Genomic DNA, 54017 nt, shown 5'->3' on the forward strand with positions numbered 1-54017 from the left:
GTCTCGCGCGGCGCGCCGGCGTCGTCGGCGGCGGGGTCGCGCCCTCCGGCCGCGCCGCTCGCGGGCGCCGTTCCGGACCCGGACCCGTCGTCGGTCCCGGTCGCGGCGGACCCGTCCGCCCCGCCGACGCCCGCGGAGAGCGGGTCGTCCATCGCGCTCGTCGCGCCGTCGAGGTCGCCCGCCCCGCCCTCCGCCTCGGCGTCGGCGGCGGGCGAGGCCGAGAGCGGGTCGGGACCCTCGCCGAAGTCGGTGGTCTCGTCGGCGCCCGCGTCCTCGTCGGACTCGTCGTCGGCGACGGCGACGCGGAACTCCTCCAAGCTGTCCGCGTCGTGGTAGTCGCAGACGGCGTCGACGAGGGTCTCGCGGACCGCGCGGGCGGACTCGTTGGGGGCCTTGAACCGCTCGGAGCGGCCGCCGTGCGCGAGGACGACCGCGGTCGCGACGGTCCCCTCCTCGAAGTCGAGGCCGGTGAGGTCGGCGTAGGGGAACTCCTCGAACTCCTCGTCCCACACCGCGGCGCCGACGTGTTTGACGAGGCGATCGCTGGTGACGACGAGGGTGAGCTCGGAGAAGCGGAAGGTGCGGAGGACGGACTCGCCGGGGTCGGTGACGCCGGTCGCGGAGAGGACGCCGGCGAGGATCGGGTGCAGGGCCTCGTCGGCGCGGTCCGCCGGCAGCGAGAGGGTCTCGTCGCCGTCGAGGCCGTAGCCGAGGGTGAGTTTCGCCTTGCGGCGGCCCGTCGAGACCGCGATGCGCTCGACGTCGTGGGAGTACTCCGCGACCGTCTCGTCCGACAGCAGCCCGTCGCCGCGATAGACGAGCGTCCGCGTCGGCGTGACCGCGAGCCGGTCGGCTCCCCCGAGCGAGACCTCGGCGACGACGTCCTCGTCGCCGACGGTCTCCGCGAGCAGGTCGGGAAGGCTCATACCCCGAGGATTCGCCCCGCCACGCATAAATCCGCGGGGTCCGCGCCCGGGCACTTCGGCCCTCGGACCGACCGATTCGCGGGACGCGCTCCCCTCTGTCACCGCCTCCCACCCCTCCGACGGATGGGAAGGTTAAAGAGTCTCATCGCGGTACGGAAGGGTGAGGCCGGGTGGCTTAGCTGGACATAGCGCCGCACTCATAGGGTTCGGAGATTCGGTGCGGTGACGCCTTGGAAGCGTCCGCGTCCTTCCCGTGGCTCCGCCGAGCCTCGGACCTGGGACATGCGGAGATCGTGGGTTCGGAGCCCACCCCGGCCATCTACCGTATTGTTGGCAGGTGCAGTCATAACCACCACCAGCTGGAGCGCTGGGCAGTCTCGACACGAACCGCGTCGTGTCGAAAGTGAGGAGATCACACCGGACACGGCGACGGGTCGGCGCCTCGGTGATCGGGTGACCCGCTAGTTGCACCGGTGAGGCGTGGATGCGTCCACGGACGGGGGTTCACGCCTGGCGCGCGATCCGGCGCAGACGGAAGACGATCGGGAATACGGCCACGAACACGACGACGCCGACGAAGGCGCGCGCGATGACGGCGAGACCGACCGTCGACGCCGCAGGCGACGCGTCGAAGTCCACGAGAGCCCAGAGCCCGAGTATCGAGACGAGAGCGAGTGTCCACAGGCCCCCACCGAGGAGCTTGAGCGAGGGTTGATACCCGTCGAACGACGGGTACGTGTACTCGTCAGCGTCGCGACCGCCGGACACCATGCGTCATATATCATACCTCATTAACAAATAATCGACCATTTCTTGCACTCGTATTAGATTAATTAAACATAGCTGCGGGTCAGTCGCCGAGTAGCGCGCCGCGAGTCCGCTTCCGCGGGTCAGACCGGGAGCGCCGCGCCGGCGACGAGCGCGCCCGCGACGACGACGCCGCCGAGCGCGAGCAGGCCGTAGTTCGCGACCGGATTCGCGGCCCTGAACAGGTCGAGCGTGTAATGGTCGTCTCGGACGGGCGCGAACGGCTCGATCCCCATCGGGGTGAGCGCGTCGGCCAGCAGGTGCGAGACGATCGTCAGCGCGCCGAACAGGAACGCGAGCCCGCCGACGAGCGCGGCGGCGAGGGCGCTCTCCCGAAGCCCGAGCATCGCCCCGGCGGCCCCGAAGGCGACCCCGACCGCGAGCGCGAACCACACGGTGTGGGTGATCCCGCGGTGGTTCACGAACGGGACCTTCATGTCGAGGTCCGGGACCATCGCCGTCGAGGCGACGGCCGCCGCGACGACCGCGGCCGCCTCGATCGAGGCGAGCGCGGCGAGGGCGAACCCGAACGGTGCGTAGACGACGAGCGACGCGCCGACGTGCCCCTTCCGGTGCATATGTGGACATCGACGGCGACCGAAAAGGCTGTTACGCGTCCCCACGCGTGGGTCGGGGACCGTCGCCTCCGGACGGCGGTCGGATCGACGGGCTCGCCGCCGGTGGCCGACTCGCCGCGGGCGGGGACCTCCCCGGTCGCGAGCGGGTTTCACGGCCGGAAACGCCGCGTCGATTCGATTATTTTATTGGAACTCGCCGAGACGTTCCGGCGCGATGGCCCTCCAACTCGGCCGTGCGGTCAGCGACGGTTTCAGGCGTACCTTCACCCGAGCCGGCGGGGTCCTCTTCGTCGGGCTCCTCCTGATCCAGCTCGGGATCCAAACGAGTGTCAACACCGCCGTGGCCGGCTTCCTCCCGCCCGAGGCCGCGGCGCAGTTCAGCGGGGAAGCCGGACTCGTGCTCCCCGTCTCCGGCGGCGTCGGGATCGCGCTGTTCGCCGCGCTCACGCTCGTGAGCTCGGCGTACTTCGTCGTCCTCTCGCGGACGTTCGCCCAGCCGCTGAGCGAGGCGTCGACGTTCCCCCCGGCGCTGACCGAGCGCCTCGGGCGCGCCACGCTCGTCGCGCTGGTCGGCGGGATCGCCGTGAGCGTCGCCGTCGCGGTCGGCTTCGCCCTCCTCTTCTTCCCGGGGGTGTTCCTCGCGGCCTCGTTCCTGTTCTTCGTCTTCGTCGTCGCCGTCGAGGACGGCGGCGTCGTCGGGAGCCTCAAGCGGAGCTGGGCGCTCGCCCGCGGCTCCCGGCTCAAGCTCGCCGTCCTCGTGCTCCTCTCCGGGCTGTTCGGCCTCGTGCTGGGCGCCACCACGTCCCTCGCCGACCTCGCCGGCGTGCCCCTCGCGTCCGACCTCGTCGCCGCCGCGCTCTCGGCGGCCTTCTTCGTCCCGTACTACGGGATCATCGCGTCCGCGTACCTTCAGCTGCGCGACGGGCGACCGAACGCGAACCGGACGGCGCCCGGGCCGGTCGACGCGTCGCAGACGCCGAAGCTGTAGCGGCTCTCAGTCCTCGTTGCCGAGGATCACGCGGCGCGTCATCGCCTCGGGGTCGAGCACCTCGTCGGCCTCGTCCTCGGTGAGGTAGCCGGCCTCGACCGCGGCCTCGCGGACGCTCTTCCCCTCCTTCAGGGCCGTCTTCGCGACCTCGCTCGCCTTGTCGTAGCCGATCGCGGGGTTCAGCGCGGTCGCCAGCGCCATCGACTGCTCGACGCGGGTCTCGCAGTGCGCCTCGTTGGCCGCCAGCTTCGCGACGAAGCGCTCGCCGAACGTCGCCGCGGCGTTCGAGAGCAGCTCGGCGGACTCGAGGAAGTTGTGCGCGATGACCGGCTTGTAGAGGTTCAGGTCGATCTCGCCGCGCGCGGTCCCCGCCGAGACCGCGGCGTCGTTGCCGACGACCTGCTTGTGGACCTGATTGACCGACTCGGCGACGACCGGGTTGATCTTCCCGGGCATGATCGAGGAGCCGGGCTGGTTCTCGGGCTGCTCGATCTCGCCGAGCCCGTTGCGGGGGCCCGAGGCGAGCAGCCGCAGGTCGTTGGCGATCTTGTTCATGCTGCCGGCGATCGTGCGGAGCGCGCCGTGCGCCTCGCTCATCGCGTCGTGGGCGGCCTGCGCCTCGAAGTGGTTCTCGGCCTCGCGGAACGTCGTGTTCGTCTCGTCGGAGATGTATTCGGCGGCGAGCTCCGGGAAGTCGGGGTGGGTGTTGAGCCCCGTGCCGACCGCGGTGCCGCCCAGCGCGAGCTCGCGGAGGTTCGACTGGACGCCCTCGGCGCGCTCGATCCCCTTCGCGACCTGCGTCCGGTAGCCGCCGAACTCCTGGCCGAGCCGGATCGGAGTGGCGTCCTGGAGGTGCGTGCGCCCGGTCTTGACGACGCCGTCGAACTCCGTCTCCTTGGCTTCGAGCTCGGCGTGGAGGGTTTCGAGGGCGGGGACGAGGTCCTTCTCGACGGCCTCCAGCGCGGCGACGTGCATCGCGGTCGGGATCACGTCGTTCGACGACTGACCGTAGTTGACGTGGTCGTTCGGGTGGACGACGCGGTCGCCGACCTCCGCGCCCGCGATCTCGGCGGCGCGGTTGGCGATCACCTCGTTCGCGTTCATGTTCGAGGAGGTGCCGGAGCCGGTCTGGAACACGTCGACCGGGAACTGGTCGTCGTGCTCGCCGGCGATCACCTCGTCGGCGGCGGCGACGATCGCCTCCGCGGTGTCGTCGTCGACGAGGCCGAGGTCGCGGTTCGCCTGCGCGGCCGCCTTCTTGACGACGCCGAGCGCGCGAATGAACCGCCGGCTCATTCCGATCCCCGAGATCGGGAAGTTCTCGACCGCGCGCTGGGTCTGTGCCCCCCAGTAGGCGTCCGCCGGCACCTGCATCTCGCCGAGGCTGTCCTCCTCCGTGCGGTAGTCCTCACCCATACGCGACGCTTCCCGCGAGACCGGGTAAAAGCTACTGAAAGCGGGTCGCCGCCCTCACTCGTCGCCGACCGGGAACAGCCCCGCCTCGCGGAGTTCCGACGCGAGGCTCCCGTCGCCGTGCTCGGCGTAGTCGGCCGGCGTGTACGTCTTGATCTCCAGGGCGTGGACCGAGCGGGTCATGCGGTCGCCGACGGCGTCGTACACGCGCTGGTGCTGGTCGACGAGCGACTCGCCGTCGAAGGCGGGCGAGACGACGACGGCCGCGAAGTGGGCGTCCTCGTCCTCGTCGTCGTGGACCCGCGGCGCCGTCACGCGGGCGACGGCGTCCGGGATCTCCGCCTCGATGAGGTCCTCGATCGCGGCCGGTTCGATGGTCATACGCCGACTCGGGTCCGCCCGGACAAAAAGCGATTGCATGGCCGCGGCGGCGCCCGCCGCTCAGCGTTCGAAGACCAGCCCGTAGTGGAACGGCGGCAGATCGACCTCGCGGGCGAGCCGCAGGTCGCTCGCGCCCTCGACCGCGCGCCGCGTCTCCTCGGGCCCCACCCGCAACTCGGTCGGCGGGCCGCGCGGCTCGCCGGCGATCGCCGTCTCCTCGCGGGGTCGGTCGCGCCAGTTAATGACGACGAACCGCCCGTCGGCGGCGAGCGCGGCCGCGACGCCCTCGACGAACGCGGCCCGGTCGTCGACCCCGTGGAAGGCGTTCGCGAGCAGCGCCAGGTCGACCGGCTCGGGGAGGAGGTCGGCGAGGTCGCGGGCGTCGCCGCGGACCGGGACGACGTTGTCGATCCCCTGCACGTCGGCGAGCCCCTCCAGCTCGGCGAGCAGCGACTCGTCGAGGTCGACGGCGTACGCCGACGCCGGGGCCGCGACCCGCGCGGCCGGCAGGGCGAAGTAGCCGTTGCCGCAACCGATCTCGGCGACGCGGTCGCCCGGCGTCAGGCCGAGCCGCCGGAGCGTGTCGCCCGGCGTCGGCCAGATCCGTCCCCACCAGTCCCAGTCCGGCTGCCCCGTGTTCCGGAAGCGCTCCATGCCGGTCGGTCGCGGTCGGCGGGGCTTAGCGGTTGGGATCCGGCCGGCGGCGTCCCGCTCAGTACGTCTCGCCGGGAGCGTCCCGCCGGCGGCGACCGCCCGCGGTCGGTCGCCCCGGCCGCGAGCGAGTGCGAAGGGGTTTGTCGCCGGAGTCGAAACGGCCCGCTCGGATGACCCACCGGGACGACCTGCGCGAGGCGGCCGACGCCCTCGGCGGCTCGGTCGTCGTCTGCGGCCTCGGCGCGTACGCCGACCGGCTCGCCGGCGCGTCGTTCCGGAACGCCAGGCACGCGTCGGCCGAGGACCTCCTCGCGGAGGCGGCCGACGCGTCGGGGGCCGCCCCCAGGCCCCCGGCGGCCGTCGTCGTCGCCCTCGACCCCGACGAGGTCGGCGAGGACGGCGAGGCGGCCGAGACGCTCCGGGCGCTCGCCGCCCTCGACGCCTTCGCGGTCGCGGTCGTCCCCGCGGTCGCGGCCGAGGGCGACGCGCTGGCGGCGGTCCGCGACGCCGTCGACGCCGCGTTGCTCGCCGAGGGCGACGCCGTCGAGCCGGCGGTCCGCGCGTTCCTCGCGACGGTCCAGGAGCCCGGCTTCGTCAACCTCGACCTCACCGACGCCGAGACGGTGCTCTCGGCCGGCGTCGCCGCCCTGGGAACCGGGACCGCCGACCGCGACGCGCCGGGGGGCGCGGTCGCGGCGGCCTTCGACGGACTCCCGACCGGGGTCGACGCGACCGACGCGAGCGCGGTCCTCGTGGACGTCGTCGTCGATCCGGCCACGAGCGTCGCCGCCGCGACCGACGCGATCGCGGCGGTCCGCGAGCGGATCGGCGCCGACGCCAACGTGATCTGGGGCGGCGCGGTCGACGAGGCGGCCGGGGACGAGCTCGCCGTCCGGCTCGTGGTCGCGGGCGTCCGCCACGCGCCGCCGCTCGCCGCGGGCGACCCCTGCCCGCGCTGCGGGGCGGCCCTGTCGGCGTACCGGTTCGGCGCCCGCGAGACCCTCTCCTGTGACGGCTGCGGCTACTCCGACATCGCGGTGCGACGCGGCTGATCCGTCCCGCGGCCGGGGCGGCGCGTCGCGGCGACTCCGGTCCCGAACGCCGCCGGTCTCGGTCGCCGCCCACGCGCCGGCCTCCCCCGCCTCCGGCCCCCGACTCAGACGTGAACGACCGCCTCCGGGTCGGGCCAGTCCGCGAGCGACCCGTCGTAGAGCGTCCGCCCCTGGAGTCGGACGTAGGCGCGCTGGGTCGTCCGGACCGCCTCGGCGGGCGCCTCGCCCTCGTCGAGCGCGACCTCGACGGCGGACCGCTTCCAGCCCGCGGGCGTCCGACCGGTCTCGACCCGGTGCCGGAGCGGGGCGAGCGCGGCCGCGGTCCGGTCCGCCGTACAGCCGTGCGCCTCCAGGCCGACCGCCGCGGCCGCGAACAGGTCGCCGTACAGCTCCTCCGGGTCCGTCGTCTCGTCGCCGTCGGCCGTGACCCAGGTCATCTCGGCGTCGAGCCCGCCGCGGGCGGCCGCGTAGAAGTTCTCCTCGGCCCGCTCCCACGGGAGGTCGAGCACCGGGTGGTCGCGCTCGACGATCCCCCGCATCGCCCCGCCGAAGGCGGCGAGGACCGCCGTCGAGTCGGGGACCGTCGGCTGCCCGGGGACCGGTCGGAACTCGATCCGGGCGCTGGCGCGCTCCTCGGTCGCGCCGTCGAACACCGGGCGGACCCACCGCCAGTAGCTCCCGTGCTTGTGTCGGAAGTGGACGAACTCGTCGTCGAACCGGCCCGCCGCCTCGATCTCCGCCGGAACCAGCACGGGGTCGGACGCGATCCGCTCGACCGCCGCTCCGGTGGTGTCGACGTCGCGGGGGAGCTTCACCTTCCGGTCGCGTCCGGCCGGGTTCATCATCTGTTCGTACACCGGGATCCGGTGTTCGGCGTACCCGTCGCTCACGAGCAGGTCGCGGTCGGGTCCGGGGTCGTCGTAGAGCGCGGGCGGCAGGAACGGCGAGTTCGCGGCGAGCGCGAGGAGCGGCCCGGCGAGCCGTATCGCGGCCCGGTGGTACCGCGGGAGGGCGGCGGCGCGGCGGGGCTGGTAGTGGGGCTGGATCGACGCGGTGAGGCTGACCGGCCCGGCGCTGTCGGCGTCGATCCGCGCGCCGGGGACGTCGATCTCGCCGCCGATCATCCGGTCGTCGCCGACGCTGGCGAACCCGTGGTACCGGACCCCGTTGCTGACGTTGATCCCGAGCGTCAGCCCTCCCTCGCGGGTGGCCTCGGTCAGGTAGCCCTCGGTCGTCTGCTCCGCCGGCCCGACCGCCCACATGCCGTCGCTCACGAGGCGGATCCCGTCTCCGGCGGCGCGCCGCTGGAACGCGTCCACCTTCCCGACGACCTCGGCCCGGACGGCGTCGACCCCGCGACCCGTGAACGGGTGGACGGAGGAGTTGAGCTCCGCGTTGTGGAGCCCGAGCTCCCGGTCGAACCCCGCGCAGGACAGGAGCGATCGCGGGATCCGGCGGAGCACCCTCGTCTCCCGGTCGACGGCGTAGAACTCGTACTCCAGCCCGGTCGTCACCTGCTCGTTGTCGAACGTCCCCGCGTCCACGTGGTCCCGGACCGCGTCGGCCTCCTCGCGGACTCGCGCGTCGAACGCCTCCACGTCGACGTCGGCGACCCCCTTCAGCCGCTCGACCGGGTCGTCTCCCGTGCTAGTCATACACACGCATAGGTCGGAATCCGACATGAAAGTAACTCCGAGCCGACACGAAGGCCCTCGGTGCGTCGGAACCGGACGCGGCGGGGTGCGGTCCGTGCGGTCCGGTACGGCGCGGACGAGCCGGCCGTCGGGTCAGCCGCCGGAGCCCGTCCCCTCCGGCGCCACCCACCGGACCCGGTCGACGTCGAACTCGACCTGCGCCCGCTCGACCTCGTTCCGGACCGTCGCGAGCTGCGGCCCGGTCGTGTCGAGCCTGACGACGCAGGTGTGGGCGGGGTCGATCAGTCCCGCCGCGACCGACTCGACGTCCGCCTCGACCCGGCCGGCGTGTTCCGCCGCGGTGTAGCTCCCCGTCGCCTCCGCCGGGTCCCGGTATCCGGTCCCCGATATCATCCTGTACGCCTCGCACGCGTCCGGGTGGCGCAGGAGCACCTCGCGGAAGCGGTCGCCGTCGACCTCGCCGAGGAGCCGACCGCCCTCGCGGACGGCCCGGTCCGTCCGATACGTGTGACGCCCTCGTGAATCGTCGTCGGATCGGGGCCGATCCGATCCGTCGTCCGCGACTTCCATGACGCTTGGTAACGATCAACAGCTGAACGCTGAAATATCTTACTGGCCCTTTAGCGGCCGGTTCGCGGGCCGTTCATCGGATCGGAGGTGACGACGGCGCGTCACGGAGACGGTGATGCGTCCGTCGCGGCGACGGCAGTTCGTCCGCCGCGCGCTGGCGACGCGTCGCGGCCTCCGCGGGGCCTCGGACGACGGTAATTCTCTTTGGAAACGCGCCCGTATCGCCGACCGCATGTACGGCACGACCCTGATCCCGACCGGCGGTAGCGACGCCGCGTTCGCGGCCGTGGACGACGCGATCGAGGTCACGGCCCCCGACGGGGCGATCCACGTCCTCGGCGTTGTCGAGGAGCTCCCGACGTACGAGCGATCGGGGACGCCGGGCGTGGCCGACGGCGGCGACGACGAGGCGGAGCGCCTCCGCCTCGAAGCGGCCGTCGAGCGGATCGAGACGGAGGCGACCGCGGCGGAGATCGACTGCGAGACCGCGATCGCGGAGGGCGTCCCCTCCCGCGAGATCGTCGCGTACGCCGAGGACGTCGACGCCGACGCGATCGTCATGGGGACCCGCGGCGCGCGCGACGCCGCGGGCGACCTGCTCGGCAGCACGACGGAGCGGGTCCTCCGCGACGCGTCGACGACGGTCGTCTCCGTCCCCGCGTCGGCGTGACGGTCTGACGCGCGACGCGCCAGATCCCGTCACTTATTCACGCGCGGATCGACGAGCCGGAAGCATGAACGCGTTCGCACCGACGCCGCCCCCGGCGCCCGGCTCGGTTCGGAGGCGGAGGGCCGGCCCGTGAGCGGGGACGGTCTGCTCGGGTCGCTGTCGCTCGTCAGCCTGTTGAGCCTCTGTTGTATCGGGTTCGGCGGACTGGCCGGCGGCGCGGCCGTCGCCGGCGGCGGGGCGTCGGCGAGCGCGTTCACCGCCGGCGTCACCGGCGCTCGCGGCGCGCTGATCTCCGGGATCGTCACGTTCGCGGCGGTGCTCGCCGTCGCCGCGGCGCTCCGGTGGCGACTGAGCCGAGGGGAGTCGGAGAACTGAGCGAGGAAGCCGGGGGCTGAGCGAGAAATCCAGGCAGCTGAGCGGGGAAACCGGGCGACTGAGCCGAGCAGGGTCGGAGGAGGCGGCGACCGATCAGCGCTGCGGCTCGTCCGGCGCGGCCCGCGGCTCGCGGTCCGGGGCGGTCTCCTGCGGAACGGTCCCCCGCGGGGCGGGGGCCGCCTCCGCCCGGTACAGCCGGAGGAGCTCTTCGAGGACGACCGCGTGGCGGTCGCCCGGCACGTACTGGTGGTCGATGAAGTCCTCGGCGTCGCTGAAGTTCCCGCGGAGCGCGAGCTTCCGCACGAAGGCGACGCTCTCGAAGAACGGCGGGTGGTCCGCGTCGGCGTCGCCGCCGAGCTCGCGCTCCGCCCGCGGCATCACCTCCCCCCTGATCTCCTCGTAGTCGATCGTCTCCGGCTCGTAGTCGTCGAGCACTTGTTTCAGCACGTAGTCGGTCGAGAACCGGTAGAACTCGGACTTGCTCTCGAACTGGCCCTCCTCGACCAGCGACTCGATCTCGCCGACGACCGACTCGGGAAACCGGACCGTGCTCTTCACCATGGACTCACGAGGCGTCCCCACCCGTATTACCTTTTTGTCAGATAAGATGAAGCTTCTCGGACGGGCGCCCGTCGCGACCGCCGCGCCGCGTCGCGGCGTCCGTCCGCCCGTCGTCCGATGTGTTGGGTTTATGTCCCCGAACTCGTTAGACGCGCAGCATGACTCCGTACGAGGCGTTCGACCGGGACGCGGAGGTGAACGGTCGGACGGTCCTGTCGGTCGTCGAGGAGGGGATGGGTCGGTTCTCCGACGCGTACCGCGACCGGGCGCTCGCGGCGCTCGCGGAGGCGGGGATCCGCGATCCGGCGCCCGACGAGTGGTACCCGCAGCAGGCGTGGCTGGACGCGTTCGAGACCATCGCGGCGGACCTCCAGCCGCACGTCCTCGACCGGCTCGGCGAGCAGCTCCCCGACGTCGCCGATTGGCCGGACGAGTCGGATACCGTTCCGGCCGGGCTCCGCGGGATCGACGACGCCTACCGCCGGAACCACCGCGGCGGGGAGGTCGGCGAGTACCGCTTCGAGCGCGTCGACGACCGGACCGGCGAGGTGACGTGTCACACGCCGTACCCGTGCCCGTTCGACCGCGGGCTGATCCGCGGCGTGGCGCGGGAACACGCCCCGGTCGACTCGTTCGTCTTCATCGAGGAGGTCGGATCGAGCTGCCGGCGAGAGGGCGGCGACGAGTGCACGTACGCGGTGTACTGGTAGGGGCGTTCGATCGGGAGGACGCGGGGACCGGCGAGCGCTACCGCTCGTAGGACTCCAGCGCGTCCCGCAGTTCCGCGGCGGAGAGGTCGGACGCGAGCTCGACGATCTCCTGGAGGTCCGCGTACGTCTCCCGGAGCTCGCGGATCCGCTCGGCCTCGACGCCGTTTGCGTCGTCTGTCCCGTCGGCGTCGTCTGCGTCTTCGGCGTCCTCGGCGTCGTCGGCGTCCTCGGCGTCGTCGAGGCCGCGTTCCGCGCGTCGGATCTCCCGGTGCGTGGTCTGCAGCTCGCGGGACACGTACTGCCGGAAGACGGTCTGGACGATGAACCAGACCTCCCGCTCGGCGGCGAACCGGACCCGCCGCCCGCCGCCGTCCGAGGACCGTCGCCGGATCAGCCCGACCCGCGTGAGCGTGCGAGTGACGTTGCTGACGGTCGACTTCGCGTACCCGGTCCGCTCGACGAGCTCGGGGATCGACAGCGGGTCGGTCGCGAAGTAGAGCACGCCGTAGATCCGACCGGCGCTGCGGCTCAGCCCGTACACCTCGGCCGACTGTTCGAGCGACTCGATGACGCGCTCGCGGGCGACCGCGGCGTCCTCACTCATACGGGTGCCCCCGTCGCGCGGACCGGTGAGCGTGTCGAACGGCCATACGCGACGTAGACGTTTCGTAAGTATTAAATCGTTTGATTCGTTCGGCTTGAACCGAACAGAGCGAATACCTCGCTCACCCTCCAAGCCCATGGCAAGCGCGTTTCCACACCAGCCGACGGTCGACCACGCCCCGCGAGAGGAGACGGACGTCGTCATCGGACGCGACGAGCCGACCGACGCCCTCCGCGCCCTCTCGTGTGACACCGCCCAGCGGGTCCTCGCCGCGCTCACGGACGAGCCCGGCACGGCCTCCGACGTCGCCGCCGACGTCGACGCGTCCCTCCAGAACGTGACGTACCACCTCGACCGGCTCTGCGAGGCGGAGCTGATCGCCCCGGTCAAGACCTGGTACTCCGAGAAGGGGACGGAGATGACCGTCTACGCCCCGACGACCGAGCGGCTCGTCGTGCGTTTCGGCGGCTCGTCCGACGATTCGTCGACGGAACGCGACGGGTCCTGAGGGACCCGGACGCCGCGAGTTCGACCCGGATCGACCGAGTTCGGTACGAACACGGCGCCGCGCGGACAGGCGTATCGAGTTCGTCGAGCGGTCGCCATATCCGACGGCTAGTGTCGTTATCGATATTTTTTGAGTAGTTAGGGCGCTGTGACGAGCGCCTCCAAAGTCCCGATTCCCCGGTGATCCGGGGTTGACGCTGGTGTGGTGAAGTCGTCCAAAGTCCCAGCCGCTCGGCACTACGTCGTTTCTACCCCGGAGAACACCCACAAAGCCCCAGCCACGAGGCGGGCGCACGCTCGCTGCGCTCCGCACTCGGTCGCTCACTTCGTTCGCTCTCTCGTTGCGGTGTCGCCGGCGGCAAAGCCGCCGGCTGCCCATGGCGCGTAGCGCCACCCTGCTTACGTCGCCTGCGCCCGCCTCGTGGCTGCCCCTTTGAGTCCCGCCCCGCACCGCGACCGCACCTCACGCCTCCCCAGCCTCGTCGCCGGACTACGTCCGGTTGCAAGCGAGAGCTTCGCTCTCGCCCTGTCGCTGGCGCGTTCCGCGCCAGCGACTCCCTCGCACGCGCTCCTTCGCGGCCGCCGAGGGCGGCCGCTCGGAGCCGCGCGCCACCGCATCGGCTGTCTGTGAGTGAGCGTCGCCTACGATTGTTTGCTCGCCGTGTCGCTACCGACGAGCTGAGACGGCCGCTCTCATCATCGGCCCAGAGGAATCTTCGACCGATCGCTTCGCACGACGACCCGTCTGAACGGCGCTCGACAGGCTCAAAATCGCGTTTTACCCTCCGCGACTCACAAGTGTCGTCCGAACGATCGTTCGTGCGAGCATGGACCTCGACGAGTTCACGCGGTCGAACGCGCCAGACGCGGACGGCACCGGCTTCCAGAAGGCGAACAACAGGCTGCTGCGCGTTCCGGTCTCCGGGACGGTGATGCTGAAGGCCGGCGCGATGGTCGCGTACACCGGCAACCTCACCTTCACCGGCCGCGCCTCCGCGGAGGGCGGCGTCACCGGGATCGTGAAGGAGGCCGTCAGCGGCGAGGGGACCCCGATCATGGAGGCCGAGGGCGAGGGCCAGCTGTACGCCGCCGAGCAGAGCAAGAAGGTACAGGTGCTCAACCTCGACGACGGCGAGTCGGTCTCGGTCAACGGCAACGACGTCCTGGCGTTCGACGCCGACGTCGACTACGAGATCAACACCGTCGGCAGCCTCTCCGGGATGGCCGCGGGCGGCCTGACGAACGTGTTCCTCACCGGTCCGGGCGAGGTCGCGATCTCGACGCACGGCGACCCGCTGGTGATGACCCCGCCGGTGTTCACCGACCCCGACGCCACCGTGGCGTGGAGCGCCAACCTCTCGCCGTCCATCGAGACGAACAAGCTCATCGAGGTCGGACAGACCTCCGGCGAGTCGTTCCAGATGGAGTTCACCGGTTCCGACGGGTTCGTCGTCGTCCAGCCGCACGAGGAGGGGTCGGTCACGCAGGCGTAGCCGGCGGCGACGCGCGGAGCGCTCCCGAGGGGCCGCGGTCCCCGGCCGACCACAGCGTTTTGTCGATGGAGACGAACCCGAGGGCGTGATCGGCGCACTCGTCCCGACCGGAGTGCCGGCCCGACCGCCCGGCGGTCCGAACCGCTACGACGGCGACGGCGACGACCGATGACCGGCGGCCGAGCGCCCCGCTCGCGGCGCGCCGTCCTCACCGGCGCGGTCGCCGCGCTGGCGACGACCGCCGGCTGCGGACTGCTCCCCGAGGAGCGGGAGCCGATCGAGGCGAGCGCGACCGAACCGGCGTACCTCCCCGAGCCGGCGGCGTCGAGCGGCGGCTACGCGGAGACGCTCTCGACCGAGACGACGCTGGAGGTCACGGTCAGGGTCGACCTCTCCGGGGACGTCGAGCTCACGAGCACCCGAGAGGTGATCGCGACCGCGTTCCGACGCGGCTACGAGGCCGACGACGGGCGCCGGTTCGGCGTCGTCACCGCGCCGGCCGTCACCGTCATCGATCGGTTCGACGTCGTTCGAGATCCGGTGACCGAGCTCGGCGACGCCCGCGTCGTCGAGCTGGCGACGGGGCTGAGCGTCGCGGACGTCTCCGGCCGGGAGACGGCGGGGTCGCGGCCGATGCTCGGGGGCGAGGCCGCGGTCGAGACGGCGACCGCGACCGCCGACGGCGGGGCGGTAAGCCTGCGGCGAGCCCGCGTTCGCGCGGGCGAGGACGCCGTCACGGCCGTGTTCGTCTCCCCGGACGGCGCGGACGGCGACGCGCCGTTCGGCGCGGTCGCGCGGGACGCGTAGCCGACCCCGGCGCTTTAGGTCGGAGCGCCCGTTGACAGGCCCGATGCCGAACGGGACGAGGCTGACCGACGTCGAGACCGTCACCGAGCGCGGGTCCTACCGCTTCACGGCGGCCGACCGGTTCACGAACGACCGGGAGGTCGTCCTCGTGCCCTGCGAGGAGCCGCCCGGGGTCCGGGCGTGGGTCAACACCTGTCCCCACGAGAGCCAGCGGTTCGACACGGGCGACGGCGTGCCGATGCGGGACGGCGAGGTGATCTGTCCGCGACACGGCTCGCTGTTCGACGCCTGCTCCGGCGACTGCGACAACGGTCCGGCGGCCGGGACGACGCTCCGGGCCGTCGAGGTCGCCGTCGGCGACGGCGCCGTCTACCTGACCGACGACGGCTACTCGTTCCGACACGAGGGCGGGACCGACGACGGCGACCCGGGGTCGACCTCGCACCTGTCGCTCTGATCGCCGTCGTTCGGTCGGCTCCCGTCAGTGGCCCCTCGTCCGCCGTCAGCCGGGGGCAGCCCCTCTCCTCCCTTCCTCTTCCCCCTCCCGAGTGATCCCGCCCCTCGGGCCGCGACTAAGGCCGCGACGCGGTCGCGACGATCGCGGCGGGGGGTAGCGACTAAGTCCTTTGACTCTCATGGCACACCGTGGTCGGAGAAACGTCGATCCGAGTGCTCCACGCGGAGGACGACGAGGGGTTCGCGGAGCTCACGGCCACGTACCTCGCGCGCATCGAGGATCGGATCGACGTGGAGTCGGTCGCCGACACCGAGGCGGGGCTCGACGCCCTCGCGACCGGCGAGTTCGACTGCGTCGTCTCCGACTACGACATGCCGGACCGGAACGGGATCGAGTTCCTCGAAGCCGTCCGCGCGGAGCGACCGGACCTCCCCTTCATCCTCTTCACCGGGAAGGGGTCGGAGGCCGTCGCGAGCAGCGCCATCTCCGCGGGCGTCACCGACTACCTGCAGAAGGGCGGCGGCGCCGACCACTTCGAGCTCCTCGCGAACCGGATCGTCAACGCGGTCGAGCGGCGGCGGGCGGAGCGCGAGGCCGACCTCTGGGCGAGGGCCGTCGAGGCCTCCGAGGAGGGGATCGCCGTCATCGGCCCGGACGGCCGCTACACCGACATGAACGACGCGTACGCCGAGCTGTACGGAGTCGACCCCGCGGCCCTGATCGGCGAGCCCTGGGCGACGACCGTCCCCGAGGAGGAGGCCGAGCGGCTCCGCGAGGAGGTGATCCCCTCGCTCTCCGACGACCCGTGGTCCGACGAGTCCGTCGGGAAGCGCGTCGACGACAGCGTCTACCCGAAGCTGCTCTCGCTCGCGGGCCTCGACGACGGCGGGCACGTCTGCATCGTCCGCGACATCTCCGACCGGAAGGAGCGCGAGGCGGAGCTCGAAGCGAAGGCCGCCAAGCTGGACATCCTCTTCGAGCAGTCGCCCGACCTCATCGACCTCCACGACGCGGACGGGCGGATCGTGGACGCCAACCGCCGGCTGTGCGACGAGCTCGGCTACGCGGCGGACGAGCTCCTCGGCAGGCGCGTCTGGGAGGTCGACGAGTCGCTCGACCCCGACGAAGCGAGGCGCACGTGGGCCGAGATGGAGCCCGGCGAGATGCGAGAGCTCAGGGGACGCTACCGCCGTCGCGACGGGTCGACGCTCCCCGTCGAGGTGCACGTCGCGCAGGTCGACCTCCGCGGGGCGGAGCGGTTCTTCGTCATCGCCCGCGAGCGCTGACCGGCCCGCGGCCGACGCGGTCGGCAGACGTATCCGGGGCGCGGTCGAACCGAGGCCGATGACGGACTCACCGTCGACCAACGACCTGGCGACCGCCTTCGACGAGGGCGACGTCGCGTTCGGCGTGCTCGAAGACGCCTACAGCCCGCGGCTCGTGGAGCTCTACGGCGACCTCGGGCTCGACGTCGTCTGGCTGGACCTCGAACACGGCGGGCCGGACCCGTGGGACGCGGGCCGGTTCGAGGACCTGCTCCGCGCGGCCGAGGCGACCGACACGGAGCTGCTCGTGCGGCTCCCGAGCGCCGACCCGACGCTCGTCCGAAAGGCGCTCGACCTGGGCGTGCGGAACGTCTTCCTCCCGCGCGTGGAGGGCCCGGACGAGGTGCGGGCGGCGGTCAAGTCGGCGCGCTTCGACTACGACGGCGAGCCCGGGGACCGCGGGCTGGCCGCGCCGCGCGCCCGCCGCTGGGGGCTCGGCGAGGACTACCTCGCGACCGAGGACGCGGAGACGCTCGTCGGCGCGACGATCGAGACCGAGGCGGCGGTCGCGAACCTCGACGACATCCTCGCCGTCCCGGAGCTCGGCTTCGTCTTCGTCGGGCCGTACGACCTGTCGGTCTCGCTCGGCCACCCTGGCGAGACCGATCACCCGGCGGTGCGGGAGGCGGTGGAGACGGTCCGGTCGAAGGCCATCGCCGCCGGCGTGCCGGTCGGCGGGCTCGCGTTCGACGCGGCGGACGCCGACGAGAAGGCCGCGGACGGCTACCAGCTGCTGACCCTCGGGAGCACGACCGGCGCGCTCAGGACGGCGGCCGCGGACTGGCTCGACGGCGACGAGGGCGACGCGTAGGCCGAGGGCGCCCCGGTCGGCCGCGACCGGCGGAGTGGCGAAACCCTTTACATTCCCCTTCGTATGACCAGCCGTGTCGTTCTCACGCGATCGGGTCCGTCCCCAACACGGGGTGTACGCGCTCGGGGCCTTCTGTCTCGGCCTCGGCCTCGCGCACCTCGTCACCGAGGGCGAGGGGATCGGGACGGCGCTCGAGGCGTTCGTGATCTGCGCCATCGCCCTCCTCGTCGTCGGGACCGGGTACGGGCTCCCGAACCGACCGGTCTCCCGGTCGGGCAAGTGGCGCGCGCTGCGGCTGGCGGCCGCCGTGGCGGGCTCGTTCGCGCTCCTCGCGCTCGCGGTCTGGCTGATCTGGGCGCTGGAGGGCGACCCGTCGGAGTTCACCTTCCTCCTCGCGTTCGCGACGAGCCTCGGGTCGGCGGTCGGCGTCCGCGGCGGGCTGCACGCCGTCGAGGCCGACGAGCGGCTCGACGAGGCCCGCGACCTGACCAAGCTGTTGACGATCAACCAGCGCGTGCTCCGACACAACCTCCGGAACGAGCTCACCGTCGCGCTCGGCACCCTGGACAGGGTCGAACGGCGCGACCACGGCCCGGAGACCGACGACGACGTGCGAACCGCGCGGACGCACCTGGAGCGCCTCGTCGAGACGACCGACCGGACGCGGGAGATCGTCTCCATCTGGAACACCGACCGGCGCGAGACGTTCCGCCTCCGGACGCTCGTCGAAGAGCGGGCGGAGGCGGTCGGGGCGGCGCATCCCGAGACGTTGATCGCGACGGAGTTCGACGGCGACCCGCGCGTGCGGTCGCACCCGGCGCTCCCGACGGCGATCGAGGAGGGGATCCGCAACGCGGCCGAGCACACGCCGAGCGACGCCGCCGTGACCGTCACGCTCAGCACGGATCGGTCCGGGGCGGCAGTCGTCGAGATCGCCGACACCGGGGCGGGGATCCCCCAGTTCGACGTGGACGCGGTCGAGGGGCCGACGGAGACGCCGCTCGTCCACACGCAGGGGCTCGGGCTCTGGATCATCTACTGGACCGTCGAGACCGCCGGCGGCACGTTCGAGCTGCTAGAGAACGAGCCGACCGGGACCGTCGTCCGGATCGCGTTACCGACCGTCGAGGGGTCCTGAGCGGTGGAATTGGGCGACCGCGCGGGGAGACCGCGGGCCGACCGCGGATTGACTGAGGGGAGACCGCGGGCCGACCGCGGGCCGACCGCAAGTCGACGGGAGTGACCCGGTTCGGCGACCTACCGCCCCCCGGCCGCCGCGACCGCGTCGACCGTCCGCCGCGCGTTCTCGGCGATCGCCGCGTACTCCCCGTTCGCGACCGCGTCGCCGTCGACGATCGCGCTGCCGACGCCGACGGCGACGGCGCCCGCCTCGACGTAGTCGCCGGCGTTCTCCGGGCCGACGCCGCCGGTCGGCACCAGCGGGACCTGCGGGAGCGGCCCGCCGAGGGCCGCGACGTGCGCCGGGCCGCCCGTCGCGGCGGGGAACACCTTCACGAAGTCGGCGCCGGCCTCGTAGGCGCGGAGGGCCTCCGTCGGCGTGAACGCGCCGGTCGCGACCGGCGTCCCGTAGCGGTTCGCGGTCTCGATCACGCCCTCGTCGACGGTCGGCGTGACGAGGAACTCGGCGCCCGCGAGCTGTACGGCCCGGGCCGTCTCCGCGTCGAGCACCGTCCCGGCGCCGACGAGGACGTCGTCGAACCGGTCCGCGAGCCGTCCGATCGTCTCCGCGACGCGCGGCGTGTCCGCGGTCACCTCCAGCGCCGTGACGCCGCCGTCGACGACCGCGTCCGCGACGTCGACCGCCGCGTCCGGCGCCACGCCGCGGAGGATCGCGATCACGCCGCCCTCGCGGATCCGCTCGACTCGTCGTGCGTGCATGCGACTACCCGGGAGGGCGGTCCTCATAAAGCGGCCGGCTCGCCGCGAGGGGCCGCGTCGCCGCGGCCGACGGCCTCGCCGCCGACCGAGGCGCGGTCGCATCGTCGCCCGAACTGTATCCCCCCGCGTCGCCCGAAGACCCACTGCCGCCCGAAACGACTAACGGCGCCCGCGGGGTAGCGCCACGGGATCAGAATGAGCGAGATCGTCGACTACGAGCTGTTCGAGGTGCCGCCGCGGTGGCTCTTCTTACGCGTGGAAACGGACGAGGGGACGGTCGGGTGGGGCGAGCCGGTCGTCGAGGGGCGGTCGAAGACGGTGAAGACCGCGGTCGAGGAGCTCTTCGAGAGCTACCTGCTCGGGAAGGCGGCCGGGCGGATCGAGGACCACTGGCAGGCGATGTACCGCGGCGGCTTCTACCGCGGCGGCCCGGTCCTGATGAGCGCCATCGCCGGCGTCGATCAGGCGCTGTGGGACATCAAGGGGAAGGAGCTCGGCGTCCCCGTCCACGACCTGCTCGGCGGCGCGGCGCGCGACCGGATCCGGGTGTACCAGTGGATCGGCGGCGACCGCCCCACCGACGTGGCCGAACAGGCCCGCGAGCGGGTCGAGGCGGGGTTCACGGCGCTGAAGATGAACGCCACCGAGGAGATCGAGCGGGTCGACGACCCCGCCACGGTCGATGCCGCCGCGACGCGCCTGCGGGAGGTCCGGGAGGCGGTCGGCGACGAGGTGGGGATCGGCGTCGACTTCCACGGCCGCGTCTCGAAGCCGATGGCGAAGCGGCTCGTCGCGGCGCTGGATCCGCACGACCCGATGTTCGTGGAAGAGCCCGTCCTGTCGGGTCACAACGACGCGCTCCCGGACATCGCCGCGCACACGACGGCGCCCATCGCGACGGGCGAGCGGATGTACTCGCGGTGGGAGTTCAAGGAGGTCTTCGAGGACGGCGCCGTCGACGTGATCCAGCCGGACCTCTCGCACGCGGGCGGGATCACCGAGGTGCGGAAGATCGCCGCGATGGCCGAGGCGTACGACGTGGCGTTGGCGCCCCACTGCCCGCTCGGCCCGATCGCGCTCGCCGCCTGCCTGCAGGTCGACGCCTGCGCGCCGAACGCCTTCATCCAGGAGCAGAGCCTCGACATCCACTACAACGAGACGAGCGACGTGCTCGACTACCTCGCCGACCCGTCCGTCTTCGACTACGAGGACGGGTACGCGGCGATCCCCGACGCGCCCGGCCTCGGGATCGAGGTCGACGAGGCGCACGTCCGCGAGCAGGCGGAGCGGGACGTGGACTGGCACAACCCGGTCTGGCGCCACGCCGACGGGAGCGTCGCGGAGTGGTAGGCGGTCGGGCGGCCCCGCCGACGGACGGTGACTATTTGACGGGCGGCGACGCCATTCCCGGTATGCCACCGACCGATCCGACCGAGAACGCGGTCGAGGGGAGACACGCCGACAGGGTCGCCGTCGTCACCGGCTCCACCCGGGGGATCGGCGCGGGCGTCGCCCGTCGCTTCGCGGCCGAGGGCGCCGCGGTCGTCGTGACCGGTCGCTCCGCCGGGGACGGCAACGCCGTCGCGGACGAGATCGAGGCGGCCGGCGGCGAGGCGACGTTCGTCCGCGCGGACATGCGCGACCCGGCCGAGATCGAGGCGCTCGTCGACCACGCCGTCGCCGAGTACGGCGAGATCGACGTGCTGGTGAACAACGCGGGCGTCCAGACCGAGACCACCGCGAGCGAGGCGACGACCGACGACTGGGCGTTCGTCGTCGAGACCGACTTCCGGGCGTACTGGCTGTGCGCGAAGCACGCCGCCGCGGAGATGCCCCCGGGCGGGACGATACTCAACACCTCCTCGAACCACGCCTTCCTCACGATGCCGGGGCTGTTCCCGTACAACGCGGTGAAGGCCGGGATCAACGGGATGACCCGCGCGCTCGCGCTGGAGCTCGGGCCGGACGGGATCACGGTGAACACGATCAACCCGGGCTGGATCGAGATCGACCGCACCCGCGAGGAGCTCGGCGACGACTACGGGTACACGGAGGCGATCCACCCGGCCGGTCGCCTCGGCACCCCCGCCGACGTGGCCGGCCTCGCGGCGTTCCTCGCGAGCGACGACGCGACGTTCATCACTGGCGAGAGCGTCCTCGTCGACGGCGGCCGGTCGCAGGTGATGGAAGACGAGCGCTACCTCGCCTACCGCCGGGACGGGTGAGTCGGCGGCGGGCTGGGGATGCTCGCCGGGTCGTGGACGGGCGCGCCGCGGATGATCAAGTCGCTCGCCCAAGACTACTCGTCGCTCGGCCCGCGGCGCTCCATCTCCGCGCTCGTCCCGTCGTTCCTGATCGCCCAGCTGGCGGTGCTGCTCGGCGTGCCGGTCTCGTTCAACGAGATCGTCGTCAGCGCGATCATCGGGAGCGGCGCCGCGGTGGGCGGGCGGGACGCGGTGGACGCGCGGAAGATCCTCGTGACGATCGGGGCGTGGGCCGGGTCGTTCGGCCTGTCGTTCGCGCTCGCGTACGCCGTCGCGGTCGGGCTCCTGTGACCGCCCGGGGGCGACCGCGCGGCGCTCGCCTCGGACAACCGTCGGCGAAGCGACCGCGGACCGCGGGCGTCCCCCTCTGCGATCCCGGCCCGTTGGCGCGAAATTGTGCGTTCTATACACAAACATTTTAACGGCGCGTCGCGTACGGACTCGACAGTAAAATGCCAGACTCGATGTCCGAACAGCTCCAGCGGGACATGGCGTGTGAGGGGTTACTGGAGTGTTTCCACGGGCTCACACAGCTCGACAGGCGGGTCTTTCAGGAGCTCGTCCGGGCCGAGGCGCCGCTGACGATCGACGAGATCGGCGACGCGGTCGACCGCGAGCGGTCGACCGCCTACCGCGCCGTGCAGCGGCTCCTCCAGGCCGGCTTCATCCAGAAGGAGCAGGTGAACTACGACCAGGGAGGGTACTACCACGTCTACCGCCCGACCGACCCGGAGCAGGTCGCCGACGACATGCAGCGCATGCTCAACGACTGGTACGCGAAGATGGGCCAGCTCATTCAGGAGTTCGAGGAGAAGTACGACCGGACCGAGGGATCGGCGTCGGCCGCGGAGAGCTGACGGCGGCGGTCGGGTCGCGTTCGGCGGTCACCGACCGCGTCGCGGGCGGGAGTCGAGTCACCGAGAGGCGACGCCCGACGGGAGAACCGCTTATTGCCCGCGGCGCACACGGCCCCCCATGGACGAGCCGGCGGTGTTCGACCGCGTGGTGACCGCGCTCGACGAGCGGAACTACGAGCCGCTGGTGCACGTGCCGGAGGCCCACAGCGGGACGTACGCGGACGTGCTCGACCGGTGCCGCCGCCACGAGATCGCGATCCGTGGGCGGTACCCTGACGTGCTCGGCTTCACCGACGCGGACCGGGTGTTCGCGATCGAGGTGAAGGGGGAGCGGAACCTCCTCCGCGGCATCGGACAGGCGATGACCTACCAGCAGGGCGCGCACGTCTCCTATCTCGCGGGCGACGGCGAAGCCGTGGCGACCCACGCGAACCTGCTCCGGTCGAAGGGGGTCGGCGTCATCGGCGTCGACGCCGACGGAGAGACATCGTGGAGCGATCCGCCGAGCGCGGAGTCGACCGAGGAAGTCGCCGACATCGAGGGACAGCTGTCGGTCCGGCTCCGCGGGAACGCGTTCGGCGGCGATATCACGACGCTGAGCCTCGCGCAGCCGCTGAACTACCTCGCACCGGTCGTCGCCCTCGACCGGTACGGGCCGCTCGCGCGCGACGAGCTCGTCGACGTCATTGCCGACGAGTACGGGTTCGGCGCCAGTGACGAGACCGTCGCGAGCGCGCGGACGCTCGGTCTCCTCGCGCTCGGCTCGCCCCGCGACCTGACCTCGCAGGGGGAGTTGGCCGCGACGGTGCTCCGGGGCTACGGGGTCGAGGAACTCGACGACCTCCGGCTGGCGAAGGCGGACGTCGGCCGGAGCACGGTCGCCGAGGTCCACCCGCCGCTCGCGGTGCTCCTCCGGAACTCGTTTTCCAGGCACCCGGAATTCGGCCTGCTGCTCGACGCGCTCCGCAAGGAGGGCCCTCGGATCCACTTCCTCGACCTCGTCGAGCGGCTGGTCCGCGAGTATCCGAACGTCTTCCTGAGCGCGTTCTGCACGACGCGGGGCGCGACTCGCGCTCGAGAGCTGATCGAGCGGGGGAAGACCGCCCGCCTCTATCGGGACCCGTCGGTCTGGAGGGACGCGGTCCGTAACAACGTCCTCTTCAACTTCGTTCAGCAGCTGAAACACGTCGGCGTCCTCGCCCCCGAGACGCGCAGCCACAGCGGGGCGATGAGCGAGTACGACCCCGACGAGAAGCCGTGGATCGTCGCCGATCTGGAATAGACGACCCTCCGAGATACCCTGAATCGCCGACCGCGAGAACGGCGCGGCGGCTCACCGGTCGGGTCGTCACAGAAGTGCTCCGGCTGGGATTCGAACCCAGGTCATCACCGTGAGAGGGTGATATGATTGGCCGGACTACACCACCAGAGCGCACGTCCGTTCGACGCGTCATCAGATACGGCAGGAGATTGTAAAACAGTTCCGCTTCGACGGCGCCGTGCCCCGGTTTACCGTGGCTCAGCTCCCGGTCGCGGCGGTGCCAGGCGGCGCTCAGACGTCGACCGCGAACGGGGCCGCGTCGGCCGCGCCGTCGGCGACGCCGGCGAGCAGCTCGGCGACCGCGTCGAGGTCGCCGAGGTCGACGACCTCGACGGGCGTGTGCATGTACCGGTTCGGGATCGAGACGTTGAGCGACGGGACGCCGCCCCGCGCCGTGTAGAACGCGTCCGCGTCGGTGCCGGTCCGCGTGCCGGCCGCCTGAAGTTGGACGTCGACGCCCGCGTCGGCCGCGGCGTCGCGCGCGAGCGCGACGAGCGACGGGTGGTTGGCGCTCCCGCGGGCGACCACCGGGCCCGCGCCGAGCTCGACCGGACCGCGGCGTTCGGTCTCCACGTCGGGGTTGTCGGTGGCGTGCGTGACGTCGACGGCGACGAACGCGTCCACGTCGTCGAGGTCGACGCCGACCATCCGAGCGCCCTGGAGCCCGACCTCCTCCTGGACCGTGGAGACGGCGTAGACGGTCGCGTCGACGCCGCGCTCGGCCGCGCGGCGGAGCCCCTCGGCGGCCGCCCACGTCCCCGTGCGGTTGTCGATCCCGCGGGCGGCGATCCGGTCGCCGACCAGCTCCCTCGGCTCCGTCGAGACGGTGACCGGGTCGCCGACCTCGACGTGCTCGCGGGCCTCCTCGGCATCGGTCGCGCCGACGTCGACGAACTGCCCGGCGATCTCTTGGTACTCGTCGTCCGACTGATCCCGCAGGTGGATCGCGGTCTGGCCGATCACGCCCTGCACGGGCTCGTCGGCGTGGACCGTGACGTGCTGGCCCTTCGAGACGGTGCGGTCGGAGCCCCCGATCCGGGCGATCCGAAGGAACCCGTCGTCGAGCACGTCGCGGACGATGAATCCGATCTCGTCGGCGTGGCCCGTCAGGGCGATCGCCGGCGCGTCGGGGGCGCCCTCGCTGACCGCGACGGCGTTGCCGTAGGCGTCGACGGAGATGTCGTCCGCGAACTCGCCGACGTAGTCGGTCCACACCCGCTGGCTCGCCGCCTCGAACCCGGAGGGGCTGGCGGTCGCGAGCAGGTCGTCGAGGAACGTCCGGCCGCTCTCGTGCATGGTCGGGAGTGACGGGGCGGCCGGCAAGAAACCGCCGATCTGAGCCCTGCGAACGCTCCCCCGAGCCGCGAGCGCCCGCCGACCCGCGCCGCCGCCACGCCTAAACCGTCGCCGCGCGAACGACGGGATATGAGCGACTCATCGTTCACGCTGTTGGAGGTACACCTCGGCGACGGGGACGTCGACGTCGGGCCGTTCGAACTCTTCGGCGCGGCCGAGGAGCCGGCGGCGGGCACCGAGTCGGCGTCGGACGCGAACGGCGACCGCGCGAGCGACGACGCGGGCGACGCCGGCTCCGGCGGCGGCTGCCGAGGGAAGTCGATCGCGGGCCTCCTGCTCGCGCTCGCCGCGCTCGCCGCGGTCGCGGTCGGCGTCGCGAGACTCCGCGGCGACGACGAGGTCCCGTCGGGGATCGCCGGCGACGACTGACGGGCGGACGCGAGCGATCGGCGGCGACGCCGACCCGACGCAAGCGATTTCAGGCGCGCAGCCCTGCCGTTCGTATGGACATTCTCCGAAGCCTGCGCGCGGTCTCCGAGGCGTCCGGCGACGGCGTCGTCGACTGGGACCGGGCCGCGGCGGCCGCGAAGGCGAGCACGGACCCCGGCTCGCTCGCGCTCACGGCCGGCGAGCGCGAGGGGTACGCCGCCGACGTCCGCGACGCCCGGGCGCGGCTGAGCGAGGTCGCTGGGATCGCGTTCGACGTCCCCGACGCGATCGAGGTGCAGAACCGCCACCACTGGATCGACGCGAGCGTCGACACGTTCCGGAACGTGATGGCGCCGATCGAGGCGGCGGCGACCGGGCAGTCGGGGACGGGGGCGGGCGGCGCTCTCGACGGCCTCGGCGGCCCCGGCGGCGCCGACGGCTTCGACGACCCGGCCGCGGCGCTCACGCGGGACGCCTCGCGGATCGCCAACACCGGGACGATGGCGTTCGCGCTCGGCTTCCTCGCGCGGAACGTCCTCGGCCAGTACGACCCGCTGCTGCTCGCCGACGAGCCCGACGCCGACCACGGGCTCTACTTCGTCCACCCGAACATCGTCGCCGTCGCGGCGTCGCTCGACGTCGACTACCCGCGGTTCCGGCGGTGGATCGCGTTCCACGAGGTGACGCACGCGGCCGAGTTCGGCGCGGCGCCGTGGCTCCCGGAGTACCTCGAATCGCGCGTCGAGCGCGGCGTGGAGGGACTGACGGCGGGCGAGATGACGCTCGGCGGGCTCGACTCGGCGGCGTTCGGCGAGCTGCAGGCCGCCATGACCGCGGTCGAGGGGTACGCGGAGGTGCTGATGGACCGCGCGTTCGACGGCGAGTACGCCGACCTGCGGCGCAAGCTCGACGAGCGCCGCGGGGGCGGCGGCCCGGTCCGGCGGCTCGCGCAGCGCCTCCTCGGGCTGGGGATGAAGCGCCGCCAGTACGAGCGGGGCGCCGCCTTCTTCCGCCGCGTCGCCGACGCCCGTGGGATCGAGGCCGCCGGCGCGGTCTGGGAGCGCTCCGAGAACCTCCCGACCGGGGCCGAGCTCGACGACCCCGAGGCGTGGCTGACGCGGGTCGACCCCTGAACCCGGATCGACTCCGAAACGCGGCCGACGCCCTTCGAGCCGGGGCGATTCAGCCGGACGAGCCCGCTCCGGTCCCCTCCATCGGTTCGACGGAGGCGTCGTGCTCCGGGTCGACGCGGTGGCAGGCCGCCCACCTGTCGTCGCCCGTGTCCACCCGCGCGGGCTCGTCGTCGGCGCACGGCGACAAGCACAGCTCCCCGAGCGTCCGGTCGGCGGCGTCCGCGTCGCCGTCCACGAGCAGGCGCGCGGCCTCCCGTATCCGCTCGGCGGCGTCGTCGGGCAGCGAGCGCGGCTCCCCCGGCAGCGTCGTCTCCACGATCCGCTCGGCGACCGCCTCGTCGCTCGCGGACCCCCCCTCGGCGCCCTCCATCTGTCGACGGACGGCGTCCACGTCGACGTCGCCGCCCTCAACGCGGGTCTGGAAGGTGAAGGCGCGCCGGAACGCCGCCTGGCTCCCGCTCCAGTCGTCGCCCGGGATCACGGCCGGACACCGGGTGTGGAACCGGCAGCCCGACGGCGGGTCGATCGGCGAGGGGACCGTCCCGCGGAGCACCACGCGGTCGGTCCGCGCCGACGGGTCGATCCGCGGGACCGCGGAGAGGAGGCTCTTCGTGTACGGGTGTTTCGGCTCCTCGAACAGCTCCCGGACCGGCGCGGTCTCCACGATCTTCCCCAAGTACATCACCGCGACCCGGCTCGCGACCTGCCGGATCACGGAGAGGTCGTGCGCGATCAGGACGAGCGACAGCCCCAGCTCGGACTGGAGGTTTTTCAGGAGGTTGAGTATCTGCGCCTGCACGGAGACGTCGAGCGCGCTCACGGGCTCGTCGGCGACGATGACGTCCGGCTCGACGGCCAGCGCCCGGGCGATGCCGACCCGCTGCTGTTGCCCCCCGGAGAACTGGCCCGGGTAGCGGTCGATGTACGACGGCTTGAGCCCGACCCGTTCGAGGAGCTCCTTCGCCCGCTCCGTCCGGTCCGCGTCGGAGTCGCCGATCCCGTGGACCTCCATCGGGGCGGTCACGATGTCCCCGACGGTCTGTCGGGGGTTGAGCGACGCCAGCGGGTCCTGGAACACCATCTGGATCTCCGACCGGTACGGCCGCATCTCGCGGTCGGAGAGGCCGCCGATCTCCTCGCCCCGGAACCGCACCGTCCCCTCGGTCGGCTCGTGGAGGTTCAACAGCGTCCGGCCGAGCGTCGACTTCCCGCACCCCGACTCGCCGACGACGGCCAGCGTCTCCCCCGCCCGGAGCTCCAGGTCGACCCCGTCGACGGCCTTCACCGACTGCCCGGCGTTCAACAGCCGATCGAGGAACCCGTCGCTCTGGTCGAAGTGCTTCTTCAGCCCCTCCGTCTCCAAGACCACGTCGGTCGCGACCCCCGCCTTCTCCGACGCGTCGGCCGGGGCGTCGGTCATCGTCTCGCGGCTCATAACCGATCACCCGCCGGACCGCGACGGAGGCAGGCGGCCTCGTGGTCGTCGCCGACCGACCGGAACTCCGGGGCGCGCTCGAAGCACTCCCGCTCCGCCTCGGGACAGCGGGGCGCGAAGTGGCACGCGTACTCGATGTCTATCAGGTCCGGGACGTTCCCCTCGATCGGCTCCAGCGTGGCGTCCGGGTTCTCCAGCTGCGGCGTGCTCGCGATGAGCCCCTGCGTGTACGGGTGCTCCGGGCTGGAGAACAGCTCCCGCGTCTCCGCCCGCTCGACGATCTCCCCGGCGTACATGACGTTGACCCGGTCGCAGGTCTCGGCGACGACGGCGAGATCGTGCGTGATCAGAAGGATCGCGGTGTCGAACTCGTCTTTCAGGTCTTCGAGCTCTTCGAGGATCTGCGCCTGGATCGTGACGTCCAGCGCCGTCGTCGGCTCGTCCGCGATGACGAGGTCGGGCTCGCAGGCGAGCGCCATGGCGATCATCGCGCGCTGCCGCATCCCGCCGGAGAACTGGTGCGGGAAGTCGTCGGCCCGGGCCTCCGGTTCGGGGATCTGCACGGACTCGAGCATCTCGATCGCGCGCCGCCACGCCTCCCCGTTCTTCGCGGCCCCGACGATCTTGCGTTTCAGCTCGGCCGACAGCGTGACGGACTCGCCGGTGTCCTGGTGGAGCCGCACCGTCTCGGCGATCTGCTCGCCGACCGTCAGCGTCGGGTTGAGGCTGTTCATCGGGTCCTGGAAGATCATCGACATCCGCCCGCCCCGGATCGACTGCCGCTGTTCGTCGGTCATCTCCAGCAGCGACTCCCCGTCGAAGCGGATGTCGCCGCCCGCGATCTCGCCCGGCTCCTCGACGATGCCGAGCACGCTCTCCGCGAGGACGCTCTTCCCCGACCCGGACTCCCCGACGAGCCCGACGATCTCGCCGGGTTCGATGGACAGGCTGACCCCGTCCACGGCGCGGACGACGCCGCGGTCCGTCGGGAACTGCGTCCGGAGGTCGTCGACCGAGAGGACCGGCGTCGACATCTCAGCTCACCTCGCTCTCGGAGATGTCGAACGCGTCCCTGAGCCCGTCTCCGAGCGTGTTGAACGCCAGCACGACGGTCATGATCGCCAGCCCCGGCATCACCGAGATCCACCACGCCTGCGAGATGAACTGCCGGCCGTCCGAGATCAGGAGCCCCCACGTCGGGGTCGTCGGCTTCACCCCCAGCCCGAGGAACGACAGGGCGGCCTCGCCGAGGATGGCCAGCGGGATCATGAGCGTCGCCTGGACGATGATCGGCGACACCGCGTTCGGCAGTATCTCCTTGAACATCACCCGGACGTCGCTCATCCCGACCGCCTGCGCGGCCGTGATGTACTCCTCCTGCCGGATGGAGAGCACCTCACCGCGCACAATGCGGGCGAAGTCGTCGATGAACGCGATCCCGATGGCGATCACGACGTTGAGCCAGCCCAACCCCCCCATCACGGCGATGATCCCGACGCCGAGAATGATCGTCGGGAACGCCCAGATGAAGTCGATCCCGCGCATGATCACCGAGTCGATCTTCCCGCCGTAGAAGCCGGCGAGCGTCCCGAGCGCCGTCCCGACGGTGAACGCGAACGCGACGGTCGCGAACGCCACCAAGAGGGATATCTGCGCCCCGTACATGATCCGCGTCAGGATGTCGTAGCCGAACGAGTCGGTCCCGAGGTAATGCGTCACGGTCTCCCGCTGTCCGTCGCCGTCGAAGTCGCCGGTCGACTCGCTCATCGGCTCCTGCATGAAGCCGAACTGCTCCTCCGGGCCGTGCGGGGCGACGTACGGCGCGAACGCCGCCGTCAGCACGAACCCGACGACGACCAGCGCGCCCAGGAGCGCGAGCTTGTCCCGCTTCAGGACGCGGACGATCCGCTCGCGCGTCGTCGTGTACTCTTCGACCGCCTCTTCGGTGTGGTACTCGTCGGGGACCTCGCCCGGACCGAACTCGCCGGCGTGCCGCGCGAACTCCGGAGTACCCGCGTTCTTATCACTCATGACTGCTCTCCTCCGTATCGGATCCGCGGATCGATCGCCGTGTACGCGATGTCGACGAGTAGGTTCATGAAGACGAAGATGCCCGCGATGAGCAGGATCGTCATCTGCGTCACGGGGTAGTTGCGTTCGAGGATCGAGTTCACGAGGAGCCGACCCAGCCCCTGGATGCCGAAGACGATCTCCACGGTGACGCTCCCGCCGAGGATGAGCGCCAGCTGGATCCCCGCGATCGTGACGACCGGGATCAGCGCGTTCTGGAGCGCGTGCTTGTACAGTCGGATCCGCGAGCTAACCCCCTTCGCGACCGCCGTCCGCATGTACTGCTCGTCGAGCGTCTCGATGAGCGAGGACCGCATCATCCGCGTGACGCCCGCCGCGTACGGCAGCCCGACCGCGACGCCCGGGAGGAAGATGCTGCGCAGCCACGGGACGACCCCCTCCGAGATCGGGGTGTAGCCGACCACGGGGAACCACCCGAGCTGCACGCCGAAGACGATGGCCAGCAGGATGCCGACGAAGAACGCCGGCATCGAGATCCCGATGAACGCGCCGATCGTCGCGACGTAGTCCTGCAGCTGGTTCCGCTTCGTCGCCCCGATGATCCCGGCGGGGATCGCGACGGCGAGCCCGAGCACCACGCCGAAGGCGGCGATCGAGAGCGTCCGCGGGGCCGCCGCCGCGATGAGCCCCGCCACGGACTCGCTCGACGTGATGCTCTGTCCGAAGTCGCCGACCAGCATCTCCGAGAACCACTCGACGTACTGGACGTACAGCGGCTGGTCGAGGCCGAGTTCGGCGCGGAGGCTCGCGACCGCCTCCGGCGTCGCCTCCTGGCCGAGCATCGCCCGGACCGGCCCGCCCGGCACCGACCGCAGGCCGACGAACACCGTCGTCGCCACGAGCCACATCACGAAGAACGCGTGGCCGGTGCGCTTCGCTATGTACCGCCACATCACTCGTTCAGGTACACGGTGTGGAAGTTCCGGAGTCCGGAGAGGTGGTTGAACCCGCCCACCTCCTCGCGGACCCCGGCGATGTCGTCCTGGTGCACCAGGAAGGCGTGCGGGACGTCCGCGATGAGCGTGTCCTCGATCTCCCACAGCAGGTCACGACGCGCCTCGCGGTCGGTCTCGGCCCGCTGTTGGGCGAGCAGGTTGTGGACCTCCTCGTTCTCGTACCGGACCCAGTTCCAGACGCCCCCCTCGTCGGGCAGCCGGTAGAAGTTCCACAGCGACTGCTCCGGGTCAGGGTCGATGATGCTGCCGGCGATCGTGGTGTCGTAGTCGCCCTCCTCGTAGCGCGTCCAGTACGTCGAGCTGGTGACCTGCTCGATGTCGACGTCGAACCCGGCCTCGTTGAGCTGCTGGCGCATCGCCTCCGCCTCCCGGGTGCCGCCCTCGTTGGCCAGGATCGAGAAGCTGGCGCCGGCGGCCCCGGACTCTTCGAGCAGCTGCTGTCCCTCCTCGGGCGCGTAGTCCTGGTCGCCCGGCTTGTCCTCGCGCCAGACCCATCCGGTCCCCCTGTTCAGCACGCCCGTGTCGGGCAGCGCGTTGCCGAAGTACGCGGTCTCGACGAAGCGCTCGTTGTCGATGACCTTCGCGATACCGCGTCGCGCCTGGCGGTCGCCGAACGGCTCCCGCTCCTCGTTCATCGCGAGGCCGTACCAGTTGATGCCCGGCGCCACGTCGGTGTTGGCCTCGGCGTCGTTCCCGAGCTGGTCGAGGTTCTGTAAGGGGAGCAGGTTCGCGAACTGGATGTCCCCGCTCCGGAGGGCGTTCACGATGGAGGACGGCTCCGGGATCGGCTGGACATCGATACCGTCGAGGTAGGGGAGCTGATTGCCGTTCTCGTCGGTCTCGAAGTAGTCGTCGTAGGCGTCGAGCGTGACGCTGTTACCGACCTCGTGGCCCGTTACCTCGAACGGCCCGGTCCCGACCGGGGTGACGTTGTACTGGTCCGCGCCCATCTCCTCGATGGCCTCCTGACTGACGATGGTCGCCGCGCGGCCCGGGCCGCGGGTGAGGTACACCAGCGAGGTCACGTTGGGCTGCTCCCAGCGGATCGTCACCTCGTAGTCGCCGCCGACCTCGACGCCGCCCTCGTCGATCGGCTGGAGGCTCGACAGCTTCGACGCCGCCGGGGCCTCCTCCTCGATGGTCCGCCGGATCGTGTACTCCACGTCGTCCGCGCTGAACTCGGTCCCGTTGTGGAACGTGACGTCGTCCCGGAGGGTGAAGGTGAACGTCGCACCGCCGTCGGCGACCGACCAGTCCTCCGCGAGGTCGCCCTCGATCTGGAGGTCCGGCCCGAGCTTGGTCAGGCCGCTGAACACGTTCGCGGCCAGCTGGAAGTACTGGCCGACGCTGATGTACGGCGGGTCGAGCGTGTCGATGCTCCCGGTGAACCAGCCGGCCTGCAGCCGGCCGCCCGTGGAGATCTCCTGGCTCCCCGAGGAGCCGTCCGAGCCGTCCTCTCCGCCTCCGCCGTCGCCGCCGTCGCCCCCGTCTCCGCCGTCGCCGCCGCCGCCGGCGCAGCCCGCGAGGCCGCCCAGCCCCGCGGCGCTGAGCAGCGACAGCGTGGTTCGCCGGTCGACCACCGGGCCCTCGACGGCGTTCTCGAATTCGTTGTCATCGGGTGACATGGGAAACGGTACCGAGCGGATCCTGTTAATCCTGACGCCGGATATATCCGTATCTCACGGTCGTTAGCGCGCGTCGGCGGCCCGCGTGCGGTCGCGGCGTCACGGTCGCGTCGCTCCGCGTTCGCGACCCCGGGCGGTACCGGATCGGCGATCGGCTCGCGACCCCGCCGGTCGCTACGCCAGTCGCTCGTCGCGGAACGCCCGGATGACGTCCTGCCGGGCGATGATCCCGACGATCCGCCCGTCCCCGTCCACGACCGGAACCCGGTTGATGTCGGGGTCGTCGCCGGCGAGCAGGTCGAGCACGTCGTCGACCGCGGCGTCGGGGGTCACCGTCGCCACGCCGGTGCTCATCACGTCCGAGACCGGGCGGTCGGCGTTCCGGACCATGTCGACGCCCAGGTCGAGGTCGGCCCACGGCGGCTTCACCTGATAGGTGAGCGTGTCGACGAACGGCGGGAGCCCCACCGGGATCCACAGCGTCTCGTCGTCGGGCTCGAAGAGGTCGACGAGGTCCGACTCGGTGACGACGCCGACCACGCGGTCGTCCGCGTCGACGACGGGGAACCCGCTGAACTCGTACCGGGCGAACTTCCTGAACACGTCGGCGACGTCGTCGTCGGCGGCGACCGTCTTCACGTCGGTCTCCATCAGGTCACGGGCTTGCATACGGTCGCCGTCGCGGCCGGGGCCCCTAGGCGTTTCGACCGCGGCGTTCGGGGCGCGTAGCGACGGGGCGCGCGGCGACGCGGTGCACGGCGACGCGGTGCGCGGCGACGACCGCCGGGAAAGATACACCCCCGAGCCGCCCCGTGACCCGGGTATGACCCACGAGCTTCGGCCCCTCGAACGCGTGCGGCAGGCCGTGGCGAGCCTGCTCCACCTCCCGCTGTCCGCGGTCGGGCTGTACGCCGAGCGGGAGACGCCCCGCGACCAGTACGCGCTCACGCTCCGCGAGCCGTACCCGGCCGTCGAGGCGCGGCTCCACCGGCTCGGGTTCGTCCGCAACCTCGTCTCCTCGCTGAAGTTCCGCGACTACGCGACGCCCCCCGAGACGTCGGTCGCCAGCTGGGCGCGGTACCCGGAGGGGGCGCTCGGCAGCGACTCCCAGCTCCACCTCGCGCTGTTCGTCGGCCCGGACCGCTCGACGACCGACGTGTACGCCCACTGGGAGCCCTCGTGGATCCGCCACCCGATCCGCCACTACCGGGCGACCGACGTCGACGCCGAGGAGGGCGTCGAGCGCACCCGCGCGCTGTTCGAGCGGGAGGGGATCGGGTACGCCGTGGTGCCGGCCGACGAGCGCGTCGCTCCCGAGGCGGCGACGGAAGGAAGCCGAGGGGACTGAGCCTACTCCTCGGCGGCGTCGTGGCCGCGGTACTCCTTCAGGCGCGCTCGGGCGGAGGCGACCGCCTCGCGGGCCTCGCCCTCCGCGCGCTCCTCTAACCCCTTCAGGTCGGCCTGGATCCGGTCCAGCCGCGACGGCTCCGGCTCCTCCTCCTCGGCGCCCACGAGCTCCTTCACGCGGGCCTCGACGGGCTCCAGCTCCTCTTTCACGCCCGCCTTCGCGTGCTCCGCCGCGCGACCGAGGTAGTACCGTGCGTCTTCGAAGTGCTTGCTCATATCTGTCCTTTGGGTAGCGACGGATATATCCTTTGTGGCCGCGCAGAGGCGACAGGATTCTCGGACGGGGCTCGGGACGCGACGCGGCCGCTCGCCGCTCGACGGACCGGCGATACGCGTAACGCGGGGGCTACAAGAGCGTCAGTACGTGGGCGACTCCTCGGGCTCGCCGTCGCGCGCGTTCGCGACGCGACCGAGCGTGAACAGCAGGTCGGAGAGGCGGTTGAGGTAGGAGACGACCGTCTCGTTGATCGGCTCGGAGCGCGCGAGCTCGACGACCCGGCGCTCGGCGCGGCGGGTCACGGTCCGGGCGTGGTGGAGGCGCGCCCCCGACTCGCCCCCGCCGGGGAGGACGAACGAGGTCAGCGGCTCCAGCTCCTCGTCGAAGGCGTCGATCCGGTCTTCGAGGGCCTCGACGAGCTCGGGCTCGACCCGCGGGTCGTCGGGGTCCGGGTCCGGGTTCGCGAGGTCGGCCTGCACCACGTGGAGGTGGTTCTGCACCGTCGCCAACAGCTCGTCGAGGTCGTCGTGACCCGTCGGGCGCACGGTGCCGATCAGCGCGTTCGCCTCGTCGACGGTCCCGTACGCCTCGATCCGCGGGCTGGACTTCGACACCCGGCTCATGTCCCGGAGGTCGGTGTCGCCCTCGTCGCCGCGGCCGGTGTAGATCGTCATGCGAGCGTCCGGTCGACGTACTCCAGGATGTTCGCGCTCTCGGCCATCGTCACGCCGCGCTCCTCGTCGATCAGGACGGGGACGCCGCGCTGGCCGCTGACCCGCTTCACCGCGTCGCGGTCGGAGTGGAGGGCGTCCACCCACTCGGTCTCGTACTCGATCCCGGCCTCGTCGAGCGCGTCGGACACCTTCTCGCACCACGGACAGCCGTCGAGGGCGTAGAGTCGGATCGCCATACCGACCGATCGGCGCGCGGCGGCAAGAAGGTACGGCCTCGGCGACGGTCGGACGCGGACCCCGGGTGTGCGGTCGGACGCGGACCCCGGGTGTGCGGTCGGACGCGGACCCCGATGTGCGGTCGGACGCGAACCCCGGCCCGCGCGGTCGCTCGCGGCCCGAGACCTACAGCCCGTGGTACGACGCCATCCGCTCGCGGAACGCGGGCGGGATCGGCGCCGGTTCGCCAGTGTCGGGGTCGAGGCTGACGAGCGTCGCCTCGGCCTCGGTCACCACCGCGTCGCCGGCCCGCAGCTCGTGGGTCATCGCGACGCTGGAACGGCCGAGCTCGGCGACGTCGACGTCGACCGCGACGGTCCCGTCCGTCAGCTCGACCGGCCGGCGGAAGTCGAGCGAGAGCGACGCCAGCACCGTCGACACCCGCGAGAGGTCGGCGTCGAGGACGTCGCGGAAGTACTCGGTCCGGGCCTGTTCGAGGTACGTCGCGTAGACCGCGTTGTTGACGTGGCCCATCGCGTCGATGTCGCGGAACCGGACGTCGATCTCGGCCGTGTACGTGCTCATGACAGGTCGTCCGCGGGGAGGGGTTTGTAGGCGTCGGGATCGGTCGGCGGCGCGCGCGGGACGACCGACCGAGGCGGGGAAGGCGCCGTCAGTACAGGAGCTCGTCGTCGTTCTCGATCATGTACAGCGACCGGGCGGCGATGTTGACGGCGTGGTCGCCGACGCGTTCGAGGTCCCGGATCGTGAGGAGGAGCCGCGAGACGTTCCGCATCGTCGCTTCCACGTCCGCCTCCTCGCGGAGCTCGTCGCGCTCGATGAGGTCGCGGACGACCAGGTCGCTCGCGGCCTCGCAGGCGGCGTCCACCTCGTCGTCGGCCTCGGCGACGGCGTAACACAGCTCTGGGTCCGACTCTGCGTACGCCGCCATCGCCTCGTCGAGCATCGCCAGCGTGTCGTCGCCGATGCGCTGGACGTCGACGTCGGGGAACGCCTCGCGGTCGGCCCGCTTCGCGTACTCGCCGAGGTTCGTCGCCAGGTCCGCGATCCGTTCGAGGTCGGTGATGATCTTGAACGAGGCGGCGATGAACCGGAGGTCGCCCGCCACCGGCTGCTGGAGCGCGATGAGGTCGGTGCACTGCCCCTCCAGTTCGAGGTAGAGGTCGTTGATCTCGGCGTCGCCGGCGATGACCTCCTCGCCCAGCTCGCCGTCCTGCGTCTCCAGGGCGTCGAGGCCCATCCGGAGCCGCTCCGCGACGACCTCGCTCATGTAGAGCACGTCGTCGCGGATCGACTCCAGCTTCGACTGGTACTGTTCGCGTGGCATCGTGTTAGCGTATCCGCCTCACCGAACGTACAAAAACACGTCGGCGACCGACCGATCGGTTTTCCGCCCCTTCGACGCCGAAAAGAACCGGAACGGGCGGGGGACGCGACGAGGGCGAGAGGTGGGTGGCGCCGCTCAACGGCGCGTCCGCCGCGCAGCGGCACGTCCGGCGGCCGAGTGCCCGGCCCGCCGGTCGGGGCGTTCAGAACGATGTCTCGTCCGCTTCGGTGGCGGCGCTCCCGCGGTCGTCGTACCCCTTCCGCCCGACCGCGTCCTCCGGGAGCAGCGACGTGACGAACTCCTCCAGCTCGGCCTCGGACCGGAACGCCTCGGGCTCGTCGTCGACCACGCCGAGTATCTCCGAGAGCGGCATCGCCTCCCCGTTCGCGAACTCGACGGTTGCCTCGTCGCACTCCTCGACGACGGTGTCGAAGGCGACGGGGTACTGACGGTCACAGACGTCGTTCAACGCCGTTTCGACATCCATACCTAACGTTCGTGAGGAACTCCAAAAAGGCTGATGCCAAACGGGCTCGCCGGCGGTCCGACCGCCGCGACGCGGCCGTCGGCTTCGGGCGCCGGTCGGTTCCCGGGCCGCTCCCGCTCACCCGTCGCCGAGCAGCGTCGCCATCGCCTCCACCGCCTCGGGCTCGAACGACCCGACGGTCGTCGCCGCGGCGGCGCCCGCCGCGTTCCCGATCGCCGCCAGCTCGCGCAGGTCCGTGACGCCGTCGCCGCGCGCGGCGAGGACGGCGGCGGCGAAGGCGTCGCCGGCGCCGGCGGTCGTCGCGACCGCGACGCTCGGGGGGGTCACCGCGACCCGCTCCGTGATCGCCCCGTCGCCGACGCGGAACCCGACCGTCGCCGACGCGCCGTCCGTGAGGAACGCGACCACCGAGCCGCCCGCCGGGAGACACGCCGCGAGGCCCTCGGGGGTCTCCTCGACGCCCGCGACGGCGAGGTCGTCTGTCCCCGCGAACAGCAGGTCACAGTGCGGGAGGACCTCGCGCAGCGCCGCCCGGTACGCCGCCGGCCCGCGCCACTGGTTCTCGCGTCCGTTCAGGTCGAACGAGACGAGCGCGTCGCCCTCGGCGGCCGCCCGCGCGAGCCGCAGCACGTCGGCCCGGTTGACCGCGGTCGGCAGCGTGACGCCCTCCAGGTGGACCCGCTCGTGGCCGCCGACGAGCGACGCCGGGTCGTCGGGCGGGGTGAACCCGTAACAGCTCCCCTCGACCCAGGCGTCCCACCGGTCGCCGTCGGCCGTCGGCACGTACAGCGTCAGGGGCGACGCCGCGTCGACGGCCGCGACGCGATCCGTCCGCACCGGCCCCGCGTCGAGCCGCCGCGCGGCCAGCTCCCCGACGCGGTCGGTCCCCACGTTCGTCACCAGCGTGGCGCGCTCGTCGAGCGCGGCGAGCCACCGCGCGACGTTCGTCGCGGTCCCGCCCACGTGCCACTCGAAGCGACCCCCCGGCTCGGTCGGACCCCCGCCGACCGGGTACAGGTCGATCGTCGCGTCGCCGACGACGAGCGTCCCGTCCGAGCGGTCGCTCATCGGCTCACCGCCGGGACCCCGACCGCCGCGCGTTCGTTCGACGACATCGGCGGGGCTTCGTCCGCCAGAGGAATTAATTGAGGCGGTCCCGAGGTGAACACGTGACCGATCAGCAACCCTCTCGGTTCATCCTGGCGTCGGCCGCCGTCTGCGTCGTCACGTGCGCCGCGGTCGCGGTCCTCCCGCCCCTGCTCGGCTCGTCCAGCGCGTTCACCGGCAGCGTCAGTTCGAGCGCGGTCCTCGGGCTGGTGTTCGCGGCGCGGAACCTCCAGCTGCTGCGGGCCGCGGGGACGCCGAGCCTCCCGCCGGCCGTCCTGACGACGATCTTCGGCGGCTGGTTCATGTTCGCGCCCCTCCTGTACCCCGACGTCGGGTTCCTCCCGACCGCCGGCACCCAGCTCGGCGGGACGGTGATCGCGACGTTCGGCCTCTACGTGACGGTCGCGGGGATCACCGAGGAGTGAGCCTCGCGGGGTCGGCGTCGCCGTCGGACCGTGGGTCTATTGCGAACGCGGCCCAACTCCCGGTATGGCGGACGGACCCTCGGACGTCGACCTCAAGCACGACCTGACGGACGACGTCGCGCTGGTCACGGGCGCGACCCGCGGCATCGGCGCGGAGATCGCCGCGGAGCTCGTCGACCTCGGCGCGACCGTGTACGCCGGCGCGCGGGACCCGGACGACGTCACCGCGGCCGACCAGCGCGCGGTCCGCCTGGACGTGACCGACGACGACGAGATCGGGGCGGCGATCGACCGGATCCGCCGGGAGACGGGCTCGCTCGACGTCCTCGTGAACAACGCCGGCGTCTTCCCTCGGTCGGGACCGCTCCACGAGATGGACCCCGCCGACTTCGACCGGACGATGGCCGTCAACCTCCGCGGCCCGGTGATGGTGACCAGGCGCGCTCTGCCGCTGCTGTTGGAACGGTCCGGGAGCCGCGTCGTGACCCTCTCGTCCGGGCTCGGGCAGTTCACCGAGGGGCGGATGGGCGGCGACTACCCCGCCTACCGGCTCTCGAAGGTCGGCGTCGGGGGGTTGACCGCGTACCTCGACGGCGAGTACGGCGACCGGGGGCTCGTCGCGAACGCGGTCTCGCCCGGGTGGGTCCGCACGGACATGGGCGGCGAGGGCGCGCCGCGGTCGCCGTCGACGGGCGCCGAGACGCCCGTCTGGCTCTCGCGGTTCGCCCCGGGGAGCCCGGCGGGCCACCTCTGGAAAGACAGGGAACGGATCCCGTGGTAGCCGGGGCGCGGGAGTTGGCCCTAGAGGCAGCCGAGGGTTGGCCCTGAAGATTGTCGAGAGTCGGTCCCGAAGGGAGCCGGGCGCCGGTCCCGAATTATTCACCCGCAACGGCCGGTTGTGAGAACCGTTGCCTATTCACGTCCCGGACGCCGGCAGTGGCGTATGGCGATCGACCGCGTGACGGTCTCACTCGACGAGGACGCGAAGGGGGCGCTCGACGATCTCACGGAACGGACGGGACACGGACAGAGCGAGCTGTTCCGACGCGCGCTGACGTTCTACGCGGCGAACTACCAGGCGGCGACCACCGACGCGGGGACGAAGCTCGGCGACTACCACAAGATGCTCTCCGGCGGCGAGCACGTGCTGCTCGACGTGGACTTCCTCCACTGCTTCCTCGACTACGTCTCCGACAGCGACGACGAGCCGGACCCCGAGTTCCTGGCGAAGGCGGACCGGGTCTCGGAGTACCACGCCCACGAGTACGACGGCGAGTTCGAGTCGCTCGACGAGCTGCTCGAATGGCTCTCGCTGTGCGGGTTCCTGAGCGTGCGCCGGAGCGACGACGACCGGTATCACGTCGTGTTCCCCTCCGACCAGATCCGGTGGTTCATGACCCGGTTCATCGAGCGGAGCGCGGCGAACCTCCCCTTCGACCTCGCCATCGAGGAGGGGGTGACGAAGGTCCTCATCACGGAGACGAGGCCGGACGACTGAGCGCTCGCCGGGAGTCGGCGCGACGATGTTCGATCGTATGCGGCGTTCACACCGGTTCACACGAGGGCATCGGAACGGGCATCGCGTGTGAACTCCTCACAACCACATATTTATGCCGAGATACATATGCCACCCGTAACCATGCCGAATGATACCACGTTCGCGGACCGGATCGAGCGGCGTCGGTTCCTCCGCCTGAGCGGCGCGGCGGGCGCGGCCGCCCTGGCGGGGTGTAGCAGTCAGGAGGAGCTCCAGGGCGACGGCGGCGACGGCGGGTCGTCCGACGGCTCCGACGGCTCCGACTCGGGCGACGGTTCCGACTCCGAGGACGGCGACGACGGCGGATCGTCCGGCGGCGAGCCGATCGGCGTCGGCGTCGTGATCCCGTTCAGCGGCGACCTCAGCGACTTCGGCCAGCCGATGCTGAACGGCCTGCGGATGGCGCAGGAGGACATCAACGCGGCCGGCGGACCGCTCGGACGGGAGATCGAGCTGTTCGACGAGGACTCCGAGACGAGCTCGACCGCGGGCGTCAACGCGGCGAACTCCCTCGTGAACACGCAGGGCGTGCCGGCGCTGATCGGGGCGGTGTCGAGCGGCGTGACGATCAGCATCGCGCAGTCGGTGACGATCCCGAACGACGTCCTGCACATCACGTCCGCGTCGTCGTCGCCGACGATCAGCACGCTGGAGGACGACGACCTCGTGTTCCGGACGCGGACGAACGACCGGTTCATCGCGCAGGTCATGGCGCAGATCATCGAGGACGACGGCGCGGACTCCGCGGCCGTCCTCTACATTAACAACGACTTCGGGGCGGCGCTCGCGGACACGTTCGAGGAGACGTTCGGCGGGACGACGACGGCCACGGTCGGCTACGAGTCCGGGCAGTCGTCGTACCAGCAGGCGCTGTCCGAGCTGTACGCCGACGACCCGGAGTTCATCGCGTACGCCGGCTACCCGGAGAGCGGCACCACGATCCTGAACCAGTGGAACGAGGAGGGGTACGGCGGCAACTGGGTGCTCCACACCAGCCTCCTCTCGCAGGACTTCCTCAACAACGTCGGCGCGGAGATCCTCGACGGGATGTACGGCGTGCGGACGCTCCCGCCGACCGGCGACGCGACGAGCAGCTTCGAGTCGGACTACGCCGACGCGTACCCGGACGCCGACCTGTTCTCGCCGTACTCGTGGAACTCGTACGACGCGCTCGTCTCGTACGCCCTCGCGGTCCACCACGCCGGCACGACCGATCCGAACGCGGTCAAGGAGAGCATGCGGCCGGTCTCGAACCCCGACGGCGAAACCGTGAGCTACGCCGAGGTCGGCGACGGGTTCGACCTGATCGACGACGGCACGGCGATCGACTACTCGGGGCCGAGCGGCCAGGTGAACTACGACGAGAACGGCGACGTCGCCAGCGACATGGTCATCGTCCGGGTCGAGGACGGCGAGTTCGTCGACCAGGAGACGGTCCCGGCCGGCGAGCTGATCTGACGGTTTCGGGCCCCGTAGCCGCGTTACGGGACGCCCGAGCGCTCTCACACTCACACATGATTCGCAGCCACACTCCCACACTCACACATGATTCGCAGCCACACCGGAACGACCCGCGGCCACAGGCGACGCGCGCATCGACTCTCCCGCGGCGGGAGGACCGATGAGTAGCGACGGCGCCCGCGTCGGCGTCGACATCGGCGGCACGTTCACCGACCTCGTCACGGTCACGGACGGGACGCTCGACGTCACGAAGACATCGTCGACGCCCGACGCGCCCGAGGTCGGCGTGACGGAGGGACTCGAACAGACGCGGGAGGCGACCGGGATCCGATTCGACGACGTCGGGTTCTTCGCGCACGGGACGACGGTCGCGACGAACGCGGTGCTGGAGGGCGACTGGGCGGAGACCGCGCTGGTCACGACCGAGGGGTTCCGCGACGCCCTCGAGATCGGGCGGCAGGCGCGCCCCGACATCTACGACTTCCAGACGGAGAAGCCCCCGACCGTCGTGCCGCGACACCGCCGGTACGAGGTCCCGGAGCGGATGGACGAGCGGGGCGACGTCTCGACCCCGCTCGACGAGGCCGCCGTCCGCGACGTGGCGGAGCGGCTCGCGGCGGCGGACGTGTCGAGCGTCGCGGTCAGCCTCCTCTTCGCGTACGAGAACGACGCCCACGAGCGCCGCGTCCGGGAGATCCTGGAGTCCGAGGGCGTCGAGGCGTCGGTCTCGCTTTCGAGCGACGTGTTGCCCGAGATCCGCGAGTACGAGCGCACGCTGACGACGGCGCTCAACGCGGCGCTGAAACCGGTGATGGACCGGTACCTCGGGAACCTGGAGGCCGAGATCGCCGACCTCGGGGTCCGCCCCGACCTCGAGATCATGCAGTCGAACGGCGGGATCATCACCGCGGACGTCGCGCGGACCCGCCCGGTGAACACGCTGCTCTCGGGCCCGGCGGCCGGCGTGCAGGGCGCGAGCTACGTCGCCGGGCTGGCCGGCGTCGAGGACCTCATCACGATGGACATGGGCGGCACGTCGTGCGACGTCTCGCTCGTCGAGGGCGGCGACCCGATGGTCGCCACCGACGTCGAGGTCGGGGAGTACCCGGTGAACGTGCCGATGATCGACGTCCACACCGTCGGCGCCGGCGGCGGGTCGATCGCGTGGATCGACGACGGCGACGCGCTCCGCGTCGGGCCGCGGTCCGCGGGCGCCGAGCCGGGGCCGATCTGCTACGGCCGCGGCGGGACGCGCCCGACGATCACCGACGCGCAGCTCCTGTTGGGCCGCCTGAACCCGGACGCGTTCCTCACGGACGAGCTGTCGGTCGACGTCGACCGGGTCGAGGCGATCTTCGAGCGGGAGCTCGCCGACCCGCTCGACACGTCGGTCGAGGCCGCCGCGCAGGGGGTGCTCGACGTCGCGAACGCGAGCATGGAGCGCGCCCTGCGCGTGGTGTCGGTCGAGCGCGGCCACGACCCGCGCGACTTCGGGCTCGTCGCCTTCGGCGGGGCCGGGCCGCTTCACGCGACGGCGCTCGCGGCCGAGCTCGACGTCCCGCGGGTGCTCGTCCCGCGGACCGCCGGCGTGCTCTCGGCGCTCGGGCTGCTGATCAGCGACGTCCTCTACGACTACAGCACCTCCCGCGTCCGGAGCTGGGAGGCGGTCGACCCGAGCGACCTCCGGGAGACCTTCGACGAGTTCGTCTCGCGCGGCCGCGAGCAGCTGGAAGCGGAGGGCCTGGACGCGTCGCAGACGCAGTTCGAGCGGTCGGTCGACCTGCGGTACGCCGGGCAGTCCTTCGAGCTGTCCGTCCCGGTCCCGGAAGGACCGATCGACTCGGGGACCAAGGCGGCGATCCGCGACCGGTTCCACGACAGACATCGCCAGCGGTACGGCCACGCCTACGACGACGAACCGGTCGAGCTGGTCACGCTCCGCACCCGCGCCCGCGGCGTCGTCGAGACGCCGGACCTCCGACAGGACGCGGTCGAAGGGGACGTCGCCGGCGCGGTCGCGGAGGAGCGGCCGGTGCACTTCGACGGGGACGTGCGCGACACGCGCGTCTACCGGCGGGAGCGGCTCCCCACCGACGCCGAGTTCGCCGGGCCGGCGATCGTCGAGGGCGCGGAGAGCACGGTCGTCGTCCGCCCCGGCCAGACGGTCGCGGTGGACGAGTACGGCACCCTCGTCGTGGAGGTCGACCCATGAGCGACGAGACGGACCCGGACGTCGACCCCGTGACCCTCGAAGTGACGCGGAACGCGGCCGCGGCCGTCTGCGAGGAGATGAACGCGAACCTGATCCGCACGGGGTACTCGCCGAACATCAAGGAGCGCCGCGACTGCTCGTGCGCCCTGTTCGACGCGGACGCCGAGATGGTCGCCCAGGCGGAGAACATGCCCGTCCACCTCGGCTCCATGCCGTTCTCCGTCCGGGCCGCGGTCGACCGGTTCCCGCGCGAGTCGCTGGACCCCGGCGACGCGATACTGCTCAACGACCCGTTCTACGGCGGGGCGCACCTCCCGGACCTCACGCTCGTCACGCCGGTGTACCACGACGGCGAGCTCGTCGCGTTCACCGCGAACCGCGCGCACCACGCGGACGTCGGCGGGTCACGCGCCGGGAGCGTCTCCGCGGACTCGACCGAGATCTACCAGGAGGGGCTCCGGATCCCGCCGGTGAAGCTCTTCGAGGCGGGCGAACCGAACGAGGCCGTCTTCGAGATGGTCCTCTCGAACGTCCGGACGCCCGACGAGCGCCGGGGCGACCTCCGCGCGCAGGAGGCCGCGAACGAGACCGGCCGCCGGCGGTTCTCCGAGCTCGCCGAGCGGTACGGGGCCGACGAGCTGACGGTCGCGCTGGAGGAGATCAAAGACTACTCCGAGCGCCGGATGCGGTCGGAGATCGAGTCGCTGCCCGACGGGACGTACTCGTTCGCAGACGTGCTCGACGACGACGGCGCCGGGACCGTCGACCTCCCGATCGAGGTCGCGCTGACGGTCGACGGCGACGAGGTCCGCGTCGACTTCGCCGGGACCGCGGACCAGACCGCCGGCCCGGTCAACGCGGTGTTCGCCGTGACCGCGTCGGCGACCTACTACGCCGTTCGCTGCGTGACCGATCCGGAGATCCCGCCGAACCACGGCTGCTACCGTCCGGTCACGATCGACGCCCCCGAGGGGAGCCTCGTGAACCCGGACCCGCCCGCGGCCGTCGTCGGCGGGAACTTGGAGACGTCGCAGCGCGTGACGGACGTCGTGCTCGGGGCGTTCGCCGAGGTCGTCCCCGAGCGGGTCGTCGCGGGCTCGCAGGGGACGATGAACAACGTCACGTTCGGCGGGCGGGACCCGCGGTCGGACGAGCCGTACGCGTTCTACGAGACCCAGGGCGGCGGGTTCGGCGGCCGCGCCGGGAAGGACGGGCTGGACGGCGTGCACGTCCACATGTCGAACACGATGAACACGCCCGCGGAGGTGCTCGAAACGGCGTACCCGCTGCGCGTCGCGCGCTACGAGCTCCGGGAGGACTCGGGCGGCGCGGGCGAGTTCCGCGGCGGGCTCGGGCTGCGCCGCGACATCACCGTCAGGGACCACACGGCGACGTTCAGCCTCCTCGCCGACCGACAGACCCACCGGCCGTACGGGCTGTTCGGCGGCGGCGACGGCGAGTCCGGGAGCGCGGTCCGGATCGACCCCGACGGCGACGCAGCGCGCCTCCCGCAGAAGTCCACGCACGCGCTGCCGCCGGGGACGACGGTGAGCATCCGGACGCCCGGGGCCGGCGGGTACGGCGACCCGGCCGCCCGGTCGACGGCCGCGATCGAGCGCGACCTGCGCGCGGGGAAGCTCTCGGTCGAGCGGGCCAGAGCGGCGTACGGCGACGACGCGATCGACGAGGTCCTCGGGTCGGGACCCGACCCCGAGAAGGAGGGTGAGCGACCGGATGAATGACCCGAACCGACCCCCCGCTCGGCCTGCGCGTCGCGCCCCACCTCGCCGTCGTGAGCGTGGGCTACGTCATGTTCGGGTACGCCGGCGTTCCGGAGTTCTACCTGGGCCGGTACGAGATCGGCTACGCCTCGTTCGGCCTCATGCTCTCGGCGACGCTGCTCCCGTTCGTCCTAGTGCAGTGGCCGGCCAGCAGGCTCGTGAAGCGGACCGCGACGACCCGGCTGTTGATCGCCGCGACGGTCGCTCAGGCGGCGCTCGCCTCGACCGTGGACTTCGCCCCGACGTTCCCGGCGGCGCTCGGCCTCCGGTTCCTGTGGGGGCTCGGGGCCGGGCTGGTCCTCAGCGTCGGCGCCACGCACGTCGCCCGCCTCTACGACGGCGACGCCGCGAGCCGGCAGCAGGGCGTCTACGGCGGGATGCTGACGCTCGGCGGGGCGTTCGGCTTCCTGATCGCGCCCCGGCTCGCGGCCGCGACGAACGGGATCGGGATCCACGCGCTCGGCGCGCTCGGCGCGGTCCCCGCCGTCGGCGCGCTGTACCGGAACCGATCCGACCGACTGACCGCCCCGCCGAACGCGGCCTCCGGCGCCGCCGACGCGTCGGCGCTGACGGACCGGGTCGTGCTCCTCGCGTCGCTCTGCTACGTCGCCGCCATCGGGTCGTACCTGACGCTGTCGGCGTTCGTCACCGCGTACTTCGAGGACGTCGGGATCGGCGGGCCGCTGAACGCGCTCGTGCTCGGCGTCGCGACCCTCGGCCGGGCGGCCGGCGGGAGCGCCGTCGTCGGCCTCCCCGTCACCGATCCGAGGGTCATCGCGGGCGCGTCGACGGTCGCCGCGCTCGGGTTCGGGGCGCTCGCCGCGGCGCCGTCGGGCCCGCTCCGCGTCGGGCTGCCGGTGCTCGTCATGCTGGCGGTGTCGCTCCCGTTCGGCGCGATATACAACGTCGCCGCCGGCGCGACCGCCGCGGAGGGCAGCGCGCTGGCGACGGTCATCGCGATCGGCAACCTCGTCGCGCTCGCGTTACCGGCCGTCACGGGGTCCATCCGGGACGCCACGGGCGGGTACGAGGGCGCGTTCGCGCTGCTCGTCGGACTGAACGCGCTCGCGGTCGGCTCGGCGGTCCTCATCGCGCGAGCGCGCCGATGACGCGACGCTCGCTCTCACGCCGGACCCGTCCCGCCCGCGGAGGTGCCCGCCATGGTTAGCGCGGGCCTGCTGGACGCGACGGCACAGGGGCTGATAACCGGCGCCGTGATCGCCGGCGGGGCGCTGGGGCTCTCGCTGATCTACGACATCGCGGAGGTCCCGAACTTCGCCCACGGCGACATGATCACCGTCGGCGCGTACCTCGCGCTCGTCTTCAACAACCCCGCGGCGATCCCGTTCCTCCCGGCGTTCGGCTCCGTGCCGCTCCCGCTCGCCGCGGTCCTCGGAGTCGCGCTGGCGGGCGGCCTCGGCGCCGCGTACGAGCTGGCGATCTTCCGGAAGTTCCGACGCAGGGACGCGGACCTGATCACGATGGTGATCGTCTCGCTCGGGCTCGCGCTCGTGCTGCGGAACGCCGTGCTGTTCCTCGTCGGGTCGAAGAACATCCAGTATCAGACGCAGAGCGTCGTCACGACCGACTTCGACTTCCTGCTCACGCGGGGCGGCGTCACCGTCGTCACGACCCAGCGGCGGGCCGGCGAGCTCGTCACGACCGGCGAGTGGGGGTACCCGTGGTGGCTCGTCGTCGCCGGGCTGCTCGCCGCCGTCGCCGTCGGCTACGCGACCTTCGCGCTCTCCAGCGAGGACGACGACTTCACCGCGGTCCACCTCGTCCCGCCGCGGATCCTGGCCGCCGCCGGGAGCGTCGCCACCCTCCTCGTCGTCGGCGCGGTCGTCCGACTCGGCCCGCAGGGGACCGATTACCTCCTCGGCACCCGCGTCGGCCTGAACGTCAAGCACGTCACGATACTGGCGGTGGTCGTCGCGGCGATGTTCGTCCTGAACGTGCTTCTGAAGACGACCGACCTCGGCCGCGCGATGCGGGCGACCGCGGACAACACGGACCTCGCGGAGGTCCGCGGCGTCGACGCCGACAGGGTGCAGCTCGTCGTCTGGGTCGTCGCCGCGATGCTCGCCGCGCTCGCCGGGATCCTCACCGGATGGTTCGCGACGAACCTCACGCCGAACATGGGGTTCGCGCTCCTGCTGCCGATCTTCGCGGCCGTGATCCTCGGCGGGATCTCCTCCCCGTACGGGGCCGTCGCCGGCGCGATGATCATCGGCCTGAGCATGGACGTCGGCGTCTACCTGCTGCCGGCCGGCTCCTCGACGTACCGGGTGGCGATCGCGTTCGTCATCCTGATCGGCGTCCTGCTCGTCAGACCCGAGGGCATCTGGGGTGACGTCTGATGGCGGTCGCCGACTTCCTCATCACGCTCCTGACGTTCGTCGCGATCTACGGCCTGTTCGGCATCGGGCTGAACCTCAAGTTCGGGTTCACCGGCCTCATCGACTTCGGCCACGTCGCGTACTTCATGATCGGCGCCTACGTGACCGTGGTCCTGACGATGCCCGCCGGCCCCGCCGGATACGCCGGGATCGGCGGGTTCGCGCTCCCGGAGCTGTTCGGCGCGCTCGGCCCGCTCGGCGGCTTCCTCGGCTGGGCGCTCGGCGTGCTCGGCGGGATGGCCGCGGCGGCGCTCGTCTCGCTCGCGGTCGGGGTCCCCACGCTGCGGCTCCGCGAGGACTACCTCGCGATCACCGCGCTCGGGATCGCCACAATCCTCACGACCGTCGTGAACGACGAGGAGTGGCTGTTCAACGGCCCGTTCGGCATCAACACCGTTCACGCGCCGCTCCGCGACGTCTTCCCCGTCGGCCTCGGCGAGTTCACGCTGAACATGGCCGTCTTCGGCGCCCTGTCGCTCGCCGCGTTCGCCCTCTTCGGGTACTGGCTCGCGGGGGCGTTCCGACGACGGGGTCGCCGCGGGAGGCTCGTCCTCGCCGTCCTCGTCCCGCTCGTCGCTGTCTGGTACTTCGTCCTCCCGACGCTCGACGGCGGCACGGTCGCGCTCACCCGGAACGCGCTCTGGCTGTTCGACCCGACGGCCGGTCCGGAGGGCGGGATGGATTACGACCGGTTCGTCCTCCTGCTGTCGGTCGCGGCGCTCGCCGGGGGGTACTGGCTCGTGGAACGGACGATCAACAGCCCGTACGGCAGGGTCCTGCGAGCGGTCCGCGAGGACGAGGACGTCCCCAGGGCGCTCGGCAAGGAGACGTTCCGGTACAAGATCCAGGCGCTGATGCTCGGGTCGGCGCTCGCGGGGGCCGCGGGGGCGCTGTGGGCGGTCAACATCGGGTTCATCGCCCCGGACCAGTTCGCCGCGACGATCACGTTCTACGCCTTCACCGCCGTCATCGTCGGCGGCACCGCCAACAACAAGGGCGTGATCCTGGGCACCGCGTTCTTCTGGGGCGTCCGCAACGGGACGCGGTTCATCGACGTCCCGTCGCAGTACTCAATCCAGCTCGCGGCGGCCCGGCTCATGCTGATCGGCGTCGTGCTGATGGTTATCCTGTACTACCGCCCCGAGGGGCTCCTCGGCGAACAGGAGTACGACGTCCCGCTCCCGTCGTGGGACGCCTCCGGAGGGACCGACGATGACTGAAGGGAACACACCGACACCGACGACCGACGCGACGCCGACGGAGAGCCCGGCGGTCGGAGACGACCGCGACCCGATCCTCCGGGTCGAGAACCTCACTAAACGGTTCGGCGGCATCACCGCGCTCGACGGGGTCGATCTGACCGTCGATCCCGGGATCACCGGCCTCATCGGTCCGAACGGGGCCGGGAAGACGACCCTCTTCGACTGTCTCACGGGCTTTCACGAGCCGGACCAGGGCCGGGTCCGGCTCTACGACGCGGACGTCACCGGCGACGGGCCGCCGGCGGTCGCACAGCAGGGCATGGTCCGGACCTTCCAGATCCCCCGCGAACTGGCGGAGATGACCGTGTTCGAGAACCTGTTGCTCGCTCCGATGCACCAGCACGGCGAGCGGCTCCGCGGCGCGTGGACCCGGGGCGACCGGTTCGCCGAGGAGGAGCTGGCGGTCCGAGACCGCGCCCGCGAGATCGCCGCGTTCTTCGAGATCGACCACCTCCTCGACGAGCCCGCCGGCAGCCTCTCGGGCGGCCAGCGGAAGCTCCTCGAAATCGCCCGCGTGCTGCTGACCGATCCGGACATCGTGCTCCTCGACGAGCCGCTCGCCGGCGTGAATCCGACCCTCGAACGGAAGATCCTGGGTCGGATCGAGGATCTCGTCGACGACGGCTACTCGTTCCTCCTCATCGAACACGACATCGACCTCATCATGGACAACTGCGAGCGCGTGATCGTCATGCACCGGGGCGAGGTCCTGACGACGGGGTCCCCGGCGGACGTGCAATCGGACGAGCGCGTGATCGAGGCGTACCTCGGGGGTGACGACGTGTGACGGTGTTGGAACTCGACGGGCTGGACGCCGGCTACGGCGACCTGCAGATCCTCTCGGACGTCGACCTGACCGTCGACGACGGCGAGTACGTGACGATCGTCGGGCCGAACGGCGCGGGGAAGTCCACGGCGATGAAGGCCGTCCTCGGGCTGGTGACTCACATGGGCGGGTCGATCACGCTCAACGGGGAGTCCGTCGAGGGGATGGACACCAACGCGATCATCGAGCGCGGCGTGAGCTACGTGCCCCAGAGCGACAACCTGTTCCCGTCGATGACGGTCCGGGAGAACCTCCTCATGGGCGCGTTCAGCCTGCCGGAGGTCCCCGAGGACCGACTGGAGGACGTGCTCGACCGGTTCCCGATCCTGCGGGAGCGACAGCGGCAGCGCGCCGGGACGATGAGCGGAGGCCAACAGCAGATGCTCGCGATGGGGTCGGCGCTGATGGTCGATCCGGACGTCCTGCTGCTGGACGAGCCCTCCGCGGGGCTGGCTCCCGAGCTCGTCGAGGAGACGTTCGACCGGATCGACGAGATCAACGACGCCGGCACGGCCGTCCTCATGGTCGAGCAGAACGCGAAGCGAGCGCTGCGGCGCTGCGACCGCGGGTACGTCCTCGTCAACGGCGAGAACGCGTACGAGGGGCCGGGGACGGAGCTGCTGCACGACCCGGAGGTCCGCGAGCGGTTCCTCGGGGGGTGATCGGCGTCTCCTTCAGGACCGTCAGGAAAGCGGATGGGTTGGGGCGGATTCGAACCGCCGGCCTGCTCCGTGTGAAGGAGCCGTCATAACCTGGCTAGACCACCAACCCGCTCGTATCGAGGTACCCGACCTCCGGACTTAAGAGTTATCTTACGACGTTGCAACCGGAACCCAACGACTTCGGCCAATTACCGGTCCGAGAACGCGTGTCTCCGACCCCACATCCGGTCCGTCCGCACGGGGGCTGTGTCCTCCCGCTCGCGCCGAATCGACACCATTTAAGCCGCTATCGGTCCCCGTTCGAGACGGATGAAACTACACGAACATCAGGCGAAGACCATCTTCGCGGACGCCGGGATCCCGGTGCCGGACTCCCGGCTCGCGACGACCGTCGAGGAGGCCCTCGACGCCGTCGACGAGATCGGCTACCCCGCGGCGATCAAAGCGCAGGTCCACGTGGGCGGCCGCGGCAAGGCCGGCGGCATCAAGATCGCGACCGACCGCGACGAGGCCGAGCGGTACGCCGAGGAGATCCTCGGGATGGACCTCAAGGGCTACACGGTCGACTCGGTGCTCGTCGAGGCCGGCGTCGACTTCGTGGACGAGCTGTACGTCGGCGTCACGATGGACCGCGGCGCGGGCGAGCCGGTCCTGATGGTGTCGACCGAGGGCGGCGTCAACATCGAGGAGGTTGCCGAGGAGACCCCCGATGCGATCGCGCGCGAGCACGTCGACCCCGCGTTCGGCCTCCACCCGTACCAGGCCCGGAAGGTCGTCTACGAGGCCGGCGTCGACGCCGACGTCGCGCTCGACGTCGCCTCGATCCTCTCGACGCTGTACGACCTCTACGAGTCGAACGACGCCTCCGAGATCGAGGTCAACCCCGTCATGATCACGGGCGACCGCGACGTCGTCGCGGCGGACGCCGTGATGAACATCGACGAGGACGCGCTGTTCCGCCAGCCCGACCTCGCGGAGATGGCCGAGGCGTCCTACGAGGACGACCTCGAACGCAAGGCCGGCGAGTACGGCTTCGACTACGTCCGCCTCTCGGGCAACGTCGGCATCATCGGGAACGGCGCCGGGCTCGTGATGACGACGCTCGACCTGGTCGACTACTACGGCGGCAAGCCCGCCAACTTCCTCGACATCGGCGGCGGCGCGAAGGCCGAGCGCGTCACGCAGGCGCTCGACATGGTCTTCTCCGACCCCAACGTCGACAGCGTCGTCTTCAACATCTTCGGCGGGATCACCCGCGGCGACGAGGTCGCCAAGGGGATCAACGAGGCGCTCGCGGAGTTCGACGAGATCCCGAAGCCGGTCGTCGTCCGGCTCGCCGGGACCAACGCCGAGGAGGGGATGGAGATCTTGAACACCGACCTGATCGAGGTCGAGGAGACGCTGGAGGCGGCGGTCCAGCGTGCGGTGAAGAACGCCGAGGAGGTGACCCAATGAGCATTTTCGTCGACGACGACACCAGGGTGGTAGTCCAGGGGATCACCGGCGGGGAAGGGAAGTTCCACGCCGGCCAGATGATCGAGTACGGCACGAACGTCGTCGCCGGCGCGGTGCCCGGCAAGGGCGGCCAGGAGGTCGCCGGCGTCCCCGTCTACGACACGGTCGACGAAGCCGTGGAGGCCGAAGACGCCGACGCGTCCGTCATCTTCGTTCCGCCGGCGTTCGCGGGCGACGCGATCTTCGAGGCGCTCGACACCGACCTCGACCTCGCCGTCGCGATCACCGAGGGGATCCCGACCCAGGACATGGCGAAGGTGAACAAGCGCCTTTCGGAGACCGACACGCGGCTGCTCGGCCCGAACTGCCCGGGGATCATCACGCCCGGCGAGGCGAAGCTCGGCATCCTGCCCGGCAACATCTTCGCCGACGGCAACGTGGGGCTCGTCTCCCGCTCCGGCACCCTCACCTACCAGGTCGTCGACAACCTCACCGAGCGCGGCATCGGGCAGACGACCGCCATCGGCATCGGCGGCGACCCGATCATCGGGACCTCGTTCGTCGACGCGCTAGAGGCGTTCGAGGCCGACCCGGAGACCGACGCGGTCGTGATGTGCGGCGAGATCGGCGGGGAGGACGAGGAGCAGGCCGCGAGGTTCATCGGCGAGCACATGGACACGCCGGTCACGGGCTTCATCGCCGGGCGCACGGCGCCGCCGGGCAAGCGGATGGGCCACGCGGGCGCCATCGTCTCCGGCTCCGGCACGGGCACCGCGCAGTCGAAGATCGACGCGCTCAACGACGCGGGCGTCCCCGTCGGCGACACCCCCGAAGAGGTCGCCGACCACGTCGAGGACTTCCTGTAGTCGGCGACCCCCGGGGCGTCGGGATGCCCGAGAGGGACCGACGCCGCCTCGCTCCGACCCGGGGCGTTCCGGTTCTCAGTCCTGGTCATCGGAGCGTAAGGTAAAATTACCGGTGGCGTGACGGGCACCCATGGACACCGCTTCCGGGGACGCCGACTCGGGGGGCGCCGGCGACTCCCCCGAGGCCGACGCCTTCCGCGGATCCGATCCGGCCGGCGGCGGTTCCCGACGGGTGCTCTTCGTCGACGACGAGCCCGGCGCCGCCGACCTCGCGGCGACCCACGTCGAGCGGCTGGTCGAGGGGATCGAGACGGTCACGTTCACCGCCCCCGACGAGGCGCTCGCGGCGGTCGAGACGGACCGCGTCGACTGCGTCGTCAGCGACTTCGACATGCCCGGCAGCGACGGGCTCGAACTGCTCACCGACGTCCGCGCGGTCGACCCCGGGATCCCGTTCGTGCTGTTCACGGGGAAGGGGTCCGAGGAGATCGCCAGCGAGGCGATCTCCGCGGGCGTGACGGACTACCTCCAGAAGGGCGCCGGCCGGGACCGGTACGAGATGCTCGCGAACAGCGTCGCGAACGCGCTGGAGCGACGCCGGGCCGAGCGGGACCTCCGCGAGGTGAACGCGAAGGTGACCGCGCTCCACGAGTTCGCGACGGACGTCGCCGCCTGCGACCGCGTCGACGACGTGTTCGAGCGGACCGTCGCCGCCGCGGAGGGCGTCCTGGAGTTCGACCGGTGCGTCACGGCCCGCCGCGAGGGGGACCTGCTCGTCCCCGCGGCGCTCTCGGAGAGCGTCACCGACGACGAGGTCCGGGCGTTCGAGGTCGGCGAGGGGGTCGTCGGCACCACGGCGGCCGAGGGGCGGACGATGGTCGTCGACAACGTCAGCGTCGACCCCGCCGACCCGGACCAGTTGGAGGACCCGGAGAACTGCGACCGCCCGGGCGCGGGTCCCTCCGGCGACTCCGACCGCCTCGGCGACCCCGACCGACTCGACGGCTCTGACCCCTTCGACGGCT

Annotated in this window: 58 protein-coding genes, 3 tRNA genes and 1 pseudogene (1 of these 62 running past the window's edge); 35 read left to right on the forward strand and 27 right to left on the reverse strand. The window is 71.6% G+C overall.

Features of this window, described 5'->3' with window-relative positions; genetic code table 11:
• On the reverse strand, positions 1 to 926 hold a 926-nt coding region (locus ACFQMF_RS00005; protein ID WP_379791355.1), incomplete at its 3' end, for a DUF7115 domain-containing protein.
• Positions 927 to 1090: 164 nt separating this feature from the next.
• On the opposite strand from ACFQMF_RS00005, the gene ACFQMF_RS00010 reads away from it, so the two are divergent.
• Positions 1091 to 1244 (forward strand) — tRNA-Met (locus tag ACFQMF_RS00010).
• Between the two features lie 186 nt (positions 1245 to 1430).
• On the opposite strand, the gene ACFQMF_RS00015 is transcribed toward ACFQMF_RS00010, so the two are convergent.
• On the reverse strand, positions 1431 to 1697 hold the full coding sequence (locus ACFQMF_RS00015) for a hypothetical protein (protein WP_256407915.1): 267 nt from the start codon (positions 1695 to 1697) through the stop codon (positions 1431 to 1433).
• Positions 1698 to 1816: 119 nt separating this feature from the next.
• Positions 1817 to 2311: a metal-dependent hydrolase gene (locus ACFQMF_RS00020; RefSeq protein WP_256407914.1), complete on the reverse strand. Its 495-nt coding sequence runs from the start codon at positions 2309 to 2311 to the stop codon at positions 1817 to 1819.
• Positions 2312 to 2525: 214 nt separating this feature from the next.
• Here ACFQMF_RS00020 and ACFQMF_RS00025 point away from each other — a divergent pair, with 214 nt between their 5' ends.
• On the forward strand, positions 2526 to 3299 hold the full coding sequence (locus ACFQMF_RS00025; RefSeq protein WP_256407913.1) for a DUF7847 domain-containing protein: 774 nt from the start codon (positions 2526 to 2528) through the stop codon (positions 3297 to 3299).
• A gap of 6 nt (positions 3300 to 3305) precedes the next feature.
• Here ACFQMF_RS00025 and ACFQMF_RS00030 read toward each other — a convergent pair whose 3' ends face one another.
• The 3 genes from ACFQMF_RS00030 to ACFQMF_RS00040 all read right to left on the reverse strand — a co-directional run bounded on the left by ACFQMF_RS00030 (position 3306) and on the right by ACFQMF_RS00040 (position 5747).
• A complete protein-coding gene (locus tag ACFQMF_RS00030; RefSeq protein ID WP_256407912.1) occupies positions 3306 to 4715 on the reverse strand; it encodes a class II fumarate hydratase in 1410 nt (469 codons plus the stop codon).
• 54 nt (positions 4716 to 4769) lie between these two features.
• A complete protein-coding gene (locus tag ACFQMF_RS00035; RefSeq protein ID WP_465261784.1) occupies positions 4770 to 5087 on the reverse strand; it encodes a BolA family protein in 318 nt (105 codons plus the stop codon).
• Between the two features lie 66 nt (positions 5088 to 5153).
• Positions 5154 to 5747 carry a class I SAM-dependent methyltransferase gene (locus ACFQMF_RS00040; RefSeq protein ID WP_256407910.1) on the reverse strand — a complete coding sequence of 198 codons (594 nt, stop codon included), beginning with the start codon at positions 5745 to 5747 and terminating at the stop codon, positions 5154 to 5156.
• 170 nt (positions 5748 to 5917) lie between these two features.
• Between ACFQMF_RS00040 and ACFQMF_RS00045 the strand changes: the two genes are divergently transcribed.
• Complete coding sequence (locus ACFQMF_RS00045) at positions 5918 to 6799, forward strand: hypothetical protein (protein ID WP_256407909.1); 882 nt, start codon at positions 5918 to 5920, stop codon at positions 6797 to 6799.
• 104 nt (positions 6800 to 6903) lie between these two features.
• On the opposite strand, the gene ACFQMF_RS00050 is transcribed toward ACFQMF_RS00045, so the two are convergent.
• Positions 6904 to 8454 (reverse strand): glutamate-cysteine ligase family protein, encoded by a 1551-nt coding sequence (locus ACFQMF_RS00050; RefSeq protein WP_256407908.1) that lies wholly within the window; start codon positions 8452 to 8454, stop codon positions 6904 to 6906.
• A 132-nt stretch (positions 8455 to 8586) separates the two neighbouring features.
• A complete protein-coding gene (locus ACFQMF_RS00055) occupies positions 8587 to 9024 on the reverse strand; it encodes a hypothetical protein (RefSeq protein ID WP_256407907.1) in 438 nt (145 codons plus the stop codon).
• Between the two features lie 232 nt (positions 9025 to 9256).
• Here ACFQMF_RS00055 and ACFQMF_RS00060 point away from each other — a divergent pair, with 232 nt between their 5' ends.
• Positions 9257 to 9694 carry a universal stress protein gene (locus tag ACFQMF_RS00060; RefSeq protein WP_256407906.1) on the forward strand — a complete coding sequence of 146 codons (438 nt, stop codon included), beginning with the start codon at positions 9257 to 9259 and terminating at the stop codon, positions 9692 to 9694.
• A gap of 129 nt (positions 9695 to 9823) precedes the next feature.
• Positions 9824 to 10069 carry a hypothetical protein gene (locus tag ACFQMF_RS00065; protein ID WP_256407905.1) on the forward strand — a complete coding sequence of 82 codons (246 nt, stop codon included), beginning with the start codon at positions 9824 to 9826 and terminating at the stop codon, positions 10067 to 10069.
• Between the two features lie 93 nt (positions 10070 to 10162).
• Here ACFQMF_RS00065 and ACFQMF_RS00070 read toward each other — a convergent pair whose 3' ends face one another.
• Entirely contained in the window at positions 10163 to 10630 is a 468-nt protein-coding gene (locus ACFQMF_RS00070; protein WP_256407904.1) for a hypothetical protein, read from the reverse strand.
• 158 nt (positions 10631 to 10788) lie between these two features.
• On the opposite strand from ACFQMF_RS00070, the gene ACFQMF_RS00075 reads away from it, so the two are divergent.
• On the forward strand, positions 10789 to 11340 hold the full coding sequence (locus tag ACFQMF_RS00075) for a hypothetical protein (RefSeq protein ID WP_256407903.1): 552 nt from the start codon (positions 10789 to 10791) through the stop codon (positions 11338 to 11340).
• A 37-nt stretch (positions 11341 to 11377) separates the two neighbouring features.
• Here ACFQMF_RS00075 and ACFQMF_RS00080 read toward each other — a convergent pair whose 3' ends face one another.
• Positions 11378 to 11944: a GbsR/MarR family transcriptional regulator gene (locus ACFQMF_RS00080; protein WP_256407902.1), complete on the reverse strand. Its 567-nt coding sequence runs from the start codon at positions 11942 to 11944 to the stop codon at positions 11378 to 11380.
• 136 nt (positions 11945 to 12080) lie between these two features.
• Here ACFQMF_RS00080 and ACFQMF_RS00085 point away from each other — a divergent pair, with 136 nt between their 5' ends.
• From ACFQMF_RS00085 to ACFQMF_RS00115, 7 genes are all read left to right on the forward strand, one after another.
• A complete protein-coding gene (locus ACFQMF_RS00085; protein WP_256407901.1) occupies positions 12081 to 12452 on the forward strand; it encodes an ArsR/SmtB family transcription factor in 372 nt (123 codons plus the stop codon).
• A gap of 826 nt (positions 12453 to 13278) precedes the next feature.
• Positions 13279 to 13944: an AIM24 family protein gene (locus ACFQMF_RS00090; protein ID WP_256407900.1), complete on the forward strand. Its 666-nt coding sequence runs from the start codon at positions 13279 to 13281 to the stop codon at positions 13942 to 13944.
• Between the two features lie 168 nt (positions 13945 to 14112).
• Complete coding sequence (locus tag ACFQMF_RS00095; protein ID WP_256407899.1) at positions 14113 to 14751, forward strand: DUF6517 family protein; 639 nt, start codon at positions 14113 to 14115, stop codon at positions 14749 to 14751.
• A gap of 43 nt (positions 14752 to 14794) precedes the next feature.
• The gene (locus ACFQMF_RS00100) at positions 14795 to 15208 is read left to right on the forward strand and encodes a Rieske (2Fe-2S) protein (RefSeq protein ID WP_256407898.1); all 414 of its coding nucleotides are present in this window, start codon (positions 14795 to 14797) and stop codon (positions 15206 to 15208) included.
• Positions 15209 to 15396: 188 nt separating this feature from the next.
• Positions 15397 to 16494, forward strand: a complete 1098-nt coding sequence (locus ACFQMF_RS00105) for a PAS domain-containing response regulator (protein ID WP_256407897.1) — start codon at positions 15397 to 15399, stop codon at positions 16492 to 16494.
• Positions 16495 to 16552: 58 nt separating this feature from the next.
• A complete protein-coding gene (locus ACFQMF_RS00110; RefSeq protein ID WP_256407896.1) occupies positions 16553 to 17344 on the forward strand; it encodes an HpcH/HpaI aldolase family protein in 792 nt (263 codons plus the stop codon).
• Positions 17345 to 17417: 73 nt separating this feature from the next.
• On the forward strand, positions 17418 to 18482 hold the full coding sequence (locus tag ACFQMF_RS00115; protein ID WP_256407895.1) for a sensor histidine kinase: 1065 nt from the start codon (positions 17418 to 17420) through the stop codon (positions 18480 to 18482).
• Positions 18483 to 18601: 119 nt separating this feature from the next.
• Here ACFQMF_RS00115 and ACFQMF_RS00120 read toward each other — a convergent pair whose 3' ends face one another.
• On the reverse strand, positions 18602 to 19243 hold the full coding sequence (locus ACFQMF_RS00120) for a bifunctional 4-hydroxy-2-oxoglutarate aldolase/2-dehydro-3-deoxy-phosphogluconate aldolase (RefSeq protein WP_256407894.1): 642 nt from the start codon (positions 19241 to 19243) through the stop codon (positions 18602 to 18604).
• A 195-nt stretch (positions 19244 to 19438) separates the two neighbouring features.
• On the opposite strand from ACFQMF_RS00120, the gene dgoD reads away from it, so the two are divergent.
• The 5 genes and pseudogenes from dgoD (at position 19439) to ACFQMF_RS00145 (ending at position 23646) form a co-directional block, all read left to right on the forward strand.
• A complete protein-coding gene (gene dgoD / locus ACFQMF_RS00125; protein WP_256407893.1) occupies positions 19439 to 20593 on the forward strand; it encodes a galactonate dehydratase in 1155 nt (384 codons plus the stop codon).
• Positions 20594 to 20655: 62 nt separating this feature from the next.
• Positions 20656 to 21468 (forward strand): SDR family NAD(P)-dependent oxidoreductase, encoded by an 813-nt coding sequence (locus ACFQMF_RS00130; protein ID WP_256407892.1) that lies wholly within the window; start codon positions 20656 to 20658, stop codon positions 21466 to 21468.
• Positions 21469 to 21798 (forward strand): annotated as a pseudogene (locus ACFQMF_RS00135) (inorganic phosphate transporter); the annotation flags it as partial.
• A gap of 161 nt (positions 21799 to 21959) precedes the next feature.
• Positions 21960 to 22364 carry a helix-turn-helix domain-containing protein gene (locus tag ACFQMF_RS00140; protein ID WP_256407891.1) on the forward strand — a complete coding sequence of 135 codons (405 nt, stop codon included), beginning with the start codon at positions 21960 to 21962 and terminating at the stop codon, positions 22362 to 22364.
• 118 nt (positions 22365 to 22482) lie between these two features.
• Complete coding sequence (locus ACFQMF_RS00145) at positions 22483 to 23646, forward strand: hypothetical protein (protein ID WP_256407890.1); 1164 nt, start codon at positions 22483 to 22485, stop codon at positions 23644 to 23646.
• A gap of 75 nt (positions 23647 to 23721) precedes the next feature.
• Here ACFQMF_RS00145 and ACFQMF_RS00150 read toward each other — a convergent pair.
• Positions 23722 to 23796: transfer RNA gene (locus ACFQMF_RS00150), tRNA-Glu, on the reverse strand.
• Positions 23797 to 23916: 120 nt separating this feature from the next.
• Positions 23917 to 24981 carry a M20/M25/M40 family metallo-hydrolase gene (locus ACFQMF_RS00155; protein ID WP_256407889.1) on the reverse strand — a complete coding sequence of 355 codons (1065 nt, stop codon included), beginning with the start codon at positions 24979 to 24981 and terminating at the stop codon, positions 23917 to 23919.
• Positions 24982 to 25110: 129 nt separating this feature from the next.
• Here ACFQMF_RS00155 and ACFQMF_RS00160 point away from each other — a divergent pair, with 129 nt between their 5' ends.
• The gene (locus ACFQMF_RS00160; protein ID WP_256407888.1) at positions 25111 to 25410 is read left to right on the forward strand and encodes a hypothetical protein; all 300 of its coding nucleotides are present in this window, start codon (positions 25111 to 25113) and stop codon (positions 25408 to 25410) included.
• A gap of 74 nt (positions 25411 to 25484) precedes the next feature.
• Positions 25485 to 26543 (forward strand): zinc-dependent metalloprotease, encoded by a 1059-nt coding sequence (locus ACFQMF_RS00165; protein ID WP_256407887.1) that lies wholly within the window; start codon positions 25485 to 25487, stop codon positions 26541 to 26543.
• 49 nt (positions 26544 to 26592) lie between these two features.
• Here ACFQMF_RS00165 and ACFQMF_RS00170 read toward each other — a convergent pair whose 3' ends face one another.
• From ACFQMF_RS00170 to ACFQMF_RS00195, 6 genes are all read right to left on the reverse strand, one after another.
• Entirely contained in the window at positions 26593 to 27978 is a 1386-nt protein-coding gene (locus ACFQMF_RS00170; protein ID WP_379791364.1) for an ABC transporter ATP-binding protein, read from the reverse strand.
• A complete protein-coding gene (locus ACFQMF_RS00175) occupies positions 27975 to 29012 on the reverse strand; it encodes an ABC transporter ATP-binding protein (RefSeq protein ID WP_256407885.1) in 1038 nt (345 codons plus the stop codon). Before ACFQMF_RS00175 ends, ACFQMF_RS00170 begins: the two co-directional genes overlap by 4 nt.
• 1 nt (position 29013) lies before the next feature.
• Positions 29014 to 30009 carry an ABC transporter permease gene (locus tag ACFQMF_RS00180; protein WP_256407884.1) on the reverse strand — a complete coding sequence of 332 codons (996 nt, stop codon included), beginning with the start codon at positions 30007 to 30009 and terminating at the stop codon, positions 29014 to 29016.
• The gene (locus ACFQMF_RS00185) at positions 30006 to 30962 is read right to left on the reverse strand and encodes an ABC transporter permease (protein WP_256407883.1); all 957 of its coding nucleotides are present in this window, start codon (positions 30960 to 30962) and stop codon (positions 30006 to 30008) included. Before ACFQMF_RS00185 ends, ACFQMF_RS00180 begins: the two co-directional genes overlap by 4 nt.
• Complete coding sequence (locus ACFQMF_RS00190; RefSeq protein ID WP_256407882.1) at positions 30962 to 32650, reverse strand: ABC transporter substrate-binding protein; 1689 nt, start codon at positions 32648 to 32650, stop codon at positions 30962 to 30964. The genes ACFQMF_RS00185 and ACFQMF_RS00190 overlap by 1 nt, the downstream gene beginning before the upstream one ends.
• 174 nt (positions 32651 to 32824) lie before the next feature.
• The gene (locus ACFQMF_RS00195; protein WP_256407881.1) at positions 32825 to 33319 is read right to left on the reverse strand and encodes a CBS domain-containing protein; all 495 of its coding nucleotides are present in this window, start codon (positions 33317 to 33319) and stop codon (positions 32825 to 32827) included.
• A gap of 154 nt (positions 33320 to 33473) precedes the next feature.
• Here ACFQMF_RS00195 and ACFQMF_RS00200 point away from each other — a divergent pair, with 154 nt between their 5' ends.
• On the forward strand, positions 33474 to 33998 hold the full coding sequence (locus ACFQMF_RS00200) for a hypothetical protein (protein ID WP_256407880.1): 525 nt from the start codon (positions 33474 to 33476) through the stop codon (positions 33996 to 33998).
• A 2-nt stretch (positions 33999 to 34000) separates the two neighbouring features.
• On the opposite strand, the gene ACFQMF_RS00205 is transcribed toward ACFQMF_RS00200, so the two are convergent.
• The 7 genes from ACFQMF_RS00205 to ACFQMF_RS00235 all read right to left on the reverse strand — a co-directional run bounded on the left by ACFQMF_RS00205 (position 34001) and on the right by ACFQMF_RS00235 (position 38067).
• On the reverse strand, positions 34001 to 34273 hold the full coding sequence (locus tag ACFQMF_RS00205; RefSeq protein ID WP_256407879.1) for a DUF7553 family protein: 273 nt from the start codon (positions 34271 to 34273) through the stop codon (positions 34001 to 34003).
• Between the two features lie 141 nt (positions 34274 to 34414).
• On the reverse strand, positions 34415 to 34948 hold the full coding sequence (locus tag ACFQMF_RS00210) for a cob(I)yrinic acid a,c-diamide adenosyltransferase (RefSeq protein WP_256407878.1): 534 nt from the start codon (positions 34946 to 34948) through the stop codon (positions 34415 to 34417).
• A complete protein-coding gene (locus ACFQMF_RS00215) occupies positions 34945 to 35184 on the reverse strand; it encodes a glutaredoxin family protein (protein WP_256407877.1) in 240 nt (79 codons plus the stop codon). The genes ACFQMF_RS00210 and ACFQMF_RS00215 overlap by 4 nt, the downstream gene beginning before the upstream one ends.
• A gap of 166 nt (positions 35185 to 35350) precedes the next feature.
• Entirely contained in the window at positions 35351 to 35749 is a 399-nt protein-coding gene (locus ACFQMF_RS00220) for an acyl-CoA thioesterase (RefSeq protein WP_256407876.1), read from the reverse strand.
• An 88-nt stretch (positions 35750 to 35837) separates the two neighbouring features.
• Positions 35838 to 36512, reverse strand: a complete 675-nt coding sequence (gene phoU, locus ACFQMF_RS00225; RefSeq protein ID WP_256407875.1) for a phosphate signaling complex protein PhoU — start codon at positions 36510 to 36512, stop codon at positions 35838 to 35840.
• A gap of 202 nt (positions 36513 to 36714) precedes the next feature.
• The gene (locus ACFQMF_RS00230; RefSeq protein WP_256407874.1) at positions 36715 to 36999 is read right to left on the reverse strand and encodes a DUF5789 family protein; all 285 of its coding nucleotides are present in this window, start codon (positions 36997 to 36999) and stop codon (positions 36715 to 36717) included.
• A 117-nt stretch (positions 37000 to 37116) separates the two neighbouring features.
• Complete coding sequence (locus tag ACFQMF_RS00235) at positions 37117 to 38067, reverse strand: carbohydrate kinase family protein (RefSeq protein WP_256407873.1); 951 nt, start codon at positions 38065 to 38067, stop codon at positions 37117 to 37119.
• A gap of 101 nt (positions 38068 to 38168) precedes the next feature.
• On the opposite strand from ACFQMF_RS00235, the gene ACFQMF_RS00240 reads away from it, so the two are divergent.
• From ACFQMF_RS00240 to ACFQMF_RS00290, 11 genes are all read left to right on the forward strand, one after another.
• Positions 38169 to 38531, forward strand: coding sequence for a hypothetical protein (locus ACFQMF_RS00240; protein ID WP_256407872.1), 363 nt, complete (start codon positions 38169 to 38171; stop codon positions 38529 to 38531).
• Between the two features lie 64 nt (positions 38532 to 38595).
• Positions 38596 to 39312, forward strand: coding sequence for an SDR family NAD(P)-dependent oxidoreductase (locus ACFQMF_RS00245; RefSeq protein WP_256407871.1), 717 nt, complete (start codon positions 38596 to 38598; stop codon positions 39310 to 39312).
• 162 nt (positions 39313 to 39474) lie between these two features.
• Positions 39475 to 40029 carry a ribbon-helix-helix protein, CopG family gene (locus ACFQMF_RS00250; RefSeq protein WP_256407870.1) on the forward strand — a complete coding sequence of 185 codons (555 nt, stop codon included), beginning with the start codon at positions 39475 to 39477 and terminating at the stop codon, positions 40027 to 40029.
• Positions 40030 to 40170: 141 nt separating this feature from the next.
• Entirely contained in the window at positions 40171 to 41526 is a 1356-nt protein-coding gene (locus tag ACFQMF_RS00255; protein WP_256407869.1) for an ABC transporter substrate-binding protein, read from the forward strand.
• A gap of 163 nt (positions 41527 to 41689) precedes the next feature.
• On the forward strand, positions 41690 to 43741 hold the full coding sequence (locus ACFQMF_RS00260; protein ID WP_256407868.1) for a hydantoinase/oxoprolinase family protein: 2052 nt from the start codon (positions 41690 to 41692) through the stop codon (positions 43739 to 43741).
• Positions 43738 to 45483 carry a hydantoinase B/oxoprolinase family protein gene (locus tag ACFQMF_RS00265; RefSeq protein ID WP_256407867.1) on the forward strand — a complete coding sequence of 582 codons (1746 nt, stop codon included), beginning with the start codon at positions 43738 to 43740 and terminating at the stop codon, positions 45481 to 45483. The genes ACFQMF_RS00260 and ACFQMF_RS00265 overlap by 4 nt, the downstream gene beginning before the upstream one ends.
• Complete coding sequence (locus ACFQMF_RS00270; protein ID WP_256407866.1) at positions 45480 to 46631, forward strand: MFS transporter; 1152 nt, start codon at positions 45480 to 45482, stop codon at positions 46629 to 46631. Before ACFQMF_RS00265 ends, ACFQMF_RS00270 begins: the two co-directional genes overlap by 4 nt.
• Positions 46632 to 46682: 51 nt before the next feature.
• Entirely contained in the window at positions 46683 to 47882 is a 1200-nt protein-coding gene (locus ACFQMF_RS00275) for a branched-chain amino acid ABC transporter permease (protein ID WP_256407865.1), read from the forward strand.
• The gene (locus ACFQMF_RS00280) at positions 47882 to 49141 is read left to right on the forward strand and encodes a branched-chain amino acid ABC transporter permease (protein WP_256407864.1); all 1260 of its coding nucleotides are present in this window, start codon (positions 47882 to 47884) and stop codon (positions 49139 to 49141) included. Before ACFQMF_RS00275 ends, ACFQMF_RS00280 begins: the two co-directional genes overlap by 1 nt.
• The gene (locus tag ACFQMF_RS00285; RefSeq protein WP_256407863.1) at positions 49134 to 49970 is read left to right on the forward strand and encodes an ABC transporter ATP-binding protein; all 837 of its coding nucleotides are present in this window, start codon (positions 49134 to 49136) and stop codon (positions 49968 to 49970) included. Before ACFQMF_RS00280 ends, ACFQMF_RS00285 begins: the two co-directional genes overlap by 8 nt.
• A complete protein-coding gene (locus tag ACFQMF_RS00290) occupies positions 49967 to 50671 on the forward strand; it encodes an ABC transporter ATP-binding protein (RefSeq protein ID WP_256407862.1) in 705 nt (234 codons plus the stop codon). The genes ACFQMF_RS00285 and ACFQMF_RS00290 overlap by 4 nt, the downstream gene beginning before the upstream one ends.
• A gap of 34 nt (positions 50672 to 50705) precedes the next feature.
• On the opposite strand, the gene ACFQMF_RS00295 is transcribed toward ACFQMF_RS00290, so the two are convergent.
• Positions 50706 to 50780: transfer RNA gene (locus ACFQMF_RS00295), tRNA-Val, on the reverse strand.
• Between the two features lie 200 nt (positions 50781 to 50980).
• On the opposite strand from ACFQMF_RS00295, the gene sucC reads away from it, so the two are divergent.
• The 3 genes from sucC to ACFQMF_RS00310 all read left to right on the forward strand — a co-directional run.
• Positions 50981 to 52126 (forward strand): ADP-forming succinate--CoA ligase subunit beta, encoded by a 1146-nt coding sequence (gene sucC / locus ACFQMF_RS00300; RefSeq protein ID WP_256407861.1) that lies wholly within the window; start codon positions 50981 to 50983, stop codon positions 52124 to 52126.
• On the forward strand, positions 52123 to 52992 hold the full coding sequence (gene sucD / locus ACFQMF_RS00305; protein WP_256407860.1) for a succinate--CoA ligase subunit alpha: 870 nt from the start codon (positions 52123 to 52125) through the stop codon (positions 52990 to 52992). Before sucC ends, sucD begins: the two co-directional genes overlap by 4 nt.
• Before the next feature lie 130 nt (positions 52993 to 53122).
• A protein-coding gene (locus ACFQMF_RS00310; protein WP_256407859.1) for a GAF domain-containing protein crosses the window boundary here: on the forward strand, positions 53123 to 54017 show its 5' portion. It continues 1907 nt past the right edge of the window; only the first 895 of its 2802 coding nucleotides appear in the window; it begins with the start codon at positions 53123 to 53125; its stop codon lies beyond the right edge, outside the window.

Source organism: Halorubrum rutilum, from assembly GCF_042665015.1.
Lineage (GTDB): Archaea > Halobacteriota > Halobacteria > Halobacteriales > Haloferacaceae > Halorubrum > Halorubrum rutilum.

Excerpts from the sequence above, each read along its gene's own strand:
- ACFQMF_RS00015 (WP_256407915.1), bottom strand. The coding sequence starts at position 1,697 with ATGGTGTCCGGCGGTCGCGACGCTGACGAGTACACGTACCCGTCGTTC.
- ACFQMF_RS00020 (WP_256407914.1), bottom strand. The coding sequence starts at position 2,311 with ATGCACCGGAAGGGGCACGTCGGCGCGTCGCTCGTCGTCTACGCACCG.
- ACFQMF_RS00025 (WP_256407913.1), top strand. The coding sequence starts at position 2,526 with ATGGCCCTCCAACTCGGCCGTGCGGTCAGCGACGGTTTCAGGCGTACC.
- ACFQMF_RS00030 (WP_256407912.1), bottom strand. The coding sequence starts at position 4,715 with ATGGGTGAGGACTACCGCACGGAGGAGGACAGCCTCGGCGAGATGCAG.
- ACFQMF_RS00040 (WP_256407910.1), bottom strand. The coding sequence starts at position 5,747 with ATGGAGCGCTTCCGGAACACGGGGCAGCCGGACTGGGACTGGTGGGGA.
- ACFQMF_RS00045 (WP_256407909.1), top strand. The coding sequence starts at position 5,918 with ATGACCCACCGGGACGACCTGCGCGAGGCGGCCGACGCCCTCGGCGGC.
- ACFQMF_RS00050 (WP_256407908.1), bottom strand. The coding sequence starts at position 8,454 with ATGACTAGCACGGGAGACGACCCGGTCGAGCGGCTGAAGGGGGTCGCC.
- ACFQMF_RS00055 (WP_256407907.1), bottom strand. The coding sequence starts at position 9,024 with ATGGAAGTCGCGGACGACGGATCGGATCGGCCCCGATCCGACGACGAT.
- ACFQMF_RS00060 (WP_256407906.1), top strand. The coding sequence starts at position 9,257 with ATGTACGGCACGACCCTGATCCCGACCGGCGGTAGCGACGCCGCGTTC.
- ACFQMF_RS00070 (WP_256407904.1), bottom strand. The coding sequence starts at position 10,630 with ATGGTGAAGAGCACGGTCCGGTTTCCCGAGTCGGTCGTCGGCGAGATC.
- ACFQMF_RS00075 (WP_256407903.1), top strand. The coding sequence starts at position 10,789 with ATGACTCCGTACGAGGCGTTCGACCGGGACGCGGAGGTGAACGGTCGG.
- ACFQMF_RS00080 (WP_256407902.1), bottom strand. The coding sequence starts at position 11,944 with ATGAGTGAGGACGCCGCGGTCGCCCGCGAGCGCGTCATCGAGTCGCTC.
- ACFQMF_RS00085 (WP_256407901.1), top strand. The coding sequence starts at position 12,081 with ATGGCAAGCGCGTTTCCACACCAGCCGACGGTCGACCACGCCCCGCGA.
- ACFQMF_RS00090 (WP_256407900.1), top strand. The coding sequence starts at position 13,279 with ATGGACCTCGACGAGTTCACGCGGTCGAACGCGCCAGACGCGGACGGC.
- ACFQMF_RS00095 (WP_256407899.1), top strand. The coding sequence starts at position 14,113 with ATGACCGGCGGCCGAGCGCCCCGCTCGCGGCGCGCCGTCCTCACCGGC.
- ACFQMF_RS00100 (WP_256407898.1), top strand. The coding sequence starts at position 14,795 with ATGCCGAACGGGACGAGGCTGACCGACGTCGAGACCGTCACCGAGCGC.
- ACFQMF_RS00110 (WP_256407896.1), top strand. The coding sequence starts at position 16,553 with ATGACGGACTCACCGTCGACCAACGACCTGGCGACCGCCTTCGACGAG.
- ACFQMF_RS00120 (WP_256407894.1), bottom strand. The coding sequence starts at position 19,243 with ATGCACGCACGACGAGTCGAGCGGATCCGCGAGGGCGGCGTGATCGCG.
- dgoD (WP_256407893.1), top strand. The coding sequence starts at position 19,439 with ATGAGCGAGATCGTCGACTACGAGCTGTTCGAGGTGCCGCCGCGGTGG.
- ACFQMF_RS00130 (WP_256407892.1), top strand. The coding sequence starts at position 20,656 with ATGCCACCGACCGATCCGACCGAGAACGCGGTCGAGGGGAGACACGCC.
- ACFQMF_RS00140 (WP_256407891.1), top strand. The coding sequence starts at position 21,960 with ATGCCAGACTCGATGTCCGAACAGCTCCAGCGGGACATGGCGTGTGAG.
- ACFQMF_RS00145 (WP_256407890.1), top strand. The coding sequence starts at position 22,483 with ATGGACGAGCCGGCGGTGTTCGACCGCGTGGTGACCGCGCTCGACGAG.
- ACFQMF_RS00155 (WP_256407889.1), bottom strand. The coding sequence starts at position 24,981 with ATGCACGAGAGCGGCCGGACGTTCCTCGACGACCTGCTCGCGACCGCC.
- ACFQMF_RS00160 (WP_256407888.1), top strand. The coding sequence starts at position 25,111 with ATGAGCGACTCATCGTTCACGCTGTTGGAGGTACACCTCGGCGACGGG.
- ACFQMF_RS00165 (WP_256407887.1), top strand. The coding sequence starts at position 25,485 with ATGGACATTCTCCGAAGCCTGCGCGCGGTCTCCGAGGCGTCCGGCGAC.
- ACFQMF_RS00170 (WP_379791364.1), bottom strand. The coding sequence starts at position 27,978 with ATGAGCCGCGAGACGATGACCGACGCCCCGGCCGACGCGTCGGAGAAG.
- ACFQMF_RS00175 (WP_256407885.1), bottom strand. The coding sequence starts at position 29,012 with ATGTCGACGCCGGTCCTCTCGGTCGACGACCTCCGGACGCAGTTCCCG.
- ACFQMF_RS00180 (WP_256407884.1), bottom strand. The coding sequence starts at position 30,009 with ATGAGTGATAAGAACGCGGGTACTCCGGAGTTCGCGCGGCACGCCGGC.
- ACFQMF_RS00185 (WP_256407883.1), bottom strand. The coding sequence starts at position 30,962 with ATGTGGCGGTACATAGCGAAGCGCACCGGCCACGCGTTCTTCGTGATG.
- ACFQMF_RS00190 (WP_256407882.1), bottom strand. The coding sequence starts at position 32,650 with ATGTCACCCGATGACAACGAATTCGAGAACGCCGTCGAGGGCCCGGTG.
- ACFQMF_RS00195 (WP_256407881.1), bottom strand. The coding sequence starts at position 33,319 with ATGCAAGCCCGTGACCTGATGGAGACCGACGTGAAGACGGTCGCCGCC.
- ACFQMF_RS00200 (WP_256407880.1), top strand. The coding sequence starts at position 33,474 with ATGACCCACGAGCTTCGGCCCCTCGAACGCGTGCGGCAGGCCGTGGCG.
- ACFQMF_RS00205 (WP_256407879.1), bottom strand. The coding sequence starts at position 34,273 with ATGAGCAAGCACTTCGAAGACGCACGGTACTACCTCGGTCGCGCGGCG.
- ACFQMF_RS00210 (WP_256407878.1), bottom strand. The coding sequence starts at position 34,948 with ATGACGATCTACACCGGCCGCGGCGACGAGGGCGACACCGACCTCCGG.
- ACFQMF_RS00215 (WP_256407877.1), bottom strand. The coding sequence starts at position 35,184 with ATGGCGATCCGACTCTACGCCCTCGACGGCTGTCCGTGGTGCGAGAAG.
- ACFQMF_RS00220 (WP_256407876.1), bottom strand. The coding sequence starts at position 35,749 with ATGAGCACGTACACGGCCGAGATCGACGTCCGGTTCCGCGACATCGAC.
- phoU (WP_256407875.1), bottom strand. The coding sequence starts at position 36,512 with ATGCCACGCGAACAGTACCAGTCGAAGCTGGAGTCGATCCGCGACGAC.
- ACFQMF_RS00230 (WP_256407874.1), bottom strand. The coding sequence starts at position 36,999 with ATGGATGTCGAAACGGCGTTGAACGACGTCTGTGACCGTCAGTACCCC.
- ACFQMF_RS00235 (WP_256407873.1), bottom strand. The coding sequence starts at position 38,067 with ATGAGCGACCGCTCGGACGGGACGCTCGTCGTCGGCGACGCGACGATC.
- ACFQMF_RS00245 (WP_256407871.1), top strand. The coding sequence starts at position 38,596 with ATGGCGGACGGACCCTCGGACGTCGACCTCAAGCACGACCTGACGGAC.
- ACFQMF_RS00250 (WP_256407870.1), top strand. The coding sequence starts at position 39,475 with ATGGCGATCGACCGCGTGACGGTCTCACTCGACGAGGACGCGAAGGGG.
- ACFQMF_RS00255 (WP_256407869.1), top strand. The coding sequence starts at position 40,171 with ATGCCGAATGATACCACGTTCGCGGACCGGATCGAGCGGCGTCGGTTC.
- ACFQMF_RS00260 (WP_256407868.1), top strand. The coding sequence starts at position 41,690 with ATGAGTAGCGACGGCGCCCGCGTCGGCGTCGACATCGGCGGCACGTTC.
- ACFQMF_RS00265 (WP_256407867.1), top strand. The coding sequence starts at position 43,738 with ATGAGCGACGAGACGGACCCGGACGTCGACCCCGTGACCCTCGAAGTG.
- ACFQMF_RS00270 (WP_256407866.1), top strand. The coding sequence starts at position 45,480 with ATGACCCGAACCGACCCCCCGCTCGGCCTGCGCGTCGCGCCCCACCTC.
- ACFQMF_RS00275 (WP_256407865.1), top strand. The coding sequence starts at position 46,683 with ATGGTTAGCGCGGGCCTGCTGGACGCGACGGCACAGGGGCTGATAACC.
- ACFQMF_RS00280 (WP_256407864.1), top strand. The coding sequence starts at position 47,882 with ATGGCGGTCGCCGACTTCCTCATCACGCTCCTGACGTTCGTCGCGATC.
- ACFQMF_RS00285 (WP_256407863.1), top strand. The coding sequence starts at position 49,134 with ATGACTGAAGGGAACACACCGACACCGACGACCGACGCGACGCCGACG.
- sucC (WP_256407861.1), top strand. The coding sequence starts at position 50,981 with ATGAAACTACACGAACATCAGGCGAAGACCATCTTCGCGGACGCCGGG.
- sucD (WP_256407860.1), top strand. The coding sequence starts at position 52,123 with ATGAGCATTTTCGTCGACGACGACACCAGGGTGGTAGTCCAGGGGATC.